At 70.0% G+C, this 56,184-nt stretch carries 56 protein-coding genes, 2 tRNA genes and 1 pseudogene (1 of these 59 only partly in view); 36 read left to right on the top strand and 23 right to left on the bottom strand.

The features are described 5' to 3' along the window. The 5 genes from ACFYM6_RS01030 to ACFYM6_RS01010 form a co-directional block, all read right to left on the bottom strand. On the bottom strand, window positions 1–408 hold the 5' portion of the coding sequence (locus ACFYM6_RS01030; protein WP_357434767.1) for a YbaK/EbsC family protein. 141 nt of this gene lie to the left of the window's left edge; 408 of the gene's 549 nt are visible here — the first part of the coding sequence; it begins with the start codon at window positions 406–408; the stop codon falls past the left edge of the window. Between the two features lie 129 nt (window positions 409–537). Continuing rightward, on the bottom strand, window positions 538–732 hold the full coding sequence (locus ACFYM6_RS01025) for a hypothetical protein (protein ID WP_357434447.1): 195 nt from the start codon (window positions 730–732) through the stop codon (window positions 538–540). A 37-nt stretch (window positions 733–769) separates the two neighbouring features. After that, the gene (locus tag ACFYM6_RS01020) at window positions 770–1,549 is read right to left on the bottom strand and encodes an SDR family oxidoreductase (protein WP_387271042.1); all 780 of its coding nucleotides are present in this window, start codon (window positions 1,547–1,549) and stop codon (window positions 770–772) included. A gap of 156 nt (window positions 1,550–1,705) precedes the next feature. Continuing rightward, window positions 1,706–3,079 carry an MFS transporter gene (locus ACFYM6_RS01015; RefSeq protein WP_387271040.1) on the bottom strand — a complete coding sequence of 458 codons (1,374 nt, stop codon included), beginning with the start codon at window positions 3,077–3,079 and terminating at the stop codon, window positions 1,706–1,708. 84 nt (window positions 3,080–3,163) lie between these two features. After that, window positions 3,164–3,424, bottom strand: a complete 261-nt coding sequence (locus tag ACFYM6_RS01010) for a hypothetical protein (RefSeq protein WP_073836948.1) — start codon at window positions 3,422–3,424, stop codon at window positions 3,164–3,166. Between the two features lie 232 nt (window positions 3,425–3,656). Here ACFYM6_RS01010 and ACFYM6_RS01005 point away from each other — a divergent pair, with 232 nt between their 5' ends. Both ACFYM6_RS01005 and ACFYM6_RS01000 read left to right on the top strand, forming a co-directional pair. Beyond that, the gene (locus ACFYM6_RS01005; protein WP_387271038.1) at window positions 3,657–8,225 is read left to right on the top strand and encodes an HAD-IC family P-type ATPase; all 4,569 of its coding nucleotides are present in this window, start codon (window positions 3,657–3,659) and stop codon (window positions 8,223–8,225) included. Between the two features lie 259 nt (window positions 8,226–8,484). Continuing rightward, entirely contained in the window at window positions 8,485–8,949 is a 465-nt protein-coding gene (locus ACFYM6_RS01000) for a GNAT family N-acetyltransferase (protein WP_387271036.1), read from the top strand. A gap of 3 nt (window positions 8,950–8,952) precedes the next feature. Here ACFYM6_RS01000 and ACFYM6_RS00995 read toward each other — a convergent pair whose 3' ends face one another. Further along, window positions 8,953–9,906, bottom strand: coding sequence for an L-threonylcarbamoyladenylate synthase (locus tag ACFYM6_RS00995; RefSeq protein ID WP_387271827.1), 954 nt, complete (start codon window positions 9,904–9,906; stop codon window positions 8,953–8,955). Window positions 9,907–10,042: 136 nt separating this feature from the next. On the opposite strand from ACFYM6_RS00995, the gene ACFYM6_RS00990 reads away from it, so the two are divergent. Together ACFYM6_RS00990 and ACFYM6_RS00985 are read left to right on the top strand one after the other, a co-directional pair. Then, the gene (locus tag ACFYM6_RS00990; protein ID WP_387271034.1) at window positions 10,043–10,942 is read left to right on the top strand and encodes an aminoglycoside phosphotransferase family protein; all 900 of its coding nucleotides are present in this window, start codon (window positions 10,043–10,045) and stop codon (window positions 10,940–10,942) included. 216 nt (window positions 10,943–11,158) lie between these two features. Beyond that, window positions 11,159–11,512 carry a DUF4190 domain-containing protein gene (locus ACFYM6_RS00985; protein WP_387271032.1) on the top strand — a complete coding sequence of 118 codons (354 nt, stop codon included), beginning with the start codon at window positions 11,159–11,161 and terminating at the stop codon, window positions 11,510–11,512. Window positions 11,513–11,847: 335 nt separating this feature from the next. Here the strand turns inward: ACFYM6_RS00985 and ACFYM6_RS00980 are convergent, their stop codons facing one another. Continuing rightward, window positions 11,848–13,107, bottom strand: a complete 1,260-nt coding sequence (locus tag ACFYM6_RS00980) for a hypothetical protein (protein ID WP_387271030.1) — start codon at window positions 13,105–13,107, stop codon at window positions 11,848–11,850. A gap of 2 nt (window positions 13,108–13,109) precedes the next feature. After that, window positions 13,110–13,625 carry a SigE family RNA polymerase sigma factor gene (locus tag ACFYM6_RS00975; protein ID WP_387271028.1) on the bottom strand — a complete coding sequence of 172 codons (516 nt, stop codon included), beginning with the start codon at window positions 13,623–13,625 and terminating at the stop codon, window positions 13,110–13,112. Window positions 13,626–13,980: 355 nt separating this feature from the next. Here ACFYM6_RS00975 and ACFYM6_RS00970 point away from each other — a divergent pair. The 9 genes and pseudogenes from ACFYM6_RS00970 to ACFYM6_RS00930 all read left to right on the top strand — a co-directional run. Further along, window positions 13,981–14,184 (top strand): annotated as a pseudogene (locus ACFYM6_RS00970) (tyrosine-type recombinase/integrase); the annotation flags it as partial. Window positions 14,185–15,098: 914 nt separating this feature from the next. Continuing rightward, window positions 15,099–16,616 (top strand): hypothetical protein, encoded by a 1,518-nt coding sequence (locus tag ACFYM6_RS00965; RefSeq protein WP_387271026.1) that lies wholly within the window; start codon window positions 15,099–15,101, stop codon window positions 16,614–16,616. A 53-nt stretch (window positions 16,617–16,669) separates the two neighbouring features. Beyond that, window positions 16,670–17,155: a hypothetical protein gene (locus ACFYM6_RS00960; protein ID WP_387271024.1), complete on the top strand. Its 486-nt coding sequence runs from the start codon at window positions 16,670–16,672 to the stop codon at window positions 17,153–17,155. A gap of 224 nt (window positions 17,156–17,379) precedes the next feature. Next, window positions 17,380–17,592 carry a hypothetical protein gene (locus ACFYM6_RS00955; protein WP_387271022.1) on the top strand — a complete coding sequence of 71 codons (213 nt, stop codon included), beginning with the start codon at window positions 17,380–17,382 and terminating at the stop codon, window positions 17,590–17,592. A gap of 223 nt (window positions 17,593–17,815) precedes the next feature. Then, window positions 17,816–18,169, top strand: a complete 354-nt coding sequence (locus tag ACFYM6_RS00950; protein ID WP_387271020.1) for a hypothetical protein — start codon at window positions 17,816–17,818, stop codon at window positions 18,167–18,169. An 868-nt stretch (window positions 18,170–19,037) separates the two neighbouring features. After that, complete coding sequence (locus ACFYM6_RS00945; RefSeq protein WP_387271018.1) at window positions 19,038–19,634, top strand: DUF4241 domain-containing protein; 597 nt, start codon at window positions 19,038–19,040, stop codon at window positions 19,632–19,634. A 138-nt stretch (window positions 19,635–19,772) separates the two neighbouring features. Continuing rightward, on the top strand, window positions 19,773–20,696 hold the full coding sequence (locus ACFYM6_RS00940) for a helix-turn-helix domain-containing protein (RefSeq protein ID WP_387271016.1): 924 nt from the start codon (window positions 19,773–19,775) through the stop codon (window positions 20,694–20,696). Window positions 20,697–20,704: 8 nt separating this feature from the next. Further along, window positions 20,705–21,496, top strand: a complete 792-nt coding sequence (locus ACFYM6_RS00935) for a tyrosine-type recombinase/integrase (RefSeq protein WP_387271014.1) — start codon at window positions 20,705–20,707, stop codon at window positions 21,494–21,496. A 405-nt stretch (window positions 21,497–21,901) separates the two neighbouring features. Continuing rightward, on the top strand, window positions 21,902–22,846 hold the full coding sequence (locus ACFYM6_RS00930) for a DNA-methyltransferase (protein ID WP_387271012.1): 945 nt from the start codon (window positions 21,902–21,904) through the stop codon (window positions 22,844–22,846). Window positions 22,847–22,891: 45 nt separating this feature from the next. Here the strand turns inward: ACFYM6_RS00930 and ACFYM6_RS00925 are convergent, their stop codons facing one another. Next, window positions 22,892–23,836, bottom strand: a complete 945-nt coding sequence (locus tag ACFYM6_RS00925) for a hypothetical protein (RefSeq protein WP_387271011.1) — start codon at window positions 23,834–23,836, stop codon at window positions 22,892–22,894. Between the two features lie 321 nt (window positions 23,837–24,157). Between ACFYM6_RS00925 and ACFYM6_RS00920 the strand changes: the two genes are divergently transcribed. The 3 genes from ACFYM6_RS00920 to ACFYM6_RS00910 all read left to right on the top strand — a co-directional run bounded on the left by ACFYM6_RS00920 (window position 24,158) and on the right by ACFYM6_RS00910 (window position 26,514). Continuing rightward, the gene (locus ACFYM6_RS00920; RefSeq protein ID WP_387271009.1) at window positions 24,158–24,874 is read left to right on the top strand and encodes an adenylate/guanylate cyclase domain-containing protein; all 717 of its coding nucleotides are present in this window, start codon (window positions 24,158–24,160) and stop codon (window positions 24,872–24,874) included. A 47-nt stretch (window positions 24,875–24,921) separates the two neighbouring features. After that, entirely contained in the window at window positions 24,922–25,371 is a 450-nt protein-coding gene (locus tag ACFYM6_RS00915) for a Pycsar system effector family protein (protein ID WP_387271007.1), read from the top strand. Between the two features lie 891 nt (window positions 25,372–26,262). After that, window positions 26,263–26,514 carry a hypothetical protein gene (locus ACFYM6_RS00910; RefSeq protein ID WP_387271005.1) on the top strand — a complete coding sequence of 84 codons (252 nt, stop codon included), beginning with the start codon at window positions 26,263–26,265 and terminating at the stop codon, window positions 26,512–26,514. Between the two features lie 35 nt (window positions 26,515–26,549). On the opposite strand, the gene ACFYM6_RS00905 is transcribed toward ACFYM6_RS00910, so the two are convergent. From ACFYM6_RS00905 to ACFYM6_RS00895, 3 genes are all read right to left on the bottom strand, one after another. Further along, the gene (locus tag ACFYM6_RS00905) at window positions 26,550–27,029 is read right to left on the bottom strand and encodes a hypothetical protein (protein ID WP_387271003.1); all 480 of its coding nucleotides are present in this window, start codon (window positions 27,027–27,029) and stop codon (window positions 26,550–26,552) included. Between the two features lie 111 nt (window positions 27,030–27,140). Beyond that, window positions 27,141–27,836: an HAD family hydrolase gene (locus tag ACFYM6_RS00900; RefSeq protein ID WP_387271001.1), complete on the bottom strand. Its 696-nt coding sequence runs from the start codon at window positions 27,834–27,836 to the stop codon at window positions 27,141–27,143. Continuing rightward, window positions 27,833–28,699 carry a GntR family transcriptional regulator gene (locus ACFYM6_RS00895; protein WP_387270999.1) on the bottom strand — a complete coding sequence of 289 codons (867 nt, stop codon included), beginning with the start codon at window positions 28,697–28,699 and terminating at the stop codon, window positions 27,833–27,835. Before ACFYM6_RS00895 ends, ACFYM6_RS00900 begins: the two co-directional genes overlap by 4 nt. 187 nt (window positions 28,700–28,886) lie before the next feature. Here ACFYM6_RS00895 and ACFYM6_RS00890 point away from each other — a divergent pair, with 187 nt between their 5' ends. The 12 genes from ACFYM6_RS00890 (at window position 28,887) to ACFYM6_RS00835 (ending at window position 36,371) form a co-directional block, all read left to right on the top strand. After that, window positions 28,887–29,285, top strand: a complete 399-nt coding sequence (locus ACFYM6_RS00890) for a transcriptional regulator (RefSeq protein WP_387270997.1) — start codon at window positions 28,887–28,889, stop codon at window positions 29,283–29,285. Further along, window positions 29,285–29,503, top strand: coding sequence for a hypothetical protein (locus tag ACFYM6_RS00885; RefSeq protein WP_387270995.1), 219 nt, complete (start codon window positions 29,285–29,287; stop codon window positions 29,501–29,503). The genes ACFYM6_RS00890 and ACFYM6_RS00885 overlap by 1 nt, the downstream gene beginning before the upstream one ends. A gap of 96 nt (window positions 29,504–29,599) precedes the next feature. Then, a complete protein-coding gene (locus tag ACFYM6_RS00880; protein ID WP_387270993.1) occupies window positions 29,600–29,770 on the top strand; it encodes a hypothetical protein in 171 nt (56 codons plus the stop codon). Continuing rightward, window positions 29,770–31,422, top strand: coding sequence for an FtsK/SpoIIIE domain-containing protein (locus tag ACFYM6_RS00875; protein WP_387271825.1), 1,653 nt, complete (start codon window positions 29,770–29,772; stop codon window positions 31,420–31,422). The genes ACFYM6_RS00880 and ACFYM6_RS00875 overlap by 1 nt, the downstream gene beginning before the upstream one ends. Beyond that, entirely contained in the window at window positions 31,419–31,721 is a 303-nt protein-coding gene (locus ACFYM6_RS00870; RefSeq protein WP_387270991.1) for a spread protein, read from the top strand. The genes ACFYM6_RS00875 and ACFYM6_RS00870 overlap by 4 nt, the downstream gene beginning before the upstream one ends. 22 nt (window positions 31,722–31,743) lie before the next feature. Then, window positions 31,744–31,932: a hypothetical protein gene (locus ACFYM6_RS00865; RefSeq protein ID WP_387270989.1), complete on the top strand. Its 189-nt coding sequence runs from the start codon at window positions 31,744–31,746 to the stop codon at window positions 31,930–31,932. Next, window positions 31,929–32,561: a hypothetical protein gene (locus ACFYM6_RS00860; protein WP_387270987.1), complete on the top strand. Its 633-nt coding sequence runs from the start codon at window positions 31,929–31,931 to the stop codon at window positions 32,559–32,561. The genes ACFYM6_RS00865 and ACFYM6_RS00860 overlap by 4 nt, the downstream gene beginning before the upstream one ends. After that, window positions 32,558–33,001: a hypothetical protein gene (locus ACFYM6_RS00855; RefSeq protein WP_387270985.1), complete on the top strand. Its 444-nt coding sequence runs from the start codon at window positions 32,558–32,560 to the stop codon at window positions 32,999–33,001. Before ACFYM6_RS00860 ends, ACFYM6_RS00855 begins: the two co-directional genes overlap by 4 nt. Before the next feature lie 5 nt (window positions 33,002–33,006). Next, complete coding sequence (locus tag ACFYM6_RS00850; protein WP_387270983.1) at window positions 33,007–33,231, top strand: hypothetical protein; 225 nt, start codon at window positions 33,007–33,009, stop codon at window positions 33,229–33,231. Further along, window positions 33,228–34,964 (top strand): replication initiator, encoded by a 1,737-nt coding sequence (locus ACFYM6_RS00845; RefSeq protein ID WP_387270981.1) that lies wholly within the window; start codon window positions 33,228–33,230, stop codon window positions 34,962–34,964. The genes ACFYM6_RS00850 and ACFYM6_RS00845 overlap by 4 nt, the downstream gene beginning before the upstream one ends. Beyond that, window positions 34,964–35,149 carry a helix-turn-helix transcriptional regulator gene (locus ACFYM6_RS00840; protein ID WP_387270979.1) on the top strand — a complete coding sequence of 62 codons (186 nt, stop codon included), beginning with the start codon at window positions 34,964–34,966 and terminating at the stop codon, window positions 35,147–35,149. Before ACFYM6_RS00845 ends, ACFYM6_RS00840 begins: the two co-directional genes overlap by 1 nt. 199 nt (window positions 35,150–35,348) lie before the next feature. Continuing rightward, window positions 35,349–36,371 carry a tyrosine-type recombinase/integrase gene (locus tag ACFYM6_RS00835; RefSeq protein ID WP_387270977.1) on the top strand — a complete coding sequence of 341 codons (1,023 nt, stop codon included), beginning with the start codon at window positions 35,349–35,351 and terminating at the stop codon, window positions 36,369–36,371. A gap of 62 nt (window positions 36,372–36,433) precedes the next feature. Here the strand turns inward: ACFYM6_RS00835 and ACFYM6_RS00830 are convergent. From ACFYM6_RS00830 to gyrB, 6 genes are all read right to left on the bottom strand, one after another. After that, window positions 36,434–36,509 (bottom strand) — tRNA-Ala (locus ACFYM6_RS00830). Window positions 36,510–36,551: 42 nt separating this feature from the next. After that, complete coding sequence (locus tag ACFYM6_RS00825) at window positions 36,552–36,680, bottom strand: DLW-39 family protein (RefSeq protein ID WP_241825427.1); 129 nt, start codon at window positions 36,678–36,680, stop codon at window positions 36,552–36,554. A gap of 42 nt (window positions 36,681–36,722) precedes the next feature. Next, window positions 36,723–36,796 (bottom strand) — tRNA-Ile (locus tag ACFYM6_RS00820). A 136-nt stretch (window positions 36,797–36,932) separates the two neighbouring features. Next, window positions 36,933–37,850 (bottom strand): DUF3566 domain-containing protein, encoded by a 918-nt coding sequence (locus ACFYM6_RS00815; RefSeq protein ID WP_387270975.1) that lies wholly within the window; start codon window positions 37,848–37,850, stop codon window positions 36,933–36,935. A gap of 3 nt (window positions 37,851–37,853) precedes the next feature. Then, window positions 37,854–40,379, bottom strand: a complete 2,526-nt coding sequence (gene gyrA, locus ACFYM6_RS00810; protein WP_387270973.1) for a DNA gyrase subunit A — start codon at window positions 40,377–40,379, stop codon at window positions 37,854–37,856. Window positions 40,380–40,509: 130 nt separating this feature from the next. Continuing rightward, window positions 40,510–42,456, bottom strand: coding sequence for a DNA topoisomerase (ATP-hydrolyzing) subunit B (gyrB, locus tag ACFYM6_RS00805; RefSeq protein ID WP_387270971.1), 1,947 nt, complete (start codon window positions 42,454–42,456; stop codon window positions 40,510–40,512). Between the two features lie 616 nt (window positions 42,457–43,072). Here gyrB and ACFYM6_RS00800 point away from each other — a divergent pair. Next, a complete protein-coding gene (locus ACFYM6_RS00800; protein WP_387270969.1) occupies window positions 43,073–43,627 on the top strand; it encodes a hypothetical protein in 555 nt (184 codons plus the stop codon). Between the two features lie 155 nt (window positions 43,628–43,782). Here ACFYM6_RS00800 and ACFYM6_RS00795 read toward each other — a convergent pair whose 3' ends face one another. The 5 genes from ACFYM6_RS00795 to dnaA form a co-directional block, all read right to left on the bottom strand. Further along, complete coding sequence (locus ACFYM6_RS00795) at window positions 43,783–44,379, bottom strand: DUF721 domain-containing protein (RefSeq protein ID WP_387271823.1); 597 nt, start codon at window positions 44,377–44,379, stop codon at window positions 43,783–43,785. Between the two features lie 22 nt (window positions 44,380–44,401). Next, a complete protein-coding gene (gene recF, locus ACFYM6_RS00790) occupies window positions 44,402–45,535 on the bottom strand; it encodes a DNA replication/repair protein RecF (RefSeq protein ID WP_387270966.1) in 1,134 nt (377 codons plus the stop codon). A 16-nt stretch (window positions 45,536–45,551) separates the two neighbouring features. Continuing rightward, window positions 45,552–46,430 (bottom strand): phosphogluconate dehydrogenase (NAD(+)-dependent, decarboxylating), encoded by an 879-nt coding sequence (gene gnd / locus ACFYM6_RS00785; protein WP_357434428.1) that lies wholly within the window; start codon window positions 46,428–46,430, stop codon window positions 45,552–45,554. A 39-nt stretch (window positions 46,431–46,469) separates the two neighbouring features. Beyond that, window positions 46,470–47,603 carry a DNA polymerase III subunit beta gene (dnaN, locus tag ACFYM6_RS00780; RefSeq protein WP_387270964.1) on the bottom strand — a complete coding sequence of 378 codons (1,134 nt, stop codon included), beginning with the start codon at window positions 47,601–47,603 and terminating at the stop codon, window positions 46,470–46,472. Window positions 47,604–48,376: 773 nt separating this feature from the next. Then, window positions 48,377–50,197: a chromosomal replication initiator protein DnaA gene (gene dnaA / locus ACFYM6_RS00775; protein WP_387270962.1), complete on the bottom strand. Its 1,821-nt coding sequence runs from the start codon at window positions 50,195–50,197 to the stop codon at window positions 48,377–48,379. 640 nt (window positions 50,198–50,837) lie between these two features. Here dnaA and rpmH point away from each other — a divergent pair. The 7 genes from rpmH to ACFYM6_RS00740 all read left to right on the top strand — a co-directional run bounded on the left by rpmH (window position 50,838) and on the right by ACFYM6_RS00740 (window position 56,166). After that, window positions 50,838–50,975 (top strand): 50S ribosomal protein L34, encoded by a 138-nt coding sequence (gene rpmH, locus ACFYM6_RS00770; RefSeq protein WP_073836962.1) that lies wholly within the window; start codon window positions 50,838–50,840, stop codon window positions 50,973–50,975. Between the two features lie 34 nt (window positions 50,976–51,009). After that, window positions 51,010–51,423, top strand: a complete 414-nt coding sequence (gene rnpA / locus ACFYM6_RS00765) for a ribonuclease P protein component (RefSeq protein ID WP_357434425.1) — start codon at window positions 51,010–51,012, stop codon at window positions 51,421–51,423. A gap of 44 nt (window positions 51,424–51,467) precedes the next feature. Then, window positions 51,468–51,707, top strand: coding sequence for a membrane protein insertion efficiency factor YidD (gene yidD / locus ACFYM6_RS00760; RefSeq protein WP_222870422.1), 240 nt, complete (start codon window positions 51,468–51,470; stop codon window positions 51,705–51,707). Next, complete coding sequence (gene yidC, locus ACFYM6_RS00755; protein ID WP_387270960.1) at window positions 51,708–52,682, top strand: membrane protein insertase YidC; 975 nt, start codon at window positions 51,708–51,710, stop codon at window positions 52,680–52,682. Between the two features lie 213 nt (window positions 52,683–52,895). Next, window positions 52,896–53,477 (top strand): protein jag, encoded by a 582-nt coding sequence (locus ACFYM6_RS00750; protein ID WP_387270959.1) that lies wholly within the window; start codon window positions 52,896–52,898, stop codon window positions 53,475–53,477. Window positions 53,478–53,865: 388 nt separating this feature from the next. Next, the gene (gene rsmG / locus ACFYM6_RS00745; protein WP_387271821.1) at window positions 53,866–54,591 is read left to right on the top strand and encodes a 16S rRNA (guanine(527)-N(7))-methyltransferase RsmG; all 726 of its coding nucleotides are present in this window, start codon (window positions 53,866–53,868) and stop codon (window positions 54,589–54,591) included. Between the two features lie 225 nt (window positions 54,592–54,816). Further along, window positions 54,817–56,166 (top strand): AAA family ATPase, encoded by a 1,350-nt coding sequence (locus ACFYM6_RS00740; protein WP_387270957.1) that lies wholly within the window; start codon window positions 54,817–54,819, stop codon window positions 56,164–56,166. The last annotated feature ends 18 nt before the right edge of the window (window positions 56,167–56,184 follow it).

Genomic DNA, 56,184 nt, shown 5'->3' with positions numbered 1-56,184 from the left:
GATCGGCCACTCCTCCGGCAGGCCGATAGGGGTGATCCCGCCGTACTCCATCCCGGTCAACTCGACCGCGTCGGCCATCGGCGCGAAGCTCGCCTTGCGGACGTCGAGCATCCGACGGACCACGCCATTCACGTCGGCCCGGGTGGTGGCCAGCACCACGCAGGCCGCGTACCGGGTCTCGCCACCCCGCTTGCCGGCGACCACCACGCAGTTCGCCGACTCCTCGAGCCCCACCTCGTACGCGGCGCAGAACGCGGCCGTGTCGGCCAACTCCGCGTCGATCGGGGCGACCAGCACGTCATCGACGTCCACCGGCGCCTCACCCGGCCACCGCTCGACCGCGGCGGCGACCGGCGGTGCCAGCAGGTCCAGCCGGGTACGGGCCGGCTCTGTCTTCAGCGTCCCCATCACGGGTGCGATCCTCGCACCCGTGACGGGGTTCCGCTCACTGACCTGCCGCCTGCCCGCCTGTCGGGAGACGCCCGCCGGTCGGGAAACCGGTCCGCCGCGCCGGTGCCGGGCGGCCCGGGACCAGCGTCAGTTGTTGGAGAGGAAGGCGTTCTCGCGGGCGAACTCGCGGTCCTGGGCGGAAGCGAGATGCGCCCGCTGCAGCACCTCGGGCCGATGCGCCTCGACGTCCTCCATGCCGTGCCGGACACCCAGCCGGACCACCCCGTAGAGGAAGACGAAACCGAACACGTACAGGATCACCGTGGTGACGAAGACCAGCATGCGGCCACGGTAAGGCGAACATGAGCGGCTGAAGGTTTCATCTTCGGCCGGTTCCCCCATACGTGTCAGCGAGGTGATCGGCCCAGGTCCGGGTGCCGGTCGGGGTGGCGGTGGTGGTGAGCCCGCCGGAGCGCAGGGCCCGGCCCAGCCGCCCCGGGATCCGTACCCGCAGCAGCGGGCGGCGGGAGCGGCGGGCCGCCCGCCACGCGCGGACCGCCTCGTCGAAGCGAAGCACCTGCGGGCCGCCGTACTCCTCGACCGCGTACGACGGGCCGGCGGCCAGCATCCCGGCGAGCCGGGCCGCCACGTCGGTCGGGTCGACCGGCTGGGCCAGCACCGCCGGGTCCCCGATCACCGGGCCGAGCCGGCCGGCAGCGCGCAGCAGTTCCTCCAGGAACTCCGGAAACTGGGTCGCCCGCAGGATGCTCCACGGCACCGGGCCGGCCGTCACCACCTGCTCGGCGGCGAGCTTGTGCCGGTAGTAGCCGAACGGCACCCGGTCGATGCCCACGATCGAGACGAACACGAGATGTCCCACGCCGGCCTGACCGGCCGCCTCCACCAGCCGCCTGGTGCCGAGCACGTCGACCTCGTGCGTACGCCGGGCCGGCGAGGACGCCAGATGCAGCACCGCCTCCACACCAGCGACCGCCGCCGACAGCCCCTCGCCGGTGGCGAGATCGGCCGCCACCCACTCCACGGTGGACTCCCCGCGCGGATGCCGGCTCACCGCCCGCACGGCGAACCCGTCGCCCCGCAGGCGCGGCAGCACCGCCCGCCCGAGCCGCCCGCTCGCCCCGGTGACCAGCACCCGCATCGCCTGCTCCTCTCCCGGCACACCCTCGCGTAGGCCGACGGCGCCCGCGTACCGCTCAACGGACGGGACGGCCGCGCGGTTCGTGACGGCCGAGCGCGCACCTCCGCCGACTCGGCCGGGTGCGGCTGGCCCTCGATGCGCTGCTGGCCAGGCCGGTCAGGCCGCCGGACGTACCACCACCCGGGCGGCGATCAGCACGCCGAGCAGCCCGCAGCCGGCCGCCACGGCCAGGGTGGCGGCGTAGCTCGCCGGACCGGGGGCCGGGCCCGCGGCCAGCACCGCGCCGGTCAGCGCCAGCACGGTGGCCGCGGCGAGTGAGTCGCCCAGTTGCAGGGCGGAACTGTTTCGCCCCTGCTCGCCGGGGGCGGAGAGCTCCAGGGTGAGCACCGACAGGGACGGGTAGAGCAGGCCCATGCCGAGTCCGGCGACGGCCCAGCCGAGCACCGCCACCGCCACCGGCACCCCCGGCAGGACGGCCGACGCGACGGTGGCCGTACCGAGGGCGACGCAACCCAGCCCGGTCCGGGGCAGGGTGGCGGCCGAGCGCGGCGCGGCGATCCGGCCCTGCAGCCACGAGCCCACCGACCAGGAGAGCGCGCCGACGGTCAGCACCAGGCCCGCCGCGGTCGGTGAGAAGCCGCGTTCCCGGGACAGCATCAACGGGATGACCACCTCCGCGCCGGCGAACGCCGCCGAGGCGAGCCCACGCAAGCCGATCACCGTCGGCAGGCCCCGCCCGGCGCGCAGGAAGCCGGCCGGCAGCAGGCGCGGGGCGCAGACCAGCAGGCCGGCCAGCGCCACCGCCACCAGCGCCCCGCCGAGCACGCCGCGCTGCTGCCCCCCGTGATGCAGCAGCGCGGCGCTCGCCCCCGCCCCGCACGCCCAGCCGATCCGGGCCAGGGCCCCGGCCGGCGGCCGGACCGGGACCCCAGCGCCGAGCGCCCGCAGCCCGGGCTGGATCAGCAGCACCGCCGGCACCGCGACGGCCGGCACCGCGAGGAAGACCCAGCGCCAGCCCAGGTGCTCGACGATCAGGCCGGCCAGCGCCGGGCCGACCAGCGACGGCACGACCCAGGCCGCGGCGAACGCGGCGAAGACCCGCCGCCGCAGTTCCTCCGGGTACGCCTGCCCGACGATCACGTAGAGCGCCACCGACAGCAGACCCGAGCCGAAGCCCTGCACCACCCGGCCGACAACGAGCAACCCCATGGTCGGGGCGGCCCCCGCGACGACCAGCCCCGCCACGAACCAGGCCACCCCGTGCCACATCGGGGCGCGCGGCCCACGCGTGTCGCACCAGATCCCCGAGACCACCATCGCCACCACACCGGAGGCGAACGGGCCGCCGAAGGCCAGCGCGTACAGGGTGAGCCCGTCGAGACTGCGGGCGACGGTGGGCATCGCGGTGCCGACCGCCAGGGCCTCGAACGCCAGCAGCGACACCAGGGCGACGCTGCCCACGGTCATCGCCCGCAACCGCGGGGAGTACAGGTGCGCGGGTGGGGCCGCCGGCGCGGCGGTGGCGGTCACCGGCAGCCCGGCGTAGGTGCGGTCGACATGGGATCAATCCTGCGACCTCAACCCGGATTGAGGTCAACGGTGACACCGGTCTCGTCAGGCCGACTCCAGCGCCTCGCCGACACCCTTCGCCACCCCGGACAGGTGCTGGTCGGCCAGCAGGTGCCCGGCGGTGATGACCAGGGCGATCGGCCACTCGATCACCTGGAGCGCGGCGAGCACGCCCAGCCCCGCGTAGTAGGCGAGCTTGTCGGGCGGCGGCACCGCCACCTCGCCCAGCACCGGGATCTCCACCCGCCGGTTGTACTTCCTGACCATCTCGCACGCCCCGCCGAGATGTCGCGTCACTGCGCTCATTCCGCCTCCCCGCATCCGACGACCACATCGACGTCCGACCAGGCATTCCACCGGCGACCCGGTCCATGCCCCACGCAGCCGGGAAACTTCCCTCGCCCAAGGGGCATAACGGACGCGACGCCGGGAAGTCGGGGCCGCCGGGGACGAGGGGTACGGGAGGCGAGATGGCGTACGGCTGGCGCGGCGGCGGGAGCACCGGGGAGCGCGGCCGGCGGCTCGGCCGTACGCCTCGATGACCTCGCTGGGCCGGTACGCCGGCCTCCTGCTCGCGCCGGACGCCGTCGCGCGGGTCGCCCGTACCGTCGTCGGTGCCGTGCCGGACGCAGCCCGGACGGTCGGGTCGGCCCTGCCGCAAGCGGTGCCGGGAGCGGCCCGGGCCGGCGGAGCCGCCGTGCCGCGCGGCGTCGCCGAGGCGGCGGGCAAGGTGGGCCAGGGAGCCGCCCGGCTGGCCCAGCTGGCCGGACTGAGCAAGCGCCGAATCTGGACCCGGGACGGCCGGCACCACATCGAGGTGCACGGCGTGTGCCAGGACGGCGCGAACAAGCTGGCCCGGCAGGTCGAGCAGGCGCTGGAGCGGATGCCCGGGGTGGCCTGGGCCCGGGTCAACGCGCCCTCCGGCCGGGTGGTGGTGGCGGTCGAGGAGCCGAAGCCGAGGCTGCGCGACCTGATCGCCACGGTGGCGCGTACCGAGCGGGTCTGCCCGTACGAACCGGACCCGGAGATCCCCCCGCCGCACCCGGCCGAGGAGGGCCCACGTACGCCCCGGACCTTGGGCGGGCTGGTCTCGGACGCGCTCGGCCTGACCATCTCCGCGGCCACCCGGATCCTGCCGTTCGCCCCGGTCCCCGGCGAGGTGGCCGGCTTCCTCGCCGCGATCGACCTGCACCCGAAACTGCACGCCCTGGCCGACCGGGGGCTGCGCGCCGACCCCCGTGCCGACGTGCTGTTCCCGCTCGCCGAGGCGGTGGCGCAGGGCCTCACCGGCGGCTGGGCCGGGATAGTGCTGGACGGCGCGCAGCGGGTGGTGCAGTGGGGCGAGGCGCGGGCCCAGCTCTCCGCCTGGACCAAGGCCGAACCGAGGCTGACCGGCGACCCGGAGCGGGCGGTGGCCCGGGTGCCCGAGGGCGAGCGCCCCCGTCCGGTCCCCGACGGCCCGGCCGAACGGTACGTGAAGCGGGTGCTCGCCGCGGGTGCGGCGGCCGGCGCGGCGGCGGTGCCCGTGGTGGGCCCGAAGCGGGCCGCCTCGCTGGCCCTGTCCGCGCTGCCCAAGGCGCCGGGCAACGGACGCGAGGGGTACGCGGCCCAGCTCGGCCGGATGCTGGCCCGGCGCGGCGTGATCGCCATGGACCGCAGCGTGCTACGCAAGCTGGACGGCATCGACACGGTGGTCTTGGACAGCGCGATCCTCGGCTCGGACCGGGGCGTGCTGGCCGACCTGGCGCCGCTGGCGGGGGCCGACACCGGGCAGGTGGCCGCCCGGGCGTTCGCCCTCTTCGACCCGGAGGCCCCGGACGCCGTACAGGAGGCCGACGGCTGGCGGCTCGGGCCGCTGGACCGGATCGACGCCCGCGACCCCGGGGACACCCCGGACCGGCGCCGGCTCACCGAGCACGGCGGGCTGCTGCTCGGCCTCGCGGACGGCGACACGCTCGCCGCCGTGCTCCGAGTGGATCCGGAACCCGCGCCCGGGGTCGACGCCCTGCCCACCGCCGCCCGCCAGGCGGGCCTGCGCCTCGTGGTGGCCGCGGACGACGACGAGCGGTACGGCTTCGCCGACGCCGTGGTGCCCGGCGGCGACCAGCTTGTCGACTCGGTACGCGCCCTCCAACGAGACGGTGCGGTGGTCATGCTCGTCTCCGGTGACCGCGCCGCGCTCAGTGCCGCCGACTGCTCCCTCGGCGTCTCCGCCCCGGAGGCTCTCCCGCCCTGGGGTGCCCACCTGCTGGTCGGCGACGACCTGCGGATCCCCGCACTGTTGATCGACGCGGCCGGGGTGGCCCGCCGGATGACCGGGCAGAACATCCGGATCTCGATGGCCGGCAGCGGGCTCGGGGCGCTGGGTGCGCTCACCGCCGACCCGATGCTGCTGCCCGGCCGGACCCTCGCCGCGGTGAACGCCGCCGGCGCGCTCGCCTTCGGGCACGGCGTGTGGCGGGCCCGCCGGCTGCCGGACCGGACCCGCACGCCGGTGCCCGCGCTGACCGCCTGGCACCTGATGCCGGTGGAGACCGTCCTCGACCATCTGGCCACCCGCCCGGCCGGGTTGGCCAGTGCGGAGGCGGGCCGCCGGCGGCGGGCCGTCGCCGGGGACCACGCGGGCCCGGCCGGGCTGCTCAAGGCGTTCGTGGACGAGCTGACGAACCCGCTCACCCCGGTGCTCGCCGCCGGGGCGGTGCTCTCCGCCACGTTCGGCTCGCTGATCGACGCGGCCCTGGTCGGCGGGGTGGTCGGCGGCTCGGCGCTGATCGGCGCGGTGCACCAGCACAACACCGAGCGGTCCCTGGCCGAGCTGCTGTCCCGCACCGCGGTGACCGCGCGGGTGCTCCGCGACGGCGTCGAGCAGGTGGTGCCGGCGGAGGAGCTGGTGGCGGGAGACGTGGTCGCGATCGGTCCCGGCGACGCGGTCCCGGCGGACTGCCGGGTGCTCAGCTCGGACGGGCTGGAAGCCGACGAGTCGTCGCTGACCGGCGAGTCGCTGCCGGTGAGCAAGACCGCCGAACCGGTGGTGGCGGCGGCCGTCGCCGAGCGGCGCTCCATGCTGTACGAAGGCACCACCGTCGCGGCCGGCCGGGGCACCGCCGTGGTGGTGGCGACCGGCGAGGAGACCGAGGCCGGGCGCAGTCTCGCCCTGGCCCGGGAGGCCCCGCCGCCCAGCGGGGTGGAGGCGCGGCTCGGGAAGCTGACCAGTGCCGCCGTACCGCTGGCGGCCGGCTCAGCGATCGCGGTGGCCGGGGCGGGACTGCTCCGAGGCGTACCCCTGGCGGAGACGGCGGCGACCGCCGCGAACCTGGCCGTCGCCTCGGTGCCGGAGGGACTGCCATTCCTGGTCAGCGCCGCGCAGCTGGCAGCAGCCCGGCGGCTGGCCGAGCACGGCGCGCTGGTCCGCAACCCGCGGACCATCGAGGCGCTGGGCCGGGTGGACGTGCTCTGCTTCGACAAGACCGGCACCCTCACCGAGGGGAAGCTGCTGCTCGCCGGGGTGGGTGACGGTGCCGGCGACCGGTACGCGCCACCGGACCGGCTGGACGAGCCGCTGCGACTGACCCTGGCTGCGGCGCTGCGGGCCACTCCGGCGGCGGCCGACCCGGACGAACTGCCCCAGCAGACCGACCGGGCGGTACGCCGGGGCGCGGACACCGCCGACGTGGTCGAGCAGACCGGCGCGGCGGACTGGACGGCCGTGGGCGGGTTGCCGTTCGAGCCGTCCCGCGGCTACCACGCCACCACCGGCCGGACCCCGGACGGCCTGCTGCTCAGCGTCAAGGGGGCACCCGAGTCAGTGGTGCCGCGCTGCGCGGCGCGGCGGACCGCCGGGGGTGACCAGCCGCTGGACGAGGCGGGCCGGAACGCGCTGCACGCGATGCTCGCCGAGCGGGCCGCGGCCGGAAACCGCATCCTCGCCGTCGCCGAGTGCCCGGTGGGCAGCGAGTCGGTGACCGACGAGCAGGTCGAGGGGTTGGTCTTCGTCGGCTTTCTGGCGCTCGCCGACGGCGTGCGGGTGAGCGCGAAGCCCGCGGTCCGGCGGATCCGCCAGGCCGGCGTGCACACCATCATGATCACCGGCGACCACCCGGCGACCGCCGAGGCGATCGCCGCGACCATCAGCCCCGGCGACGGCGGTCAGCGGGTGGTCACGGCGATCGACCTGGACCGGCTCGACGACGAGGCGCTGGCCGAGCGGCTCATGGCGACCGACGTGGTGGCCCGCTGCACCCCGGCGCACAAGGTCCGGATCATCCAGGCGCTTCAGCACCGGGGCCGGACCGTGGCGATGACCGGGGACGGCGCCAACGACGCTCCGGCGATCCGGCTGGCCGACGTGGGCATCGCGCTGGGCCAGCGCGGCACCCCGGCGGCTCGCGCCGCCGCCGACCTGATAGTCACCGACGACCGGCTGGAAACGATCATCTCCACCCTGGTGGAGGGGCGGGCGATGTGGTCGTCGGTCCGCCACGCGCTGAGCATCCTGGTCGGCGGCAACCTCGGCGAAATCGCGTTCAGCGTGCTGACCGCCGCCGCCACCGGCCGGTCCGCGCTGACCGGACGACAACTGCTGCTCGTCAACCTGCTCACCGACCTGGCGCCCGCGCTGGCCATCGCGGTCCGCCCGCCGGCCGCCCACGGTGCCGACCACCTGCTGCGGGAAGGACCGGACACCTCGCTCGGCGCGACGATGACCCGGGAGATCGGGCTGCGGGCGAGCGCCACCACGCTGGGCGCGACCGCCGGCTGGAGCCTGGCCCGGTGGACCGGCACCCAACGCACGGCCGGCACGGTCGCGCTGGCCTCGCTCGTGGGCACGCAGCTCGGCCAGACCGTGCTGGCCGGCGGCACCAGCCCCACCGTGCTGGCGTCCACCGCCGCGTCCATCGGCGTCCTGGTCGCGGTGGTGCAGACGCCCGGGGTCAGCCAGTTCTTCGGCTGCACCCCGCTCGGCCCGGTGAGCTGGACGATCGCCGCCGGCTCCGCGCTCGGCGCGACCTTCGCCAACGGCGCGCTCACCTGGCTGGTCGACCGCCTCCCGCAGCACGGCCTCCGTACGCCGGCCGCCGGTCCACATGGGTCCGGCCGTGCCGGGTAGGGGAAGCGCACTCGTCGAGGAGGCGCGCCGGCGCGGCCTCATCCGTGGGGTACGCACCATCCACCGCGGCGAGACGGTCCCGCTGACCCCTTGACACGTGGTCGCCACCCAGCCAGCCAAGTAAGGCCGGCCGGGGCGGCGATCCGGGGCTCAGCCACGCTCAGAGATGGCCTCGATGAGGTCGCCCACCGGGCGCTCCGGCAGTGACCGGCATGCCCTTGAGGCGGTTGTCGTCGCCGACCGTCACTAGAGTGCCGGCATGTCCTCGCCCCGCCTCGAGAAGATCACGCCGGACAACGTCCTGGCCGCCTGCGCCATCGCGATCCGACCCGACCAGGAGGGCCTGGTCGCGCCGGTCGCCCGATCGCTCGCCGAGGCGTACACCCAGCCGGCGGTCGCCTGGCCACGGCTGATCGTCGACGGCGACCGTCCGGTGGGCTTCGTGATGGGCTTCCTCGACGTGTCGTGGCGCCCCGACGACGATCCGACCGACCTCCGCTCGGGGCTCTGGCGGCTCAACATCGCCGCCGATGCGCAGGGCAAGGGGTACGGGCGGTTCGCCGTCCAGGCGCTGGCGGAGGAACTCCGCCAGCGCGGCTGCACCAGGCTGACCGTCACCTGGGTGCCGGGCGACCACGGTCCGGAGCGCTTCTACCGGCAGCTCGGCTTCCGGTTGACCGGTGAGACGAGCGGCGACCAGGTGGTCGGCGAGCTGGACCTGTGACGGTCAGTGCCAGGTGGCGGCGGCGCGCCGCAACCGATCGTTGATCGCCCGCCCCACGCCGACCTCGGGGACCGGCTCGGCGACGATCTCGGTCACCCCGGCCGCGTCGAGCCGGTGCAGGGCGTCGAAGAGCCGCGCGGCTGCCGCCGTCAGCTCACCCTCGGGCGACAGCACCTCCACCGCCGCCCACCCGGCGGCCGTCGGGCGTTCACGGAAGGCCAGGAAACCCCGCCGGCCGCCGTCCCCCGGCGCCGACTCCGCCGGCCCCAACCGCAACGGGGTACGCGGGGCGTAGTGCGCGGCCAGCGTCCCGGGTGCCACCGGCTGCCCTGAACTGCCCAGCCGTATCTCGACCGGCCCGACCGCCTCGACCAGCGCCTCGACCGGCAGCGCACCCAGCCGGAGCACCACCGGGCGCTCGCCGCGGGCGTCCACGATCGTCGACTCGATCCCGCACCGGGTGGGCCCACCGTCCAGCACCACGTCCACCGCGTCGCCCAGCCCGGCCACCACGTGCTCGGCCCGGGTCGGGCTGAGCTGCCCGAACCGGTTGGCGCTGGGCGCGGCCACCGGCACCCCGGCGGCAGCGATCAGCGCGCGGGCGGACGGCTCGTCCGGCACCCGGACCGCCATGGTGTCCAGGCCTGAGGTGACGATCGACGGGATCGCCGCCGGCCGGTCCACGATCAGGGTGAGCGGGCCGGGCCAGAAGCGCTCGACCAGCGCGGCGACCGCCGGTGGCACCGCACCGACCAGGCCCGCCAGGTCGGCGGCGTCGGCCAGGTGGCTGATCAGCGGGTCGAAGCTGGGCCGGGCCTTCGCCTCGAAGATGCGGGCGGCCGCCCGGGCGTCGAGGGCGTTCGCGCCCAGCCCGTAGACCGTCTCGGTGGGAAAGGCGACCAGCCCACCGGCACGCAGGACGGAGGCGGCCTCGGCGATGCCGCTGTCGGCCGGCAGAACGCGCGGGGATCCGGTGCTCACGCCCCGACGCTAGCCTGCCGCCGGAGGCGGGTCGCGCCGGGTCGACCGAGCTGTTGCCGTCGGCCCCGAAACCGGGTTGTCCGGCTCGGCGGAACCACCCAGGATGTTCGCCATGACCCGGGTGAAGATGCACGCCGACGAGGTGGAGACCGACGTCGCCCTCGTCCGTCGACTGGTCGCCGGGCAGTTCCCGCACTGGGCCGACCTGGCGATCCGGCTGGTCCCCTCGTACGGGACGGACCACGACATCTACCGGCTCGGCGCGGATCTGGTGGTCCGGCTGCCCCGGATCGGCTGGGCTACCGAGCAGGCGGTGCGGGAGGCCGAGTGGCTGCCCCGGCTGGCCCCGCACCTCCCGCTCGCCCTGCCGGTGCCACTCGTGCGGGGACGCCCCGCCGAGGGCTACCCGTTCGACTGGTCGGTGTACGAGTGGCTGCCCGGCGAGAACGCCAACGGCACCCTCGCCGACCTGGACCAGGCGGCGGTCGACCTCGCCGCGTTCATCACCGCGCTGCGGGGAATCGACACCACCGGCGCGTACCCCCGGAAGCCCGGCGGCCGGGGCAGCGACCTGGCCGAGTTCGACGACGGCGTACGCCGGTCGGTGGCGCAGCTCGGCGACCGCGTCGACGGCGCCGCGACGCTGCGCGCCTGGCAGGAGTCGCTGGACGCCCCGGCGTGGGACGGGCCGGGCGTGTGGGTGCACGGGGACCTGCTGCCCGGCAACCTGCTGGTCGTGGCCGGCCGCTTCTCCGCCGTCATCGACTTCGGCGGGCTCAACGTCGGCGACCCGGCCTGCGACCTGCAACCGGCCTGGAACGTCTTCGCCGGTCGCAGCCGGGAACGGTTCCGCGCCGAACTGGACGTGGACGACGCCTCGTGGCTGCGCGGCCGCGGCTGGGCCCTGCTCCAGGCGGTGAACGCGCTGCCGTACTACTGGGACACCAACCCGGGGATCGTCCGTCAGGCGTCGCACGCGCTGGCCGAGGTCCTCGCCGACGCCGCCCGCTGACCGGATCCCCTCAGGGCGTCAGCGGGCCGTCCAGGATGCGCTGGCCGGCCTGCTGATCGCCGGTCCAGGACTCTGGCTAGGTCAGCCGGTCTACGGATGGCTGTACAGCCGCCTTCTGATCCATCCTGGTGTCTCCAGTCATGATCCTCAGGCGGGCGGGCATCGTGGCGCCGCAGCCGGAGCATCCGAGCGGCGAAGAGAAGGTAGGACCTGCCCATGACCGGTCAGCTCTCTGAGAATCAGCGAAGGTACAACCCTCTGGCGATCATGGCCGGCTGCATGGGCCTGGTTCCGCTGCTGTACGCCAGCACGGGCCTGACTGGGCTGAAATTCCTGCAGCTCGAAGTTTCAATCCCTGTGCTGGTGCTCGCCGGATGCGCGATTGCCGTAGGCGTCGTGGGACTGAAGCAGATCAAGACGACTGGGCAACGTGGTCGCGGTCTGGCGATTGCCGGGTGCGTGGCTGGCGCAGCCGCATTTGCGGTCCTGGTTCTGGCTTTCCTCTTCGTGGCTCTGACCGTGGGGAACTGGTCGACTCACACCTGCGCCCCGCCCGACCCCTGCTGGTAGGCGGCCCAGGGCGATCCAGGGGCTTGACCTGACCGCAGCGAGAGGGGCGTTGTGGTCGAACGAGTTGGCCTTGGCTGGTCGCCTCTTTCGTCGAGCCACACGGGACGTCTGACTGAACATCGGAAGGTCGGCGGTTCGACCTCGCCCCTGACCACATAGCCTTTCGCCGGGCTACAGAGGTCCCCACCTGAGGAAACGTCGGCGGGGATCTTGCTGTTGGGGTGCCTGCCGGATCAATCGCCGGAGACAAACGTCCACTGGTGGCCGAAGCGGGACCGACCGCGCCGCATCGTCGGGAGCGCCCCGGGGGCGGTGCGGGACCGCCCCCGGACCGGTCACCGGCAGGTCCAGCGCACCGGCCGGACCTGGTCGTCGGACTCGAGCTTCCCGCCGAGCACCCGGCCGTCGTCGCTGAAACTGGTCACCCCGCCCTGCCGCGCGCCGCGCCAGCCGTCCGGCACGGGCAGTTTCACCGACCTCGTGTCGGTGATCACGCCGGGGACGTCATCGGAGACCCAACCGGCCATCCAGCCCCGACCATTGCCGGTCCCGGACCAGAGGGCGCCCTTCAGTACGTCCACCTGCCCGGTCCGCAGGTCGATCCGCACCGGGTACCTGGTTATGCCGTTCCGGGGAACCACCTTGGTGTCGCGTTCGGCGGTGCCGGTCACCCAGCCACCGGCCAACGACAGGGGCAGGAACCGGTCGGCCTTCCCGCCGGGCACCCGCGGCAACGGCAGCACCTCCGGCCGGGCGGCGCCCGGACGCCACACAACCGCGCGCGTGGGCTTGTCCGGGTGCCCGTCGGACATCGCGGCCAGGACGGTGCCGTCTTCGTCGATGCCGATGGCCGCGCCCTCCCACTGCGGGCCGGGCAGTGGCAGGTCGACCGGCCGGCTCCGGTATGAGTCCCAGACCACCGGCAGTTGCTTGGACCCCGGCTCCCAGGCGTGCCCCAGGCTGCGGTAGCCGACGATCCGGCCAGCGTCGTTGACGGCCGTCGCGCCCTCGGACGTTCCCCCGGGCAGGCGGATGACCTCGCCGTCGCGCACCGCCCACGCCCGCAACTCGTTGCCGGCCCCTAACGACGAACCCACAGCCAGGCCTGCCCGGTTCACATCCGTCAACTCCTGCATCGAGCCCGGCAGCTCGACCTCCCGGACCCGGTCCCCCTCCCAGATCAGCAGGCCGATATCCATGCGACCCTGCCCCTGCGGGGCCCGACGGCCCACCAGCCACCGGCCGTCCGGGTCACCGCCGGTGACTGCGGCCAGTGGATCGCCCGGCACGGGCAGCAGCGTGGCCGTACACACCCCCTGCCACGGGCCGGTCGGCCGCGGTTCCGGCAACGGCATCGACGGGCTGGGGCTCGCGGCCGGCGCAGGCGCCGCCCGCCCGTCCCCGCCCAGCGCCGCCGGCAGCGCGGCCATCGCCAGCACACCCAGCGCGGCCGCCCCGGCCGCCGCCACCCGGCGGTTGCGCCGCCGCCGGCGGGCCTCCTGGATCGCCCCCGGCAGGTCGATCCGGGGCGGGCCCGCCGGCTCGTCGTCCAGCCACCGCAGCCGGTCGGCGACGTGTTCGTCGTCGGTCCTCATGCTCACCGCTCCTTTCCGGTCCGGCCGGCCATCTCACGGTCCCCGAGCAGCCGTCGCATCGCCGCCAGGCCGTGCGAGGTCTGGCTCTTCACCGTGCCGGGCGAGCAGCCCAGCGTCCGGGCCACCTCCTCCACCGGCAGGTCGTGCAGGAAACGCAGCACCAGCACCGCTCGCTGGCGGGGCGGCACCTTGGCCAGGGCGTCGCGCAGCACGGTCTGCTCCTCGACGCTCCGGTCCTCGGTGGACCGCACGTCGGGTGGCCCGCCGAACAGGTGCACCCGCCACCAGCCGCGCCGCCGGGTGTCCAGGAAGTGCCGGACCAGCACCGTACGGACGTACGCGTCGAGCTGCTCGACCTCAGCGATCCGCGCCCAGCGCAGGTAGAGCCGCGTGGCGGTCTCCTGCACCAGGTCGTCGGCCAGGTCGCGGTCGCCGCAGAGTCCGTACGCGAGCCGCCGCAGCGCCGGCAGGCGCGCCGTGACGTACTCGACGTATTCCTGGTCCGATGCGTCCGGCATCCGGCCACCTCCCTGGGGTTCGCTGTTCCAGACGGCACCGCGCCGGAAACGGTTGTACGCGATCATGGAACAGGCCCGAGGACGGCCGGATGGAGATCCCTGAGAGCCTTCGGTGGACCGCCCAGATCCCGGCGGGCCGGGCCTGGCGGGCGGTGCTGCCGGACCGGCTGGCGGAGTGCGTCGCGCAGTGGGACCTGCGGGTGGTGGGACCCCCAGACAGGACCGCAGGTTCTGGACGAAGGCTAGGTGAGCGCTCATCGGCCATGACAGGACGTTTCGTCGGCAGCCGACCTACCGCTAGACGGCTGAAACTTGCCGCACATCATCTGGCGGGCATGTGCCGTGCTCTGTCGTAGAGCACGGCGGCTTCCACGCTCTACGGCACTTCTTCGCCACGACGCTGATCACCAACCACGTGAACCCGAAGGAAGTCCAACGGGCACTGCGGCATGGCACCCTGCAAATCACCCTGGAGACTTACGTCCACTTCTGGCCACGCCGAGAGCGCCGACGCGGCGACGTGTTGCAGTCCGCCGCCGGCCGCAGGGACCATCGGTAATGTGGTCCCAACGATCTTGGGACGTGTTTCGCCGCAGTTCAGAGACGGTATTGGTGGAGCCCAGGGGACTTGAACCCCTAAGCCGCACGACGAAAGCTGGACGACCGAAAACGGACGTACCGGCCCTGTGACCTCGGGTGCGGTCCTCGCCGTCTCTCGACTCTTCGCATGCCTTCTCGCCCTCGGTTGTGCCGGATCTGTGCCCGACGATCTTGGCGGTTCGCTCAGCCGGCCTTGGTCGGGCGTGGGTGCCGACGGCTTCACACCTGGTTCGTGGTTCTTCTTGTTCGTTGGGCCGAAGCATTCCTCCCCTCAAAGCCCTGGCCATTGGGACTTACACCAAGGCGAGATGAGCCCACAGGTGTGAAAACCCTTTGTACACAGGGTGTGTAACGCATAACCCCAGGTCACACGGCCCTAAGGTCAGGATCCTCCCCAGCCGTCCACAAGTGATCCACAGTGCACCCACTTACCCGTCCAGCGCTGTCCACAGGTTGTCCCGAGGCTCGTCCACCGGCGTGGTTGTGTGGTGTCGGCCCTACGTGCTGTGATCGATCGCGAGGGCTTACGCCGCTGAAGTTCAGGTCCCCGTAGCCTGCGACTTAGGTGCAGGACGGGAATTGCCAGGCCCAGCGCAAGCCCTCTAAAGCACGGAGCGGCACCCGCCTCGGAACGGGTGCCGCATCGAACTCCGTGCCAGGTCCGCTACCGACGTCCACTGATAGGAGATCGCGTGCCTAGGCTAACAACCCGGCTGGACCCGGCCAACCGTCACGAACATCGCTCCAACCTAGGGCTCGGCCTTACTGAGCGACCCTCGGCCAACGGTCTATCCGGCTGGCTGACGGCACGTGCGGGTCTTCCGAGGTCCTTCGCCGCCCATCCGATGACGACGCCTGGCCGGCGGGTGGCAAATGTCTGACAGCCGCTACGTACCGAAGGCCCTAAAACTCTCCATCTTCGATGGGTTCATGACGCGCGCGATGATTGCCGCTGACAGAGAGGAAGACTCGACGGTCCGGCAACAGCCGAGCGAGGTGGTTGAACGCATCGCCAGGCGCTACACCCACCAACTTATAGCGCTTGACCCAAGTCAGCTATCTCGCTCACAGGTCTACGTGACATCGGTCAGAACCGGGAAGCGGATAGGCGACGGTGCAGAGGAGCTGCCAGGCCAGGCGGTCACAGTAAGGATTCCCTTCACCGGATCGAAGCAACTCGTTCAGTACGCGATCCTCACATACTCCCAGATAAAGCCGCAGGTCGCCGACCACGCCGTTGAGCTAACAATTCAATCTCCAGGCCGACTCACACCCTCGACGATCAATTCGCGGGTCGCCGAATTCATCGCAGATGTCAACAGCTGCGTCGATAAGGCGAACACTGATGCCGCCCAGTTCAATGCTCAACTACGAAGCGCGCTTCGATCCAAGATTTACGACCGCAAAGACCTACTCGACGACACGGCCGACCTCGATGCCGCACTGACAATCCCCCTTGCAGCCGTGACCGGTCAAGCAAGGGTAGAGGTACCAGTGCAGCGCAAGAGCATTCGGGTGCAAGAGCCGGAAGCTGATTCCCCTTCGACCGAGCCTCATGTCTCACGGCTCATCTATGAAGACGTGCTCCGAACACTTAGTAGCTTCGGTCGAGCAATGGAGCGCCTTCCAGACACAGCTAGGAGCCTTGGCGAGGAGGCAATTCGCGACTTAGCCCTCTTCGTACTAAACGCAAACTACGAGGGCGCAGCTTCTGGCGAGGTCTTCAATGGGGCCGGCAAAACCGACGTCCTTCTGAAGTACCAAAACAAAAGCGCCTTCATTGGTGAGTTCAAGTTCTGGGGTGGCCCGAAGGCTTTCTCAAGCGCCATCAATCAGCTCTGCAGTTACCTCACGTGGCGCGACACCAAAGCGGCCCTTGTTCTTCTAGTCAAGGACGTTAGAGCAACCACTGCGATTGAAGGCGCGGATCAGGCAATCCGCTTACATCCTCAGTTTCGGCAGGCGAGGCCGAACGACCGACCGATGGAGAGGAGAGATTACGTCCTGGCATCCAACACCGACGCCGATCGGCTGATTTCCATCGCGCTGCTGCCTGTGGTTATACCTGACCCCCGCAGTAAGGCCGATCAGGTCACAGAAGATCCCGCACCTTCCGCTGCACCCCTGCAGGGCTACCCTACTGCGGCAGACGTTCGACGGGCATGGCCGGATATCGTCACCCGGGTTTCCCAAAAGTCGCTGCGGATAGGCGCCCTGTATCGCGACGGTCAAATCAATGCAGTCGAGGGCGACAGCCTCGTTTTAAACTTCAGAAGCAAACTGTTGTCCGTCATGGCCATCGAAAGCTCGCAACACCTGACAGACGCACTGCACGAAGAGTTCGGCGTTAGGTTCTCCATCAATTGCCAAGTGGTTCCCCACTCCTCATAATCTGCCTTCCCAGACCTAGCTACTCGGCAGTTACTCGCGTATGGTCTGGTGGTGTGAACTGGACGACGATGGCCCAAACCTTGATACCGCTGGGGATTGGCTGGCTGCTCTCGGAGGTGGGAACCGGATATCAAGCTCGCCGAAGTCGCAAGGCTGGCCTGCGGGACCGTGCCGACGAATTTGAAGCCAGCGTATTGCGGGACGTAATGGCTGCGCTAGATGGAGCGTACGATGCAGCCTCAGACTTGGCGCTAAATCTAGATACGGCACATGGCAACGCGCCTTGGCCTGAGCGTGCTCCATATGTCCAGCGCTTGGGCCGCCAGACGTTTGAGGCCAGGCGACATCTTGCCCTTCTGCCTGACGATGACGCAAAAGCCAAAGCGTCTAAGGTCCTAGATTTGATGATCGAGCTGACACACGCCAATAACACGTCAGGAGATATCGCAAGGATCTGGAAGCCTGTCGATAAGTTGTTCTTGGAAGCCCGCGAACGCTTTGGGATCAGGCTACGGCAGCTGTACAAGCGGCCAAGGTGAGCGCCCGCCATCCCGATGCTCACTGGATGTCAAGCTCCGTCGCCCGCCGTCTCGCCGGCGGAGCTTGACTCCTTCGTCCCGAAAGAACAATCAGCCGCCGCTGACCTGGGCGAGTAGACGGGGTGAGCTGCCAGAACAGTCCACCACCGTCCGTGGGCGTCCGGCGTCGGCCGACTCGGTCGTCACCCAGTTGGTCACCCAATTGATCGACTTACACTGGTGCCATGCGGCGACGGGATGTGGTCTGGTGGGCCTTGGTCGGCGCAACCGTGTCGGCCTGGCTCGTCATCGGCGTCTGGATCTATCTCGGCGGGGAACCCTCTCACCTGTTCTTTGCGCTCATGCTCGTCTGGGGGGTCGCTCTGTCTGCGGCTCGCCACATCTTCCGCGTGCGGGCCATCTGGCCGAAGCGTTCACCGCACGGTGTCAGACGTTGAAGCGGAACATAGAGCCGCTGTCCCGCCACCAGCATGAACGGCCGGCGACACCTGCTCACACGGCGTCTCGGGCTGCCATCGTTGGTCGTTGTTTGACGACGTTTCACGGTGTCTTGTGACCCCTGTGTGCCCCGAAGGCGTGTGGACAGCGAAGCCAGCACGGCGCAGGAACCTCCCGTGGCTCGACCCGCACCGCCGTCTGCGCTCTACCTATGATCGAGAGGTGGATCAGGCCGCCCTGATTGCTCTGCTGAGCGAGTCACCAGATCCTTACCCGGATTGCCTCGCAGCACTTGAGGCCGGATGGCCGTTCACAGTGTTTGACAAGTCGGAACGGGCCAGCCACTTCGCCGCGATTTATCAGTTTCGTGAGGAGCTGGTCAAGGAGAACGGCGGTCCAACTGCTGGCTGGCATCCGGGCCTTGAAGCACTGGCGGCAGCGGGAGACCAACCAGTACGAGTCGGAGTCGTGCGGGTCGCCGACCCTCCTCGGAGTTTCATTCTCTTTCTCTCGGTCGACGCCTCCGCAGTCGTCGCGTGCATCGGCACCCGGCCCGCCGCGTCAAGCGGACCTTGACGCGCGTACGGGCGCTGCCGGAACTGCCGGAGTCGGCTCTCGTGTCACGGACCGCGCCCCCGGCGGACACCGCCACAGTGGCGCAGTTGACCCAACCTCGCCCGGCACGGACCCGGCTCCCGGGGTCGGAGCTGGCCACCGGCGGACACCCTCCCCCTCCCAGGTGAGCGGTTGACCTGACCCTGAGCGGCCGCGGAGCCGGCTCCTGGACGACCGGCATGCCCTCGGCGGCCACCGCCCCCATGCTTGGGGCTTGCCGCGCGGACCCCCGGCGCGCCCTTCCCTGCGCCGCGCTGCTCAGGCGCGGCGCGGCCGGCTGCCGGCGACGAGCCTCCACCACTCTTCCCCGCTATCCGTCTACGGCGGCCCCGGGCTCCCCGCTCTCCGCGCCAGCCGCCGGGCGTCCGGCGTGACGGCCGCAGAGCGACAGCGGCAGCGGCCGGCGCGCGCCCAGGCGGCGGCGCGTGCGGCCCGTTGCGGGCCGCCTTGAAGACGTACAGAAACTTTGAACCACTTCGCCGGCTGCCGGCTGTCCGATCTCGGGACCTGCGTGACAGATCGGTATCAGGACCTGCGTGACACTCCGGCGGGGGTTGTCGTAGATCATCCTGAGGGAGCTCTTCATCGACCGGAGGGGGCACGGATGTGGAGTCGACGGCAAACGCTGAGGCTCGCGCTTGCGGCAGCGGCCAGCGGTGGCGGAATCCTCCTCGGTGGGTGCTCGACCCGCTCACCTTTTGATCGGCCGGAAACCCCTCGCTCCCTGGCACCCGAAGAGTCCAGCCCGTGGCCGCCTCCTGAGCAGACAGCCCACCTGTTCCGACCAGGGTCACGGCACCTGCTCGACGGTGGGGAGTGGGCGACCGCGATGGCGCTGCCCGCGGGCGATCTGCATCTGCCCAGCGGCAAGCTGGTAGCAGCTGACCCCAGTTGGCTGATGAGCTGGGAACGGTCGGGCATCGCACCCTTTACCGCAACGGTGCCGCCAGGCACCTATCCGTTGACGCTCGCTTTGGTCGAGTGGCCGGAGGACAAGCGCGTCGCAGCGGCGAAGCTGGCGATCCGCGACGAGACGGTAGCGGCCTGGGAGATGGCATTGCGACCCGGCCAGGACCCCACCATCCTTCGCGAGGGCGAGGCGTTCACCGTCGGCGTCGACGTGGCCACCATCGCCCTGTTCGACACGGTGGCGCTTGAAGCGATGGCCAAACGGACCGAGGAGGACCCAGGCTCCTACTACGTGGCCGAGGCGGACCGCCCGGTCGAGCTACAGGATCCCGCCTCGGGCGCCAACCTCATCGCCTTCAATACCGGCTGGGGCGACGGCGGTTATCCCGTCTGGGTTGGTCGTACGTCTAGCGGCGCAGTCGCCTGCTTCCTCGTCGACATGGCCATGCTGGCACCGCCGCCAACGCCCAGCGGCTCCCCATCCTCACCAAGGACCGCCGTAAGTCCTCGTCCCTGACGGAGCTAGAGAGCAACAAGATCGTCTAGCCGCTCGTGTAACCCACGTCCCGAGACTGATCTGTCACGCAGGTCCTGAGACCCGACATCGCCGGCTGCCGGCCGGCCATGGTGGCTCCGCTCCGGTTGGACCGGCCGTGTGTCCTGGCGTTGTCGCAGGTCAACCGGTAGGATCGTGCATATACACGGAGAGGTCGGGGTGTCGGTGCCAGGATCAGCGGAGCCCGAGCAGGTAGCGGCTCGGCATCGGCTTGGGCTGGAGCTCCGCCGGCTACGGGAGAGCGCGGGTTTGACCGGGCAGGATCTCGCTGCCCAGCTCGGTTGGTCTCAGTCCAAGGTGAGCCGCATCGAACAGGCGCGCACTCGCGCCACCGTCGACGATATCCAGGTACTTCTAGCCCTGCTAAACGTTTCAGCATCGGCACGCGATCACGTCCTTGCCTTGGCTGAACGTGCCGCCTCTGGGTCCTGGCGCAATTCCACTGGTGTCGGACTGACTCGGCGTCAGCAGGACTTCATCGCTCTGGAAGCCTCTGCCTCGGAGATCCTTCACTACAACCCGATCCTGCTACCCGGCTACATGCAATCCGAGGAGTACGCCCGCCGGGTGATCGACATGGCGGGAGCCTCGAACGAGGAGCGGGCGGTGGAGTACCGGCTAGCTCGGCGGCTCACGATGCTCGGCAAGAGCGGCCCCATGTATCGGGTTGTGCTGCTGGAGACTGCTCTTCGCTGGCGGCCGGTCCCGCCCGACGCCATGGCGCGGCAATTGGACAACCTTGCCGAGTACGCGGCTCGCGACAACGTTGATCTCCGTATCGTGGCTTTCGACCGGGAGCAATCGTCGTTCATGCAACATCCGCTCATGGTCTTCAGGTTCAGTCCGCCGGCCCCCGCTCGCGGATTGATTGAGACCACAGCGGCTGACTATCACCTGACGGACGCGCCAAGCGTGGAGCGCCTGATCGATAACTTTGAGCAACTGTCTTCCTCCGCACTGTCACGAAGTGATTCACTGGCGTTGATCCACAGGGTCGCTCGCGCCCTTGTGGACGGTCAGTAGTCAGTTCGTTGAAGTTGTACTTCGAGCTGCTCGATGCCGTGCTGAATGCCGCCGTCACCGACAAGCTGATCGCGGACAACCCCTGCGACGGGGTCAAGCTGGCCCAGGTGCTACGCGGCCTTTCGCGGGCACCGAAATGGGTGCCCACCGAAGGTGAAGTCCTGGCGCTGCTCGACGTCGTGCCGGCCCGCTACCGGGCGGCAATCTGGCTGGGTGCAGGTCAGGGCTGCCGCCTCGGCGAAGCCCTCGGGATGGAGCACGGTACCCGCTGCCTCGACACCGGCGCGGCAGACCTACACGTCGTCCAGCAACTCCGGTACGCGCCCAAGCAGTACGGCGGGTTCTACCTCAGCGAACCCAAGGCGGGATCATCCGGCACCATCGACCTGGACCCCGTCGTCGGCCAAGTCCTCACCGAGCATGTCCGGGACTTCCCACCCGTGCCGGTCGAGCTGGTCGACATCACCTCGGGCGACCCGGTCCGCCGGTCGGTGCCGTTGCTGTTCACCACCACGCGCGGCAATCCGTTCACCGACCGGACCTGGTCGCGGGAATGGGCCGACTGGCGGGATGCGGCCGGTTGGCCAAAAGAGCACGGCACGTTTCACGCTCTGCGGCACTTCTTCGCCACCACGCTGATCACGAACCACGCGGAGCCACAGGAAGTGCAGCGGCTACTCCGACACAAGACGCTGCGAATCACGCTGGAGACGTACGTGCACTGGTGGCCGAAGCGGGAGCGTCAACGCGGCCTGGTGGGCTCGATCCTGCAAGCCGCTGCGAGGAAGCCGCGAGGCTGAGACGAGACAAGATCAATGCTGGTTTGGGCCGGATCTGTGCCGCTTGATCTTGCCTCGGCAAAACGCCTGGTCAGAGGCGGTGAGAGTGGAGCCCAGGGGACTTGAACCCCTAACCCGCAGGCAGATCCGATACCGGCCTGAAGCGGACCGATCGGCGCCCGGACCTCGTCGGGAGCAGTCACCGCCCCTCGACGTTTTACAACCCTTGCGCCGTTTATCTGTACTGGCCTTGTACTACTTGATCTTGGGGATGGCCTCCGGTCGGCCTCCGGCAGCCGTGTGGTCAACGCCCCGGGACGCTGTCCGGTCCCTTCCGTCCCGCCCCGGCGCTGTACCGTCCGCCTACGCCCCTTGCGGCCGCGCCGCTTCAGCTGCTCAGGTCCCGACAAGCCCTAGGATCTGCCCATGACCAGTCAGTCTGACGATCAGTCACACGCCGGCGAGCCGGTGGCGGAGGTTCGCGAGGGCGACGCCTACGACCTGATGGCCAAACTCGCTCCCGACTCGGTCGATCTGATCATCACTTCGCCGCCCTACTGGGGACTTCGTACGTACGGCCAGGACCACAACGAGGACATCTTGGCCGAGTGGGTGGCTCAGGGCGGTAGCAAGGAGACGACTCCGCCGTATGACTGGTACAGGCACAACGGAGGTTGCCTCGGGCTAGAGCCGCTCCCGGAGTGGTTCGTCGACCACCTCGTTGAGATCTTCCAGCGAGGTGCAGCGGCGTTGAAGGCCGAGGGAAGCATCTGGGTCAACATCGGGGACACATATTTCGCCCGTTGGTCGAGTATCCGGATGGATGGCCGCCAGGGCCTCGGCGACAACCCGCGGATCCGTCGGAAGACCCCTATGGGTGGGTTCAGGCAGGAAAAGCAACTGTTGCTCATTCCGGCCCGCTTTGCCATCGCCATGCAGTCACAGCGTTGGATCCTGCGTAACGACCTCATCTGGGAGAAGCGGAACGTTCCTCCGCGTCCAGAGAAGGACAGGCTGCGGCTAGCGCACGAGCACTTCTTCCACTTCGTGAAGCGCCCGAAGGAAGGAAGGGCGAAGTACTACTACGACATGACAGCCGTTGAGGAGGGCGCGCGCGACGTGGTGTCGGTGAACGTGCGAGCCGGATCCGACGGGCACTCGGCCACCTTCCCCACGCAACTAATCAAACCGCGCATCATCAGCTCGTGCCCGGAAGACGGGCTAGTGCTAGACCCGTTCTGCGGCACTGGTCGGTCCCTTGCCGTTGCTCTGGAATCTGGACGTCAGGCGCTCGGCTTCGAAATGTCGCCAGCCTTCGCCGCCGCTGCACGCGACAACATCGCCGGTCTTCAAGGATCCTTTGACATTTAGCAGTGACGGGCGTCGCGCCATCGCGGCGTTGCGCCCGTCATCTACTTAAAACAGAGGGCTCTGCTGCAGGTCTGTGACTTCGGTTGGGCGCCCGTCCTTCTTGTGAACCTTCTTGATGAAGTCGGATCGCAAGTAGGTGATTGCGGCTCGGCTTGACGTTAGCGCCTTCAGGTACATGGGTAGCGTTGTGCGGACTGCCTCATGGAACACGAACGATAGTTGGCCATTCGAGTCAAGCGACCCGTTGTAGTCGAAGCTAACGAATGTAATATCCCACGGGTCGCCTACGGGAATGACGTCGAATTCGACGCGCGACCGAAGCTGCTGGAGAATTCGATGCTGTGTAACTACATAGAGCGGAACGCGTACCTGTTTGAGAAATTCGCCCTTCACAGCGACTTGAGTGCCGAGTCGCTTGTAAACGTTCCCCATGTTTACGCCATAGTCGATGGCGTCTTTTTTCCGTTTCTTGGCCTCGGCTTCTCGGGTGAAGTAGTCGCGCCACTCTGGAAGGTTGCCGTCTTCCCATGCTCTCCATGCCGGCCCCACCCCGCCGCCGCGTAGGTCGATCGCCTGGGCCTCGATAGCAATTAGGTCGGTTCCGTCGGGCGATGCGGGGTCGTCCCGGTAGGCGACGAAGTCAACGTTGAGCTTAGGCTGCAGCACTGCTGTGACCTCTGGAACCAACTTGGCCGGAGCGTCTCCAAAATGATCGCGAACTGTCCAATTGATGGGCTCGCCATCCAGTCTGTGGTCGCACACAGCATAAGGGTGCTGCTTCCCTTTATCCCACTCGGCTGAGTAGGTTACAGAGCAATATCCGTAGCCGTACTGGCGCTTCTTTTCGCAATCGTTACCCATGAACGGGCAAAGTTTCTCCGCCCAGGTCTGATGGGCCAAGGGGGATGGGCTGTCGTACGGGAATCCGTACGCCTCGACGATGGGGTATATGGATCCACGCTGGCTGGGAACCTTGGGTGTCCGCTTCACCCCGCTCACCCTAGCGGCCGTGCGCCGTCCTGTGTGTACGCCAGATGGGTCCGGCTGATCCGTGCAGGCTGATGACGCCGGCGGGTTGGTCCCCGATGGCGCGCGCTGCTCCTCGCAACGAAGGGAGCCCGTAGCCAACGCCCCCCTTCTGCCTCTGGACGAAGTCGTACTAGTTGATCCTTTTCGACCTCGGGTTTTGTCGGAGTCCCGACAGTTCCGGTCCAAGGTGGAATGCGACTGGGTCTCGGATGGTTGCCCATGGGGAGCTGTCGGTCCTGGCCGACAGTCTCTTTATGTCCATGTACATCCACAGGGGGAACTATGGGACTGCTAGATGAAATCACCACCGCGGTGCGCGGCGTCGTGACCTCGGACTGGAATACCCGTAAGGGCAATGTCGTACCGAAGACCGAGGACGTAGCTCTGAGCAACGGTGCCGTCGAACTCGATGCTGTTTACTTGTACGCCGATATGGCGAACTCCACAATCCTTGCACGGGACTTCTCCCCAACAACCGCCGCTAAGGTGATCCGTAGTTATTTAGATGCCACATGCCGTGTCATCAGGGCGCGCGGGGGTGAGATCCGCAGCTTTGACGGCGATCGAGTAATGGCTGTCTTCCTAGGAGACACGAAGAACTCCACGGCCGCGAAGTGTGGGCTGCAGATCAACTACGTTGTCAAGGAGATCGTCCGCCCTGCCATCGAGGCAAGCCTTCCGTCAATCAAGAAGCAGGGGTTCGTGTTGCACCAAGGTGTGGGCGTTGCATCCGGGACTGCCCTCGTCGTTCGCGGAGGCGTACGAGGAAATAGCGATTTGGTCTCCGTCGGCAGGTCACCCAACGTGGCAGCGAAGTTGAGCGACCTACGTCAAGGCACGTACAGGACGTACATCACCAGCGACGTCTTCGACATGCTCCTTGACTGGGCGAAGCTTGGCGGTGACGACAAACGCCTGATGTGGGACGGCCCGGAAACGACGTGGATCGGCGAACGTGCCGTTTCTGTCTATCGGTCGGGTTGGCAGTGGAAGCCGTGACGCCACCAGCGGACCCAGTAGAGACGGCCTGGAAAATCCACGCTGCGTTGGCGGACTGGACCGGCAAGGTGGATACGAAAGCCGCCTTTGCCCTGAGCATCGAGTCGGCGGTGCTTGCAGGTGTGGTGGCACTCTCTGGCTCCGACTCGCGGTTTTCCCACTTGGCAGGATTTTGGACGGTCCTGATCTTCTGGCTAGGCGTAGGTCTGCTGGCTCTATCTGTCGTGCTCTCTGTGCTGGTGGTCTCACCTCGCACACGAGGCAGCAAGATTGCAGCGGAGTGGCCCTACAACTTCATCTACTTCGGGCATCTTCAACACTGGCAGCCAGACGCTCTGGCAGATGAACTGCGCCAACGTGACCCAATGCCCGTACTCGCGCGACAGCTCGTCGTCATGAGCAAAATCGCCTGGACCAAGCATAGGCGGGTCCAAGATTCCTTGGTGCTGGGTTTGACTGGCGGGTTCCTCGTAGCAGTTGCAGGCGTCCTCACCTGATCGAACAAGCCCAGGAAGCTCGCAAGGACCCGGCTGCCATCCCGTCTGCCGCCGACCCACACAACGTGGAGCGGGCCAGGGGCCAGGGTGACAAGGTGGAGCGCCCTACCGGACGTACGACCTTGTCACCCTGGCCCCTGGTCTGCTCGGCTTGCCTGGGTCGGTGGTAGACGGGATGGCAGCTCCCCAACCACCCACCCACCGCAACCGTTCGGCAACTCCATCCTGGAGTCGTCTGGCCCCCGCCGGAGGCACAGCCCTAACCCCGCCCTTCCCCACCTCTCACCCTCCCACCACCTCCACCCCTTCCCCTCCCTGGGACTCCAGCGGCCCTGCACGGACCGCTCGGCAACTTCGTCCGCCCGTGGTGGCCTCCGGCTCTCGTGGTGCTGCTGGACCGTCGAGAACGGGTGAGAGCATGTCCGCCTGGCCCTGGTCATCTCCGGGACTCGTCACCGGGTCACCTACTGAACCAGGGGTGACGCGCGGGGCGGGGCGTGGGGTTCGGGCCGGTTGACTTTCCGCCCCGGCGCCGCAGGCGGCCGGGGCGGCGGCTCCGCAGGAGCCGTTTGCCGCGCCCCGGCCCGCGCCGCGCGGAGCGCCTTGATCTAGTACAGGCCAATTCGGCAACAGATCACAGGAAGCGCTCCGAGTCGACCAAGCCGCAAGAACACAACCCCACCCCGGCCTTCGCCGTCCGGCGTCGCCTCGGGGATCGCTGTGGCTCATCCTCGCGTGACGACGCCTGCCTCGTCCGCTCCGCTCGTGGTCGCCTGCCACCCATCTCCTTCATCGGCCCCGCGGTTCCCTTCCGGCCTGCCCGCTCCGGCTCCCCCACCTCCTTTTCGCGCCAACCACCATCAGCGGTTAGAACGCTTGTACGATCATCGCGTGGGCAAGGAGCTGGTAGCGCGCTGGTGGAATAACAGCTGGGGACGGCTGACCCGGCGTGACGTGTGGCTTGCCTGCGAGGTTCGGTGGCACGTCGTCGCCAGGGCAGGCGACTCCGAGTCAGGCAAGGTGCTCCAGTGGGAGTTCGACACCGAGGACGAAGCCCGGCAGATGGTGAAGCGCCTCGTGCAAGCCGATGGCGGGCAGTGGCGCGAGATGGACGGCGACGCCGCGACGAAACCGCCCGCTTGAGTCACCGCGGATTGCCCCTCACGCCCTGGTCCTCATCACCGGCAGACATCGGCCCGCACATGCGTCCCGCACCACGGAGGCAGCTCGACGGACCACACGCGCCAACCACCGTCGTCCTTGCGCAGCGTCCATCGCCACTGATAATCCGAGCCCGCGAGAATGTGCGGGCCATCCCACCACACCGCGCGCACCTGCTCCGCCACCGTCGCCCGGTCGTCGCCCTGGTGCTCGATGACACTCGGCCCCACGCTCTCCAGCTTCGACGGTGGGCGGGCTGAGCTGTTCATCTCGGCGCGGTAGTCACGCCACTGCTCGCGCAGCTCGTCATGGCGGGGCTCAGCCAGAACCCGCGACACCCCCAGCTCGTCACCGGCGCTGAGCTTCAGGAGCCAAACCGTGGCTGCCGCCTCCGGGGTCGCCTCGCCGCGCTCGGCTTCCAACTGCTTCCGCACAGCCCACGACCCGGGCACAGCAACAAGGCCGGCGCAGGCAATCCCCACGAGCGCCAGAAGCACCCAGTGCCATCGCCGCGCCGGCCTAGTCGCTACTCGGACTCGGTGCGGACGCCATCCCGGTAGTTCCTCCCCCATGGTCATCTGCTGACCATACGAAGCGACCGGGAAAGATCAAAGACCCTCAACCTGCATGAGCGCCTGGGCAATCTGCCGCATCGACGTCACCACCGCGTCCGCGCCCGCCGCCTGGAACGCTGCTGCCTTCCCTGGCTTGTTCGCGTACCCAATCACGCGGGCGCCTGCGGCTTTGGCTCCCTCGATGTCCGAGAGTGAGTCGCCAACTAACACACACAGCGCCGGGACGACTCCAAGGGATACCGACGCGTCGAAGATGGGCGCAGGGTTCGGCTTCATGCGCGCGGGATCGGCGTACGCCCGGCCAACAGTCTTGGCAACATGTTGGCTCAGTCGATGCGCTCTCAAATAGGTGTCCACCGCCTGCGGCGAGTTGTTGCTGACCACCGCGATTGGCACGTGTAGCTGGCGCGCAGCCACGATGACCTCCCGGCCGTAGGCAGTCGGTTCCGCACTCGATGCCGCCTTCACCTCCGCTGCGATCAGCGCGCCTTCGACAAGTCGAGTCAACTCCTGATCCGCCCAGTTGCCCGTCTGCCTCAGCACCTCCAGCGGGTCCGATTCTTCGGCTAGCTCATCCGTGAGCGCCAAGCCCTGGCTCACCAGCAAGTCCAGGAGTTCCCTCGCAACCTGTGGGGCTGGGCAGTTGGCGAAGATGCTGCATACCGGCCCGTCGAAGTCGAGCAGAAGTGCGCGGACATCGCGGCACAACTGCTCCAGGTGGGCGGTCATCCTTCGTACCGGTAGGCGATGGTCGACCACAGGGAGTCGAACCACTGGCGGGAGCCTTCCACGAACTGAGTGCCGTGGGAGGTGTCGTCATCGGTGACGGCATAGTGGAAGAGCGGGACGTCCTTGCCCATGAGGTCGTAGATGGCGGTGGGCTCGCCCTTGATGGTTACGGTCCGTTCGACGGCGGGGTAGAAGCCGAAGAACACCTCTTCGCCGTTAAGCACGTAGAGCTTGAACTGTGGGGAGCCGCGGTGCATTCGTACCTCGACCGTGGCTGAGCGGATCAAGCCCAGGTCGCCTAGCTCCGTGACCTGGTCGATGATTCCGTCGACGGCCCTGCGGGTGATGCGGTCGGCTCGCTCCCGCACGGCTGGGTCGTCGGATTGCGTCTCGGCTCTGGCGGGCAGCGCCATGGGAACCGACATGTCGGAGACGAGCACACGTACCGCGATCGTCTCTGGGGCGAGGCGACCCACGCGGACCTTGTCCAGCACCTCCGCGAGGGCGTCCCGCAGCGTCTCGCCGGAGAATCCGGCGAAGTCGATGGTGACGTGGGGTCGCTCGAACGCTGCTTCGATATGGGGTCGTAGCTCCACTGCCCGTTGCGTCTGGGCGCGGACGAAGGCACCGCTGCCTTGCCTGGTGACGATGAGGCGCTCTGAGCGGAGGGCTTCCAGCGCTCGCTTGATGGTCTCCCGTGCTACTCCGTAGCGGGAAGCGAGTTCGGGTTGCGACGGCAGCTTGTCGCCGGGCGCCAGTCGGCGCGTGAGGATCGCGGCCCGGAGCTTGTTTGCGATCTGCTGTGACGCCTGCTTCGGGTCATCGGGGTCGAGTTCCCCCAGGTAGTCCAGGTTTTCGGTCACCCGTCAAGGCTACTCCCTGGCTAGCCAAGCTAGGAAACTCAGACTCCAACTCTTGACCTGGCTAGCCAGGTCCGCATAGCCTCAATGGCAAGCCACTTGGCTAGCCAGGCAGGTCAAGCCTGGTGCACTAGCTCAGCCGGAAAGGGTCCGGCAGGGCAGGAAGCGCCTAGCGCTGAAGGAGGAAACCGTGGCTCTTCGTGGTGGTACTCGGTTCTCTGTCCCGTTTGAGGCGGTCTTCCCGCACGGTGCGGTGTTCGTGCCGGATTCGATCGCGGAGGCGCAGGACTTCGACGAGCGGACGAAGCAGCGGACGCCGGCCAAGGACAAGCTGACGGGTCAGCGGGTGTGGCAGTGCCGGGTGATGGACATGGACCCGGAGCTGGGCTCCCGGTCGCGTGAGGTGGCCATCAAGATCCTGGCGGACCACCAGCCGGTTCCGCCGGTGGGTCCGTTCCAGCAGGTGGAGTTCGAGAACCTGACGGTGACGCCGTACGTGGGCAGCAACGGCCGGCTGGCGTTCTCGTACCGGGCGACCGGGCTGGTCGCGCCGAAGTCGCTGGCCGAGTCGCGCGGGAAGGCTGCCTGATGCCCGGCCTGAACGTCACGGTGAACGTGCACGTCCGGTCACACACGGACCTGTCGTTCTGCTCGTACCCGGCGGATGACCGGGTGACGGTGACCGTCGGCGGGACCGGCGGTGACGTGACCCTGTTCCTGCCTCGGGTGGAGATCGACCGGCTGGCCGGCGTGCTGGCTGAGGCGCGCGAGTCCCTGTCGGTGCCGCCCGTGAAGGCGGCGGCCTGATCCCTGATGTGGCGCGGGGCGGCCCATGCCCTAGGAAAGCCGGCCGCCCCGCTGCCCTCTCCAAAACCCTCACGGCCTGGAAGGGGCGGGTTCATCATGCCAATTTCCCTGGACTGGACGCGCGGCGGTGGTGCCGGCGATCCGGTCCCGTGCGTCATCTGCAACAAGCCGACGATCTGCCGTAGCCCGGCGGGGAAGCCGGTGCACAAGGTCTGCGCGGAGGCATGGACCGAGCAGCACCGCACCGACCGGAAGGCGGCGGCGTGATGCGCGCCCCGCTGGTCAACTTCCGCCGCTTCCAGATCTCCGCCCCGTGGCCGCTGGTCTGGACCGTCACCGGCCTGTTCCTGCTGTTCCGCCTCGTCGTGGCGGTGCTGCGCTTCGGCGTGTTCGCGGTGCGGCACTGGCGGGCCTGGCCGGTCGTCGCCCTGGTCCTCGTCGCCGTCGACGCCTACCGGTCCCACGGCTGGTGGCCTCACCTCCTGGTCCTGCTCGCCCTCACTGCTGCCGGCGGGCTGTGGTGGTGGCGCGGTCGGGAGTCCTTCCACCGGCTGGTCGTCCTACGCGCCGTGTCGGTGTGGCGGCGGCTGTGGGTCTACCGGCGTCAGTGGCACGAGGCGATGTCCCTGTGCGGGCTGGTGAAGAAGTACGACGGCGGGGAGAAGGTCCCGCAGTTGCTGTCGGTGCGCTGCACCTACGCCACCGATGAACTCGTGTTGCGGATGCCGCGCGGGCAGAACCCGGAGGCGTACCAAAAGGCCGCCCGCGACCTGGCGTACTCGTTCGGCACTCGGCACTGCCGGGTGTTCTCCGGTCGCCGTCAGGCACCCCCGCACCGCTCCGGCCGGCTCGCCTGGCTGCTGCGGCTGGTCGACCGGGTGCGGTTCCGCGACCGGCCTCGGCATGTGTGGCTGGTGTTCATCCGCCGCGACCCGCTGACCCGCATCGTCAAGCCGCTGCCGGTGCCGGCCCGCCCGGACTTCGCCGCGCTGCCGCTGGGGCTGCGGGAAGACCTGGCCGCCTACTGCCTGCGCCTCCTGGCGACCCATGTGCTGGTCGGTGGGGCTACCCGGATGGGCAAGGGCTCGGTCATCTGGTCCCTGCTCCGCTCCATGGCCGCTGGTATCCGGTGCGGGCTGGTGCGGGTGTGGGCGATCGACCCGAAGGGCGGCATGGAGCTGTCCATCGGTCGGCCGCTGTTCTCCCGGTACGTCGATGACGACTGGTCTCGCATGGCGGACCTGCTCGAAGATGCCGTGGCTCGGATGCGAGTGCGTCAACGGGCGCTGCGCGGGAAGGTCCGGGTTCACACGCCGACCGTGGATGACCCTCTGATCGTCATCGTCATTGACGAGCTGGCCACCCTGCTGGCGTTCCTGCCCGACTCCGACATCCGCCAGCGGATCACTCAGGCGCTTGGGGTGCTGCTGTCGCAGGGCGCCGGGCTGGGCGTCCTAGTCGTGGCCGCCACCCAGGACCCCCGCAAGGAAGTCGTCACCGTACGGGACTACTTCCCGACCCGCATCGCCCTCGGCCTCACCGAACGCGGCCACGTCGACCTACTGCTAGGTGACGGTGCCCGTGACCGCGGTGCCCTCGCGGATCAGATCCCGATCTCGGCCAAGGGCGTCGGCTACGTCCTGCTCGACGGCGAGCCCGAGCCAGCCCGCGTCCGCTTCTCCTACCTCGACGACGACGCGATCCGGGACCTGGCCGCGACCTTCCCCGCCCCACCCGAGATCCAGCCCGACCCCGCCCCGGCCCCGGCCCCGGTCAAGCCGACCCGCGCCAACGGTGCCGGCAACGGGCGCCACACCTACCGGCCGACCCCGCCGAAGCAGGCCGCGCCGCTGCTGCCCCCGTCCCTGCTCAACGCCCTGGACCTCAACGCCACGCCGAACGGAGGTGAGCCGCGGTGACCCCCGACCTGCCCGACACCCCGGCCCGGATGCCCTACGCCGACGAACCCGACCCCGCCCCGCAGCCGCGTCGCTTCTACCGGCTGCGCGCCCCGCACGTCGACAAGGCATCGGTGCCGGTCACGGTCCGGGTCACCCCCGACGCGGACCTCTACATCGCGGTCGGGTCCGGCCGCCGCCGCATGTACCTCACCCCCGCCGAGGCGTGGGCGCTGTGGCGCTGCCTCTCCGAAGCCGTGGCGTCGACCGGTGAGCCGCCGGAGTGGATCCGCGTACACATCGCCCCCACCAACCGCTGACCCGCCTGCCTGGAGATCCGTGATGCGTACCCGTCGCCTTGCCCGCCGGCCGATCCGCCGGACCTGCCTCGACCTCGCCCACACCGACCCCGAGCAGACCTGCCCCTACTGCGCCCCCGACACCGACGCGACCGACATCATCGCCGCCGCCCTGCGGCAGCACGCCGAGATCGCCGCCGAAGACGCCGAAGCGTGGGGGTGGGCCGCATGAGTCGCCTGCGCAACTCCGACCGGCTGGAAGCCGTCGCCCTGGTCCTGATCCTCGTCGCGGTAGGCGGCATGGCTGGCGCCGCGTCGTTCACCCACGTCAAGGACTGGACGATGATCCACGCCCCACACGGCACCGGGGAATGGTTCGGCTGGGCCAACGCCGTCATCTCAGAACTGACCCCGGCGGCTGCCCTGCTGGTCATCCGTCGCCGTCGCCGCCGCGACCCCCGGGCCTCCGTGCTCTACCCGCTGTCGATCCTCATCGCCGCCGTGGCGCTGTCCCTGGCGGCGCAGATCGCGGTGGCCAACGACAGCTTCTCGTCCCGGCTGCTGTCCTCGGTTCCGGCACTGGCGTTCCTCGCCCTGTCGAAGCTCATCCTCGGCGGCACCCCCGCCGACCCGACCCCAGAGCCGGCCCCGGTCAAGTCGGCCCCGGCCCCGGCCCCGGCTCGTGAGCCCGTCGACCTGGAGCCGGCCGACCTGCCCACCACCCCGGCGCCCGTCCTCGCCACACCCACCCCGGCCCCGGCCCCGGCCCCGGCCGTGGCTCCGGTCCGGTCGGCGCTCGTCTCGTCCGTCATCCAAACACCCCGCAACGGTCAGGTCTTCGCCTCGGAGGTGACCCGATGACCCGCTCCCAACTCGCCCGCCGCACCCACGCACACAACCGCTCCGGTGCCCTGACTCGCCGCATCGTCGGCACCCCCGCCGAGGTAGCCGCCACGGTCGCGGTCCTGCGGGACTCCGGGCGGCTGACGTTCATGGACCAGCCCCGCCAGCACCCGGACGGCGACCGCGTCACCGTCACGGTCCGCTTCCTCGACACCGCCCGGCCCGCTCCGGCCCCGGTGCGCCGGCTGCGCCGTGGCCCGATCATCGCCGCCGCCACCCTCCCCACCCTCGGCGTCCTGGCCGGCGTCGGCTACCTCGCCGCCCAGCTCGTCCACACCGTCCGCGCCGCGTTCCCCGCCGTCGTCGGCGTGGTCCTGGTCCTCGTCGTCCTCGCCCTCCTACTCGGGCGCCGCAAGGCCAAGTGCGCCGGGCTGCACTGCTCGGGCTGCAACCACTGACCGCCATGACCGCCGGTTGGCCCACCTACTGCGCCAGATGCGGTGGTGGGTGGGCCTCCGCCCTCATCGAAGCCGGCCACCCCGGCACCGGCCGCTACCGCGCCGAGACCGCCTGCCCCCGCCATGTTGCCGCGGCGCACCGCTGGGCCGGCCGCATCGGTCCGACCCGCTCCACCCCGATCCGCACCACACAACCCGTCCTCTTCGAGCTCCCGGAGGTGACCCGTTGACCGCCCCAACCCTGCCCGGCCTCACCCCCGACACCCCGACCCCCGGCCCGGCGACCGTTCCGCCGGCGGCTGGCTCTCGTGCTGCCCGCCTGGCTCTGCCCATGTCTCGGCAGGTGTTGAAGGAGATGGCCGCCGAGTACGGCGTGTGCATCCGCCCCGTGACCCTGCGCCGGACGGACCTGCACACCGGTCAGACCGAGGTCATCGACCTGCCCTGCGGCACGACTCGGGAAGACAAGTGCTCGCCCTGCGCCAACCGGGCGCGTCGGCTGCGGCAGACCCAGATCCGCGAGGGCTGGCACCGCACCGACGAACCTGCCCCCGCACCCAACCCCGCAACCGAGGCACAGCGGGAGTTGGTGCTGCTGCGGGCACACCTCGAGTTCGCCCGCGACGAAGCTCAACGGTCGGCGCAGTTCGATCAGGTGCCCGGCATTGACCAGGCCATCGCGGAGGTAGAGGAAGCCATCGCCGCCGAGGGCCTGCGCGGGCAGGTCGCCCCGCCCCACGACACTGAGGAAGAGCCCAACGGTGGGCGCCGCAAGCGGTCCACCCGCCGCCGCCACGACGCCCCTGACCTGCCCCGCAAGAAGGTCGAGCCGCGCACGGTCGGGAAGGTCTACACCGCCCCAGACGGCACCGAACATCGGCCCTCGATGTGGCTGTCCCTGACGCTCGACTCCTACGGCCGGGTCCTGCCCGACGGGACGCCCGTCGACCCTGACTCCTACGACTACCGGCGGGCCGCCTGGGACGCGGTGCACTTCGCCCGGCTGCTCGATCGGTTCTGGCAGAACCTGCGGCGGTGCGTCGGCTGGAACGTCCAGTACGCCGGCTGCGTCGAGCCGCAACGCCGGCTCGCCCCGCACGCGCACTTCGCGATCCGGGGCACGATTCCTCGGGCGGTGCTGCGGCAGGTTGCCGCCGCTACCTATCACCAGGTGTGGTGGCCGCCGGCTGACGAGCTGGTGTACTCCCTCGACCGGCTCCCCATGTGGGACGGCGACCGGGGAGAGTGGGTCGACCCCGACACCCGTGAACCTTTGACCTCATGGGCTGACGCCCTGGACCTCATCGACTCCGACCCCGACGCCGAACCGGCGCACGTGGTCCGCTTCGGCTCCCAGGTCCACGCCGAGGGCGTCACCCCCGGCACCGTCCACGCCAACCGCACCATTGGCTACATCACGAAGTACATCACCAAGTCCGCGGCCGACTGCCACAAGCCGGACAGCGACCGGCAACGGGACCACCTCGACCGGCTGTGGGAACAGCTCCGGGTCACCCCGTGCAACGAGCGGTGCGCCAACTGGCTGCTCTACGGCGTCCAACCGAAGAAGGCACACGGCAGGCTGCAAGCGGGCCGCTGCAAGGGCAAAGTCCACCAGCGGGCCACTCTCGGCATCGGCGGGCGGCGCATCCTCGTCTCGCGTGACTGGTCCGGAAAGACCCTCGCCGACCACCGGGCCGACGCTCGGGCCTGGGTGCGCAACCTGCTTGGCGTCACCACCGGCGCCGACGACGCCGACCCCGTCGACCAGGACGACGTCCCCGCCTACGCCTGGGAGATGGCCCGGCCCGACGACCCCGACATCCCACCCCTGCAACACCGGCTCCTGCGGGCGCTGTCCCAACGCGCCCAGTGGAAGGCCGCACTCCTTGCCGCTCGGGACAAGGCGGAACAGACCCCCGTCCCCACCGACCTGACCCCTTCGACCCCTCGGGAGGACTGATGACCGCACCAGCTATCGAACGGCTCTGGACGGTTCAGGACGTGTCCGCGTTCCTGGGCGTCCCGGTCGGCACCCTCTATCAGTGGCGGTACCGCCGGACCGGTCCGCGTGCTTTGCGCGTCGGTCGTCACCTCCGGTATAGGCCGGCGGACGTGCGTTCCTGGCTCGACCGGCAGGCGGCCTGAAATGCCCGTCGACGACCTGTGGTACCTCAACAAGCGGGGACCTGACGGCAAGCGCCTCCCGTCCCGGCGTCATGGGCAGGGCAAGCGCTGGCGGGTTCGCTTCACTGACGCGGCCGGCGATCCTCGGACCCGATTCTTCGAACGAAAGGCGGACGCGGAAGCCTTCGACGCTCGCGCCCGTGCTGGTGTCGCCGAGGAAATGAAGGTCCAGCAGTCGGAGCGCAACCTGACGCTTCGGGAGTACGGGGATCGGTGGCGGCTCTCCCGAGAAGTCGGGTGGGCCTTGGAGACGCGCAAGCGGGTGGAGTCCAACCTCCGATGCCATCTCTATCCGGCGTTCGGTGACCGGCCGCTCCGGGCTATCCACCTGACCGCCGTGCTGGAGTGGCTGACGCGACGGCTGGAGGAAGGCACCCCGCGAACCTCACTCAAGCTGTACTTCGAACTCCTGGACACGGTGCTGAATGCTGCGGTCACCGACAAGGTCATCCCGGACAACCCGTGCGACGGGGTGAAGCTGGCTCAGGTGCTCCGGGGCTTCTCCCGTGCGCCAAAGTGGGTGCCAACTGAGGGCGAGGTCCTGGCGCTGCTCGACGCGGTGCCGGCCCGCTACCGGGCGGCAATCTGGCTGGGCGCCGGGCAAGGCTGCCGTATGGGTGAAGTCCTGGGGATGGAGCACGGCGTCCGCTGCGTCGACCACGACCGGGCAGAGCTGCACATCGTCCAGCAGCTCCGGTACGCGCCGCAGCAGCACGGCGGCTTCTATCTCAGCGAGCCCAAAGCGGGGTCATCTGGCACGGTCGACATGGACCCGGTCGTCGGCCAGGTCCTCGCCGAGCACGTCCGGGAGTTCCCGCCCGTGCCGGTGGAGCTGGTCGACGTGACCTCCGGTGACCCCGTCCGGCGGTCAGTGCCGCTGCTGTTCACGACTCGCCGCGGTAACCCGTTCACCGACCGGACGTGGTCCCGAGAGTGGGCGGACTGGCGGGATACGGCCGGCTGGCCCAAGGAGCACGGAACGTTCCACGCGCTTCGGCACTTCTTCGCCACGACGCTGATCACGAATCACGCCGAGCCGCAGGAGGTCCAACGGATGCTCCGGCACAAAACACTACGGATCACCCTGGAGACATACGTCCACTGGTGGCCGAAGCGGGACCGGCCACGCGGCATCGTCGGGAACGTCCTACGGTCGGCGCTCTCAATCCAAGATCAAGCCTGATCTGTACTGACGTTGTACTAGTCGATCAAGCGAATTGAGAAACCGCAGGTAAGGAGGGTGAATGGTGGAGCCCAGGGGACTTGAACCCCTAACCCCTGCCTTGCAAAGGCAGTGCTCTGCCAGTTGAGCTAGGGCCCCGAGGCGGGCGGAGACGCCCGGTGCTGGCAGTCGGAGGGACGCTCAGCGCAGGTCAGGCGCCGTGGTCGCCTCGTGCCACAGAGCGCGCTCGTCGTTCGCAGCCTTCACCTTCTTGGCCACCACGGCGGCCACCCCGACCACGCCGACCAGGATCAGGAGCTTCTTGAACATGGGCCGACCCCTCGCGCTCGACTATCGTCGGACGATGTGCGGTGGGGCTAGCTGGAATCGAACCAGCGACCTCAGAGTTATCAGCTCTGCGCTCTAACCGACTGAGCTATAGCCCCGCGTAGCGACGAGCAAGGTTAACCCATCGCCGCCTCCGTCCCCAAATCGGGGCCGGTGCGCCGCGCCAATGAAGAACCTACCCGGATAGGCGACGCCGGGGCGACCGCATTACGCGGTGCCCCGGCGTCGTCGGAGTCAGTCCCGCTCGGCGAGCGTCAGCTCGATCCCGCCGACCAGGTCGGCGCAGACGTTGTAGACGAACGCGCCCAGCGTGGCGAGCGCGGTGAAGAGCACGACGTTGACCAGGCCGATCAGCGCGGAGCTCAGGATCACGCCCTTGGCGGTGATCTGGAAGCCGCCGGAGCTGCCCGAGCCGCCACCTGCGTTGACCAGGTCGGTCAGGCTGTCGTTGACGCTCTTGAACACGCCCATCGCGTCCAGGGCCAGGTAGAGCACCGAGGTGGCGACGACCACCACGATGAAGAGCACCACCGAGACCGCGAACGCGAACTTCATCACGGACCAGGGGTCGATCCGCTTGAGGTTCAGCCGGGCCCGGCGCGGTCCGCGCGAAGCGGCCGAGCTGACCGAGGTACGCGCGGCGCGTACCGCCTCACCCACGCGCGCGGCCCCGACGGCGGCCGCACCGCTGACAGCCGGCGGCAGGCCGCCACCGTTGGCGGGGCGGCCGGTGGCGCTGGAGCGGGCGCCGTCCGGCGACGGCTTGGGCGCGGTGCCGAGACCGGCGCCCACCTTCGGCGGGGTGCCGGGAGTCCCGGGCGACGGCCGGCCCGTACCCGGTGTCTTGATCGCCTGGGTGGTGCCGGGCTTCGCCGTGGTGACCGACGGCCCGGCCGGCCCGTCGGTGGAGGTCGGGGCGTCGACCGGGGCCTTCTCGGCCTTCTCGCTCGTCCCCGAGTCCTCCCCGGGCTTGTCCGGCGGCGGTGTCATGCCGGGGGCCCGGGTGAACTTCGGGGCAGGCGCGTCGGCGGGGACCGTGGCCCGGCCCACGGCCGCCCGGCCCGACGCTGGTGTGCCGCCCTGCGCGGCCTCCTCGTCGACCGGGTTGGCCGAGGCCCCCGTGTTCCCCGACTTCGCCTGTGTCTCCGTCATCAACTAGTCCTGTTCGTCAGGCTCGTCGGCATTGCGAGCAATTGCCACGATAGTCACGCCGTCCGGGAGGTCCATCAGCTTGACCCCCATTGTGTTCCGGTCACGCGTACGGCGTACAGGCTTCACCGGAGTCCGGATGACGCCCCCGTTGCTGGTGATAGCGAAGAGTTCGTCGTCCGGGCTGATCACCGCAGCTCCGACCAGACCGCCACGTCGCTCGGTGATCTTCGCAGTCAGCACGCCCTTACCTCCCCGGCCCTGGACCGGGTATTCCTCGATCGGGGTACGTTTCGCGTATCCGCCGTTCGTCGCGACCAGCACGTCCATGTCCATACCCTCGCGGACGACCTCCATGGCCAGCAGTTCGTCCTCCTCGCTGAACCGCATGCCGATGACACCGGAGGTCGCCCGGCCCATCGGGCGCAGCGCCTCGTCCGTGGCGTTGAAGCGGATGGCCTGAGCGTTCTTGGAGACCAGCAGCAGGTCGTCCGTCGAACTCACCAGGGCAGCACCGACCAGCTCGTCCTCATCGCGCAGGTTGATCGCGATGATGCCGCCTGACCGGGGGGAGTCGAACTCCTCGAGCCGCGTCTTCTTCACCAGGCCGTTCTTCGTGGCCAGTACCAGGTAGGGCGCCACCTGGTAGTTCGGAATTTCGATGATCTGCGCGATCTGCTCGTCCGCTTGGAACGCGAGCAGGTTGGCCACGTGCTGGCCCTTGGCCACCCTACTGGCTTCGGGAAGCTCGTAGGCCTTGGCCCGGTAGACCCGACCCTTGTTGGTGAAGAACAGGATCCAGTCGTGCGTAGAGCATACGAAGAAGTGGCTGACGATGTCGTCCTGCCGGAGGGTGGCGCCGCTGACGCCCTTCCCGCCCCGCCGCTGCGAGCGGTACAGGTCGACCTTGGTGCGCTTGGCGTACCCGGTGCGGGTGATGGTGGCGACCACGTCCTCGCGGGCGATGAGGTCCTCCATCGAGACCTCGCCGTCGAACGGCACGATCTTGGTGCGCCGGTCGTCGCCCCACTTCGCGACGATCTCGCCCAGCTCCTCGGAGACGATCCTCCGCTGCCGCTCCGGCTTGGCCAGGATGTCCTTGAGGTCGGCGATCTCCAGCTCGAGCTTGGCCAGATCGTCGAGGATCCGCTGCCGCTCCAGGGCGGCCAGCCGGCGCAGCTGCATGTCCAGGATCGCGGTCGCCTGGACCTCGTCGATCTCCAGCAGCCGGATCAGGCCCTGACGGGCGTCCTCGACCGTGGGCGAACGCCGGATCAGGGCGATCACCTCGTCCAGCGCGTCGAGGGCCTTGGCCAGACCGCGCAGGATGTGCGCCCGCTCCTCCGCCTTGCGCAGCCGGAACGCGGTCCGCCGGCGGATGACCTCGATCTGGTGCTCGACGTAGTAGCGGAGGAACTGGGCCAGGTTGAGCGTGCGCGGCACCCCGTCGACCAACGCCAGCATGTTGGCGCCGAAGGTCTCCTGGAGCTGGGTGTGCTTGTAGAGGTTGTTCAGCACCACCTTGGCGACCGCGTCGCGCTTGAGCACGAGCACGATCCGCATGCCGGTACGTCCGGAGGACTCGTCGCGGATGTCGGCGATGCCGGCGAGCTTGCCCTCCTTGATCAGCTCGGCGATCCGCTCGGCCAGGTTGTCCGGGTTGACCTGGTAGGGCAGCTCGCTGACCACCAGCGCCGGGCGGCCCCGCTTGTCCTCCTCGACCTCGACCACGGCCCGCATCCGGATCGAGCCGCGCCCGGTCCGGTACGCGTCCTGGATGCCGGCCTGGCCGACGATCAGACCGTAGGTCGGGAAGTCCGGGCCCTTGACGATCTCCAGCAGCGCCTCGAGCGTGGTGGGCTCGTCGGCCTCCGGGTGCTCCAGGCACCACTGCACCGCCGCGCCGATCTCCCGCAGGTTGTGCGGCGGGATCTTGGTGGCCATGCCGACCGCGATGCCCTCGGAGCCGTTGATCAGCAGGTTCGGGATGCGGGACGGCAGGATCGTGGGCTCCTTGGCCCGGCCGTCGTAGTTGTCCTGCAGGTCGACGGTGTCCTCGTCGATGTCCCGCAGCATCTCCATGGCCAGCGGGTCGAGCTTGCACTCGGTGTACCGCATGGCCGCGGCCGGGTCGTTGCCGGGCGAGCCGAAGTTGCCGTTGCCGTCGACCAGCGGGTAGCGCAGCGACCAGGGCTGCGCCATCCGGACCAGCGCGTCGTAGATGGCCGAGTCACCGTGCGGGTGGAACTGACCCATCACGTCGCCGACGACCCGGGAGCACTTCACGTAGCCGCGGTCCGGCCGGTAGCCGGAGTCGAACATGGCGTAGAGGATCTTGCGGTGAACCGGCTTGAGCCCGTCCCGGACGTCCGGCAGGGCCCGCCCGACGATGACGCTCATCGCGTAGTCGAGGTACGAGCGCTGCATCTCGACCTCGAGGCCGACCGGCTCGATCCGGTCGTGCGCGACGACCACGGCCGGTGTCTCCGGGGTCTCCGGCTCGTTCGGGGTGGACTCGGGAGTATCGGTCACTGTTAACCCTTATCAGACTCAGAGTCGTGTTCGTGCTGTGGATAACGGCTGTGGAAACCGGCCAGACTGTGGATAACTCTGTGGACCGCCGGGCCGGCCGGTGGATCTCCGGCCGGCCCGGCTGGGTCCGTCAGATGTCCAGGAACCGCACGTCCTTGGCGTTGCGTTGGATGAACGAACGGCGTGCCTCGACGTCCTCACCCATCAGAACGCTGAACAGCTCGTCGGCGGTTGCGGCGTCGTCGAGCGTCACCTGGCGCAAGGTACGGGTGGCCGGGTTCATCGTGGTCTCCCACAGCTCGGGGTAGTTCATCTCGCCGAGACCCTTGAACCGCTGGATGTCGTCCGGCTTGGCGTTGGGCTTCTTCTGCTGGCGCAGCGCGATCAGCCCGTCCCGCTCCCGGTCCGAGTACGCGTACTGGGCGTCGTCGCCCTTCTTGTTCCACTTGATCTTGTAGAGCGGCGGGGCGGCCAGGTAGACGTGCCCCAGCTCGACCAGCGGCCGCATGAACCGGAACAGCAGCGTGAGCAGCAGCGTCTGGATGTGCTGCCCGTCCACGTCCGCGTCGGCCATCAGCACGATCTTGTGGTAGCGCAGCTTCTCGATGTCGAAGTCGTCGTGGATGCCGGTGCCCAGCGCGGTGATCAGCGCCTGGACCTCGTTGTTCTTCAGCACCCGGTCGATCCGGGCCTTCTCCACGTTGAGGATCTTGCCGCGGATCGGCAGGATCGCCTGGGTACGCGGGTCGCGGCCCTGCTTGGCGGAGCCGCCCGCCGAGTCACCCTCGACGATGAAGACCTCGGACTCGCGCGGGTCGGTGGACTGGCAGTCGGCCAGCTTGCCCGGCATCGAGCCGGACTCCAGGAGCGACTTGCGCCGGGCCAGCTTCCGCGCCTGCTGCGCGGCGATCCGGGCCCGGGCCGCCTGGGACGCCTTGGTGATGATGATCTTCGCCTCGGCCGGGTTCCGGTCGAACCAGTCGACCAGCGACTCGTTGCAGACCCGCTGCACGAAGCTCTTCACCGGGGTGTTGCCCAGCTTGGTCTTGGTCTGGCCCTCGAACTGCGGGTTGGTCAGCTTAACCGAGATGATCGCGGCCAGCCCCTCGCGGATGTCCTCGCCGGAGAGCCTCTCGTCGCCCTTGAGCAGCTTCTTGTCCGCGCCGTACCGGTTGACGACGCTGGTCAACGCGGCCCGGAAGCCCTCCTCGTGGGTGCCACCCTCGTGCGTGTTGATGTTGTTGGCGAAGGTGTAGACCGACTCGCCGTACGACTCGTTCCACTGCATGGCGATCTCGACCGACATGCCCTCCTCCTCGGCGCCGAACTCGACCACCGTCTTGTGGATCGGGGTCTTCGACGCGTTGAGGTGCCGGACGAAGTCGGCGATACCGCCCTCGTAACGGAAGGTCACCTCGCGCGGCTTGCCCTCCTCGGTCTCCTCGACCCGCTCGTCGAGCAGGTGGATGGTGAGGCCACGGGTGAGGAAGGCCATTTCCTGCAGGCGCCGGTAGATGGTCTGGAAGTCGAAGTCGACGGTCTCGAAGACGTCCGGGTCGGGCCAGAAGGAGACCGCCGAGCCGGTGCGATCGGTCGGCTCACCCTTCTCCAGCGGGGTCGGCTTGGAGTGGTGGTACTGCTGCCGCCAGACGAAGCCGTCCTTGTGGATCTCCACCGCCATCTTCGTGGAGAGGGCGTTCACCACGGACACGCCGACGCCGTGCAGACCACCGGAGACCGCGTACGCCTTGCCGTCGAACTTGCCGCCCGCGTGCAGCACGGTCAGCGCGACCTCGACACCCGGCTTCTTCAGCTTCGGGTGGAGGTCGACCGGGAAGCCACGCCCGTTGTCGGTGACCCGTACGCCGCCGTCGGCCAGCAGCACCACGTCGATGGTGTCGCAGTATCCGGCCAGCGCCTCGTCCACCGCGTTGTCGACGACCTCCCACACGAGGTGGTGCAGACCGCGTTCACCGGTGGACCCGATGTACATACCGGGCCGCTTCCGGACCGCCTCCAGCCCCTCGAGAACGGTGATCGACTCGGCGCCGTACTTCTTGTTGTCCTCCGCTGCCACCCTCGGCCACTTTCTCGCACCGACCACGCCAGGGCGCGGGGCGCGGGTTCGGCGGACAGCACGCGACGTCGGCGCACGTACCGGTCCCCGGATCTCCAGGTCACGGATCGCGTGCGCCGGGCGCCGCGGTCGCCCGCGGATCGCGATCGGCTCGACCCGATCCGGGACAATGATCAAGGGCCCTGGGGCCCCTGTCCGTCGCTCCGTGTCGGGTCTTTCGTCTCGCCGTCAATCTTACTCTGCGCGCACGACTAAACCGCCACTCGGCACCCCTGCGCGGCGGCTGAGAACTCCGTAGCCGGCCGAATCGCGCCGTCCGCGACTCCCCCTACACACCAACGACGGCTTCCGGTCGCGGCGGGGCTTCAGGCCGGCCTTCATTCGGTCGGGGACGCCGGAGGCCGGATCATGGCCGCCAGTCGAGCGGAAGCCTCGCTGAGCCCCGATCCAGGGTGCCATCCCATCGGTACCGGCACGTAACCGACCGGGGGTCGCGGCGGGCCCCGCCGTGCCGTACCTTTGCGGCGCCGCCGCAGCGGTCTTGATCTTTGGCGGACGGAACCGGGACGATCGACCCGATCAGTCCGACAACGCGCTTGGTAAGAGGTGACGCCAGATGGGGCTGGACAACGTCGCGGTGCACTGGCCGCGGACCGGCCGCTTCTACGACCCGGTCGCGCCGGCCGAGTTCGTCGACTTCGGCGAGATCGTGGACCTGCCACGGATCTCCGCCCCCACCGCGGCGCTCGCCGAGTTGATCGCCAAGACCGGCACGGTACGCGCGACCGCGTACACCGAGCTGGTCGACCTGATCCTCGGCCTGGAAAATGTGCTCTACGCCACGGAGAACGCGGCCGAGGACGAGGACCCGGTGATCGACCCGGACGGCTGCTCCTGGATCGCCGACGGGGTGGAGAAGTTCGTCGCCCGGCACCGGCCGATCGACGAGGCGGTGACCTTCGAGTCGGTGAGCGAGGTGCTCCGGTCGCTGCTGGGCGACGGCCGCCTGGCCGAGCAGCAGCTGCGCTGGCTGGACAGCCGGCTCGACCGGCTGCGCGACGAGAACGGCGACCCGCCGCAGTGGAACTTCACCTGCGCCGAGCTGGGCGTGCTCGCGGCCTTCTACCGGCGCTGCGCCGACCGCGGCTTCGCCGTCTACGCCGACGCCTGACCGGCGCCTGTTCCCCTGGCCGCCGCCACCTCGGCGAGGAGGGGATCGGTCTCGGCCGGATGTCCGCAGGTCGGCGAAGTGGCGGGGTCGGCCGCGCTCGGAAGCCGCCACCTCGGCGAGGTGGCCGTCGACCCCGGCCGGGCAAAGCCGGACGGTCAGCCGTACGTGTCGCGGGGTCCGCGGCCGCGGACCCGGCGCGGGCCGCGCGACCAGGACGGCGTGGCCGGGCCGTGGATGTGCAGTTTGCGGACCACGTTGTGGCCGACCTCGCGGGCGATCTGCTGGAGCAGCGAGCCGGCGAGCAGCCGCAGCTGGGTCGCCCACGCCGTGGAGCGGGCCTCCACGGTCAGCTCACCGTCCTCGAGCTTGACCGGCCGGCTGTGCTGCGCCACCTCCGGCCCGACCACGCGTTCCCAGGCGCCGAAGACCGTCGCCTCGGCCGCCGGCTGCTGCCAGCCGCGCGCCTTGACGAGCTTGTCCAGCACCGCACCGAGCGGCTGCGGGTCGCGCGGATCCGGTCCGGGGCCGGAGTAACCGCGCAGCCGCCGCTCCCCGTCCCCGCGTACCGCGCTGCGCCGGCGGGTGCCGGCGGCTGCCTGCCGGCGGGCCTTCGCCGCGTCCAGCACCGCCCGGGCCAGCTCCGGCCCGGACGCCCCGGCCGGCAGATCGCCCGCAGCGCCCGACTCGGCACCACCGACGCCGTCCGCACCGCCGCCGTCCTCGGGGGTACGCCCGCCGCGTCCCGGCCCCAGCCGGGCCGGCGGAAGCTGAACCTCATCCGACACGGCGCACCGTCCCCTCGCCCACCGCGTACCGGGTGCCGCGCAGGGCCGCCGGCACGTCCTCGTCGACCGCGCAGGTCACCAGGAGCTGGCTGGCACCGCCGACCAGCTCGGCCAGCCGCTCCCGGCGGCCGGCGTCCAGCTCGGCGAAGACATCGTCCAGCACCAGCACCGGCTCGATGCCGTCGGCGCGCAGCAGGTCGTACCCGGCGAGGCGCAGGGCCAGCGCGTAGGACCAGGACTCGCCGTGGCTGGCGTACCCCTTGGCCGGCAGCGGGCCGAGGGTGAGAGCCAGGTCGTCGCGGTGCGGGCCGACCAGCGTGGTGCCGCGTTCGATCTCCGCCGACCGGTTCTCGGTCAGCGCGGCGCGCAGCGCGTCCGCCAGCACCGTACGGTCGGTGGTCGGCTCGGTCAGCTCCACCGACGGCCGGTAGGCGATCCCCGCCGAGCCCTTGCCCGCAGCCACCGCGTCGTACGCCTTGGCCACGTGCGGGGCGAGCGCGGCGACCAGCTCCAGCCGGGCGGCGAGCAGCTCGGCCCCGTGCTGCGCCAGGTGGGTGTCCCAGACGGCGAGGGTGGAGAGGTCCCCACCCCGCGACCCGCCCGTCTTGCGGGCCAGATACGCGGTCCGCAGCAGGGCGTTGCGCTGCTTGACCACCCGCTCGTAGTCGGCGCGCACCCCGGCGTACCTGGGCTGCCGAGTGACCAGCAGGTCGTCGAGGTAGCGGCGGCGCTCGGCCGGGTCGCCGCGGACCAGCTCCAGGTCCTCCGGGGCGAACAGCACCAGCCGCAGCGCGCCCAGCACGTCCCGGGCGCGCCGGGCCGGGGACCGGCCCAACCGGGCCCGGTTGGCCTTGCCGGGGACGATCTCCAGCTCGACCAGGAGCTCCCGGCCCTCGTGCAGCACGGCGCAGCGGATCACCGCCGAGGCGGCGCCCATCCGGACCAACGGGGCGTCCGTGGCGACCCGGTGCGAGTCCAGGGTCGCCACGTAGCCGAGCGCCTCGACCAGATTGGTCTTGCCGACCCCGTTGGGGCCGATCAGCACGTTCGGGCCCGGCTCCAGGTCGATGCCGACACGCTCGTACGAGCGGAAGTCGACCAGTTCGAGCCGGCGAACGTACACAGGCGGTGGATACCGGTCAGCTGGCGCGACGGACGACGGCGTGCCCGCCGAACTGCTGGCGCAGCGCGGCGACGGCCTTCATGGCGGGCGAGTCGTCCTGGCGGGACGCGAACCGGGCGAACAGGGAGGCGGCGATGACGTTCAGCGGCACGGCCAACCGGACCGCCTCGTCCACCGTCCAGCGGCCCTCGCCGGTGTCCTCGGTGTAGCCGCTCAGCTCGGCCAGCTCCGGGTCCTCGTCCAGCGCCCGGTCGAGCAGGTCGAGCAGCCAGGAGCGGACCACCGTGCCCTCGCGCCAGGACTTGAAGACGCCCGGCACGTTGGTCACCAGTTCCGACTTGGCCAGCAGCTCGTAGCCCTCGGCATACGCGTGCATCAGGCCGTACTCGATGCCGTTGTGCACCATCTTGGCGTAGTGGCCGGCGCCGACCGGGCCGGCGTGCACGAAGCCGAACTCACCCGCCGGCTTGAGCGCCTCGAAAATCGGCATCAGCCGCTCGACGTGCTCCTGGGCGCCGCCGACCATCAGGGCGTACCCGTTCTGCCGGCCCCAGACGCCGCCGGAGACGCCGACGTCGACGTAGCCGATGCCCTGCTCGTTCAGGCGCTCGGCGCGAGGGGCATCATCGCTGAACCGGGAGTTGCCGCCGTCGATGATGATGTCGCCCTCGCCGAGGACGCCGGCGAGCTCGTCGATGGTGGCGTCGGTGACTCCGGCCGGGACCATCACCCAGACCGCACGGGGCGACTCCAGCTTCTCGGCCAGTTCCGCGAGGCTCGCGACGTCACTCAGCTCCGCGTTGCGGTCGTAGCCGACCACCTCGTGGCCGGCGGCGCGCAACCGCTCCCGCATGTTGCCGCCCATCCGGCCGAGTCCTACCAGGCCGAGCTGCATCTGCTCCTACCTCCGTACGTCTGTCTTGCTGGGGCGCGATCAGCGGGACACGCGGATCGGCATGATGAGGTACCGGTACCCCGGGATGACCTCGCCATCCTCACCTGCGGGAGAGATGACCGCAGGCTTGAATGCGTCGACGAACGAGAGCAGGGCGTACTGGGCGCCGAGGTTGGCCAGGCCGTCGATCAGGTACTGCGGGTTGAAGCCGATGGTAAGCGGGTCGCCGGTGAAGGTGGCCTCCATGGCCTCGCTGGCCCGGGCCTCCTCGGTGCCGCCGGCCTCCACGACCAGGCCGTCGGCGCTGAAGCTCAGCAGCACCGGCGTGGTCCGCTCGGCGACCAGCGCGACCCGCTTGACCACCTCGATCAGCGTGCTGACCGGCACCCGGGCCTCGGCGTTGTGGCTGGCCGGGAAGAGCGAGCGGACCGGCGGGTAGTTGGCCCCGTCGAGCAGCCGGCTGGTGGTCCGGCGGGTGCCACCGGAGAAGCCGATCATGCCCTCGCCCGCGGCGCCCTGGGACAGCGCCATGGTCACCTGGCCGCCGAGCGGGCCGAGGGCCTTCGCGGTGTCGTTCAGGGTCCGGGCGGGCACCAGCGCGTTGAGGCTCACCTCGGGGTCGTCCGGGTTCCACTCCATCTCGCGCAGCGCGAGGCGGTAGCGGTCGGTGGCAAGCATCGCCAGGGTGCTGCCGGAGAGCTCGATGCGGACGCCGGTCATCATCGGCAGCGTCTCGTCCCGACCGGCGGCGACCGCCACCTGGGCCACCGCGGCGGCGAAGGCGGCGGCGTCGATCGTGCCGGCGCTCTCCGGCATCTCCGGCAGGGCCGGGTAGTCCTCGACCGGCATGGTCGGCAGGGTGAAGCGGGCGCTGCCGCAGACCAGCTCCAGGTGGGCGCCGACGGCGGCGATGTCCACCGGCTTGACCGGCAGGGCCTTGGTGATCTCGGCGAGCAGGCGGCCGGAGACCAGCGCGGCGCCGTCGGCGTCACCCTGCACCTCGACGGTGACCTGGCTGGAGACCTCGTAGTCGAACCCGGAGACCTGAAGATTGCCGTCGGTGACCCGGAGCATCACTCCGGCCAGCACCGGTACGGAGGGTCGGTTGGGCAGGCTCTTGGCGGTCCACGCGACCGCCTCGGCGAGCGCGTCGCGCTCCACTCGGAACTTCATCAATGCCTCCGCGTCGACGTCAGCGACAACTCTCTCATGCCGACCGCTGCCACCCGTCCCGCCCGACCGGCGGGTACCCCTCGCACCTTAGGTCGCGCGGGCATCGGCTGTGCGCCCGACCCCGTGGATCCAGGTGCCGGGGCGACTGCCGACGGCAGCGTTCCGGCCCGATCCACAGGAAGTCCAACGGTGATGATTGGTTTTTGTTGTTTAGAAGAGATAACTCATCGTCTTCATCGCACCTGTGCAAACTGTGGAGAACCGGCGTCCGCGCAGGTCAGACAGGTTATCCACCAGTGGTTTGGCTGTGGAGAACCAGGGGTAAAACCCGTGTTCTGGTCCACAGCCCGCGCCTGCCCCCAGGTTGTCCACGGTTGTCCACCGGTTGTCCACCGCTAATCCACGGGGTTTCTCCCCAGCGTTGTGGATGGGCCGGCCCGCGTCGATCGACGTCATCCCCAGAACCTTCAACAGGCCGCCCACAGGCCGACCGTCGGCCGTGGACAACCCGGCCGTCGTCCCCAGGCGTCCACAGCGTCGTCCCCAGGGGTTGTCCACAGTCTGTGGGTAACCGCGCCGAGACGTAGCGTGGTTTTCCACTGTCTGTGGAACAGGGGGTGTGGACAACAGAGCCGCGCTGTGGACGAACACGACGCCGATCGTGGGCCCTCGACCGGGTGGAGGGTCAAGTTTCCGACGTCCGCCGGCACGAAAAAGGCCCGGCCGGAAGTCCGGCCGGGCCCTGCGCCACCGTTCTGCGGCGGGCGAAGGAGTCAGGTGGTCTGCTTGATCCGGTTGGTCAGCTCGGCGATCTGGTTGTAGAGCGAGCGCCGCTCCGCCATCTGCTGGCGGATCTTCCGGTCGGCGTGCATGACGGTCGTGTGGTCCCGGCCGCCGAACGCCTGCCCGATCCGGGGCAGCGACAGATCGGTCAGCTCCCGGCACAGGTACATGGCCACCTGGCGGGCGTTGACCAGCACCCGGGACCGGGAGTGACCGCGCAGGTCCTCCAGGCTCACCCCGAAGTAGTCCGCGGTGGAGGCCATGATCTGGTCGGCGTTGATCTCCGGTCCGGCACCGTCCGGCATGAAGTCCCGCAGCACCTCCTCGGCCAGCGACAGCTCGACCGACGAGCGGGTGAGGCTGGCGAACGCGGTGACCCGGATCAGCGCACCCTCCAGCTCGCGGATCGAGTTCGACACCCGGGAGGCGATGAACTCCAGCACGTCCGGTGGGGCGTACATCCGCTCCTGTGCGGCCTTCTTCTGCAGGATCGCGATCCGGGTCTCCAGGTCCGGCGGCTGGATGTCGGCCAGCAGCCCCCACTCGAACCGGGTCCGCATCCGGTCCTCCAGGGTGGCGAGCTGGCGCGGCGAGCGGTCGGAGGTGATCACGATCTGCTTGTTGGCGTTGTGCAGGGTGTTGAACGTGTGGAAGAACTCCTCCTGCGTCCGCTCCCGGTTCTCCAGGAACTGGATGTCGTCGATCAGCAGGATGTCCACGTCCCGGTAGCGGCGCTGGAACGCGCTGGTCTTGTCGTCCCGGAGCGAGTTGATGAAGTCGTTGGTGAACTCCTCGGTCGAGACGTACCGGACCGAGCGGGCGTTGCCGAGGGTGGTGGCGTAGTGCCCGATGGCGTGCAGCAGGTGGGTCTTGCCCAACCCGGAGTGGCCGTAGATGAAGAGCGGGTTGTACGCCTTCGCCGGCGACTCGGCCACCGCCACGCTCGCCGCGTGGGCGAAGCGGTTGGACGAGCCGATGACGAACGTCTCGAACATGTACTTCGGGTTGAGCCGGTTGCCGCCGGTCTCCCCGCCACCGGGCAGCCGCCGGTCGGCCTGGCCGCCGGGGCGGTGGTCCGGGCCACTCCGACCCGGCCCGCTGTCGGTGGCGCCGTCCCGGGGCAGCCCGCGCAGCGGCGTGTCGGTCGGGCCGGTGTGCTCCCGGTAGCGGGGCTCGTACCCGCCGGCGTCGGGAGCCGGGGGCTCGACCCGGGACCGCTCGTCGAAGCCGCGGCGCTCGGGGGCGCGCATCGGCTCGGTGAAGGCTGTGCTGAACAGGGTGTCCTGACCGTCCCGGCTGGCCGGGATCAGGTGCGGCCGGCCGCCGTCGGGCGTGCGCTGCCGTGGCGCCGGCTCCTCGATCGGGGGCTCGGCCGGCTCATCGGCGTACGGCGAAGCCTCGGGCCGGCCCGGGTAGCCGAGCTCGGCGAAGCCGGGCGCCTCGATCGGCGGGCCGGGCTCGAGGCCGGCGAGCAGGTCCAGCGGGGCGTCGCGGTCCGCCGGTTCGGGACCGGTGCGGTAGACGGTGCCGGCCGCGCGGCTGCCCGCCTCCTCGGCGACCCGCACGGTGACGGCCACCTGGATGGGCCGGCCGAGCCGCCGGCTGAGGGCCTCGGTGATCGCCGGGCGCAGCCGCGACTCGATCACGTCCCGGGTGAAGGCGTCCGGTACCGAGAGCAGCGCGGTGTCCTCGACGATCGCCCGCAGTCGGGTGAGCCGGAGGTACGCCCGTTGCTGTGCGGAGATGATCTCGTCGGCGAGCTCCTCGGTCGTCGCCGTCCACACCGCGGCAAGGTCGGTCGCTCCGGTCACCGTCGTGCCACCCCCTCGCCTCTGCTCCCGACCACCGCTGCTGTCCATCGGCAGTCCCGGCCCGCCACCGCGTACGCGCGGGCGTACGCCACGCCCACCCGGACGGCTGACCGGTCGTCATCCACAAGTTATCCACAGCCTGTGTGTACCGACCGATTGTGGCCGCCCACCGGACGCGGGTCGGACCTGCCCCCCTGGTTCCCGGGAGGCGCTGAAGCGGGTTCACCGTGCCGAACGATTCACTACCTTGTCCGGTCTTGCCGATCAGCGACAACCCGGAGCCCGACGCTGACCGCAATCGGGCACGCTAACAGCGGGGACCCCGCGCGTTCAACCGTCGACACCGTGGCAGCCTTGTCAACATCCGCGAAAACCGCCCCTTCGGTCGCGCTCCCAAGGGCGGCCGGGGTGGGAGTGTGTGATGTTTGACGGCTATTGCCCCCCTGCGTAGGCTGGAGCGGCTGCTCTCTCGCCCTCTGCTAGGGTGATGGGTGCTTGCTGTCCGCGGTCGCTTCCCCGTATCGCCGAGGTCCCGCGTCGCCGGGCAGCACCGATCGGAGGTCACCGGGAAGGTGGCCTGGACCACCACACGACCCCGGGCGATCCCCCGCGCGGGGCGTACGACAACGGAGAGCCTGACGTGAGCAAGCGCACCTACCAGCCGAACAACCGCCGGCGCGCGAAGACCCACGGCTTCCGGCTGCGCATGCGCACCCGTGCCGGCCGCGCCATCATCTCGACCCGTCGCGCCAAGGGCCGCGCCCGCCTGGCGGCCTGAGGCCGACCGGTCCGGTCCGGGGACGTGGGCAGAGGTGCTGGCCGCCGCGCAGCGACTGCGGCGCAGTAGCGATTTCGCCGCAGCGGTCCGGGGTGGCCGACGCGTCGGCCGTGGTGCCGTCGTGGTGCACCTGACCCTTCCCGAGCAGACCGGACCCACCGCGACAACCTCGCCGGAGCCGGCGCGGGCCAGCGGTGCGGAGTCCACCGCACCGAGCCGCGCCGGCTTCGTCGTGTCCAAGGCGGTCGGTAACGCGGTGGTCCGCAACAAGGTCCGACGCCGGCTGCGGCACCTGGTCCGCGAGCGCCTGGCGGACCTGCCCGCCGGTGCCACGCTGGTGGTACGCGCACTGCCCCAGGCCGCCGACGTGTCGTACGCCCGGCTGGGGGCCGACCTGGACGCCGCCGTCGCCGCCGCGCGTACCCCCCGGGGTCGGCGGGCCCGATGAGCGGCGGGAACGCCGCGCCGCGGCCGACGACTAGCGGTGCCCGCATGCTGCTGGTGCCCATCATCGCGTACCGTCGGTGGATAAGTCCGGCACTGCCGGCCCGCTGCCGGTTCTACCCGTCGTGCAGTGCCTACGCCGTCGAGGCGGTCTCCCGGCACGGCGCACTGCGGGGAGCCTGGTTGACGGTCCGGCGGCTGTCGCGCTGCCACCCCTTCCACCCTGGTGGACACGACCCGGTGCCGGAGCCGGGCGACCGCCGCCGTGCCGACGTGACTGGAGCCTGAGTGTTTAGCCTCGACTGGGTCTACTACGCCATTTCGTGGATCCTGCTGACCTGGCACTCGGCCTGGGACGCCATCGTTCCGGCCGAGGCGGTGATCGGGACGAACTGGCCCTGGATCCTCGCCATCGTCTTCCTGGTGGTGACGGTCCGGGTGATCCTCTTCCCGGTCTTCGTCAAGCAGATCAAGTCGCAGCGGGCGATGCAGGCGCTCCAGCCCAGGGTCAAGGAGCTCCAGGAGAAGCACAAGGGTGACCGGGAGACGCTCCAGAAGGAGATGATGGAGCTCTACCGGAAGGAAAAGGCCAACCCGCTGATGGGCTGCCTTCCGATGTTCCTCCAGATCCCGGTCTTCCTCGGCCTCTTCCACGTGCTGCGGCGCCTCGACCCCAACAAGCAGGCCAAGACGCTCTACGGCTGGACGGTCGACCAGTTCGAGAGCGCCTCCCACGCCAAGCTCTTCACCGCCCCGATCTCCGGCAAGTTCGGCTCCACCCCGGCCGAGCTCGCCAGCCTAGGGGCGAACGGTCACACGGTGAAGGTGATCGCCGGCGTTCTGGTGCTGATCATGATCGCCACCACGTACCTCACCAGCCGTCAGATGATCCTCAAGACCGGCTGGGCGGAGGACCCGCAGCAGCGGATGGTCCAGCGGCTGATGCTCTACGGCATCCCGGTGTCGCTGCTGGTGTCCGGCGCGATCTTCCCGATCGGTGTGATCATCTACTGGGTCACCAACAACCTCTTCACGCTCGGCCAGCAGCAGTGGGTGCTGCGGAAGTTCCCCCCGCCGCCCACCGCGAAGACCGGCACCGCCGCGCGGACCGGCGCCCAGCCGGCCAAGACCGGTGGCCTGCTCGGCCGCAAGGCCCAGCCGGCGGTGAAGGCCCCGGCGACCGCGCCCAAGGTGGCCGGCCCGAAGCCCGGCGCCAAGCCGGTCAACCCGAAGAAGAACCGCCCCGCCAAGCGGCAGGGCTGAGCCTCCGGGCCGCCACCGGGATCCCGGTGGCGGCCCGTTCCGGCCCCCGAGCTGCCGCCGTACGGTCGGCGCCGGGCCGGAACCGCCGCGCGGAGCGCGGTCACGGGCGAAACTGGCCCGTACAGACGTGCCCGAGGGCATCGGCGAACCCCGCGCCGCCCCGGGAGACCAGCGGACCCGACGGTCCGGCCGAGCGAGTACGGAGATGAGACCGTGACCGACACCAGCATCCCCAGCGCCGAGCAGTCCCTGGACGAGGAGACCGTGCCCACCGAGGAGGCCGAGGAGGCCGGGGCCGAGTCGGCGGCTGCGGAGAAGAAGGCTCCGGCCGACAGCGACCTGTTCCGGCAGAGCGAGATCGCGGCGGACTACGTCGAGGGTCTGCTCGACATCCTCGACTACGACGGCGACATCGACGAGCTGGTCTCCGGCGGCCGTCCGGTCGTCGAGGTGGTCGGCGGCCGCCTGCAGAACCTGATCGGCCAGCGCGGCGCCACCCTGGAGGCCCTTCAGGAGCTGGCCCGGCTGGCGGTGTTCCGGCAGACCGGTTCGCCCAGCCGCCTGCTGCTCGACGTCGGCGGCTACCGGGCCGCCCGGCGCAAGGAACTCGCCGCCGTCGCGAAGAACGCGGTGGAGAAGGTCAAGGAGTACGGCGAGCCGGTGCGCCTGGAGCCGATGTCCGCGTTCGAGCGCAAGTGCGTGCACGACGTGGTGAACGCGATGAGCGGCGTGGAGAGCGAGTCCGAGGGCGTCGAGCCGAACCGTCGCATCGTTGTCCGGCCGGCGGCGGACTGACGGGGTGACCCACGACGAGACGACGGCGGGTGCCGTGGCCGGCCCGGGTGGTACGCCGCCCGGGCCGTCGCCTGTCCGGCCCGACCCGCCGGTCGACCCGATCTTCTCCGACGACGACGCCTCCCCGGCCGGACCGTCGTTCACCGGCACGCCGTCGGCCGCGGACCCCACCTTCTCCGGTGGCGGACCTGCTGACGAGCCTTCGATCCCGGTCGGTTCATCGGATGCCGTGACTCCGGCGGCCTTCTTGACCGAACCGGTGGCGGAAGAGGAAACGGCCCCGGCGGCGCCGGTGGGTGCCGTCGAACCGGTGTTCGCCGAGCCGGCGACGCCTTCCCTTCCAGAGGGCGGTAACGGCGAGGGGTCGCCGTCCCCGGGCACGGCGACGCTGCCCCCCGAGCTGGCGGCGGCCGCCCGTACCCTCTTCGGCGACCGACTCGACCTGGCTGCCGCGTACGCCGAACTGCTCGCGACGGACGGCGTGGTGCGCGGCCTGATCGGCCCCCGCGAGACGCCGCGGCTCTGGGAGCGGCACCTGCTCAACTGCGCGGCGATGGCGGAGCGGATTCCGGAGGGCGCGAGCCTGATCGACGTCGGCTCCGGCGCCGGACTGCCCGGGCTGGTCCTGGCGATCGCCCGCCCCGACCTCACCGTCACGCTTGTCGAGCCACTCGCCCGACGGACCGCCTTCCTGATCGAAGCGGTGCAGCAGCTCGGCCTGACCGCATCGGTCCGGGTCTTCCGGGGCCGGGCGGAGGAGGCGGCGGCCGGGTCCCGGGACGTCGCCGCGCTCAGCGCGGACATCGTGACCGCGCGGGCGGTGGCCGCGCTGGACCGGCTCGCCGCGTGGTGCCTGCCGCTCACGGTGCCCGGCGGCCGGCTGATGGCACTCAAGGGAGCCTCCGCCGCCGAGGAGATCGCCGAGCACGCCGACGCGGTGGCCCGGCTCGGCGGTGGCGAGCCGGAGCTGCACCGGTGCGGTGTGGGCGTGATCGACCCGCCGGCCACGGTGATCGAGGTGGTGCGGGAGCGGGTGGTCGGCCCGGTCCGCAAGAAGGGCCCCAAGCGGTCACGCGGCGGCCGCCGCCGTGGTGGGCACGGCCGGGATCACTGACGCCGGTTTTGCCGTTGCCGCGACACGAGATGGCCGACCGATCCGAACCCGACGTGGACCGGCTGCGCCCGTCGGCCGTAGGCTGGCCGCGCGTCGATAATGTGGAACGGCGGTGCCGGGTGGCACCGAACCCGACGTTCCCGCCGGGCCGTAGGCCGCGCCGCGAGCGCGGGGGCCTGATTGACGGGGTGCGGACCGACCATCCGGAGCGGGCAGGGATGACAGGTGCATGACGACGGCAGGTACGAAGATCCACGGGTGACCGGGCCAGGAGGACGACCCTCTGCCGCCGACCCCGTTTCACGTGAAACCGACTACCCGGGCTGGCCGGCGAGTGGCGAGTCCCACAACCCGTTCACGCGTCCGCCGGACGTCGACCCGGAGGCACGCCGGGACGTACCGGCCGGAGCGGGCACCCCGCCAACCTCGGCGGTGCCGGCGAACGTGCCGCCGACCCGGGATCCACACGAGCCGACCGGGCACCCCGTGAACGCCCCCAGCTCGCGTCCCACCCCGGGACACCGCAACGCGGCCATTCCCGGGCGCTACGAGCCGCAGCCGCCGGTCTCGGCGGTGCCGCAGCAGCTCACTCCGCAGAGCGCACCGGATGTCGCGGCCGACACGCCACCGGCCGCCGCCTACGGTGCCGAAGCCGCCGACAGCACGTACGTTTCAGGTGAAACCCCGACGCGCGAAGAGGATGATCCACCGTTGGCTATGGAGGCTATGCGCGCCGTGCAGATCCTGAATCCCAGTGGCGAGGTGACCATGCCTCGGCCCGAACGGACCCGGGTGATGGGCGTCGCCAACCAGAAGGGCGGCGTGGGGAAGACCACGACCACGGTGAACCTGGCGGTGGCGCTCGCCCTGCACGGCAACCGGGTCCTGGTGGTCGACCTCGACCCGCAGGGCAACGCCTCCACCGGGCTCAACGTCCCGCACCACACCGGCGTCCCCGACGTGTACGACTGCCTCATCGAGGGCGTGCCCCTGGCGGACGTCGCCCAGACGGTCGAGGGCATCCCGAACCTGTGGTGCGTACCGGCCACTATTGACCTGGCTGGCGCCGAGATCGAGCTGGTCTCGGTCGTCGCCCGGGAGTCCCGGCTGGCCCGCGCCATCGCCGCGTACCCGGGGCATTTCGACTACGTGTTCATCGACTGCCCGCCGTCGCTCGGCCTGCTGACCGTCAACGCGCTGGTCGCCGCGCAGGAGGTGCTGATTCCAATCCAGTGCGAGTACTACGCGCTGGAGGGCCTCAACCAGCTGATCAACAACATCAACCTGGTCCGCCAGCACCTCAACCCGCGGCTCGAGGTCTCCACCATCCTGCTTACCATGTACGACCGGCGTACCCGGCTGGCCGACGCGGTGGAGCAGGACGTCCGGAACCACTTCGGGGACAAGGTGCTCCAAGCCGTGATCCCCCGGAACGTCCGGGTCTCCGAGGCCCCCAGCTACGGGCAGTCGGTGATGACCTACGATCCCGGTTCGCGCGGGGCCACGAGCTACTTCGAGGCCGCCCAGGAGATCGCCGAGCGAGGCGTCAAGGAGCCGGTGAGCCGGGATGCGTAGTGCGAAGAAGTCGCTGGG

Origin of the sequence: Micromonospora sp. NPDC006431, from assembly GCF_042870725.1 — a bacterium.
Classification (GTDB): domain Bacteria; phylum Actinomycetota; class Actinomycetes; order Mycobacteriales; family Micromonosporaceae; genus Micromonospora.
This window is presented reverse-complemented; position numbering and strand designations above follow the sequence as displayed.

Coding starts and splice junctions, on each gene's coding strand:
- ACFYM6_RS00825 (WP_241825427.1), bottom strand. CDS start 36,680: ATGTTCAAGAAGCTCCTGATCCTGGTCGGCGTGGTCGGGGTGGCCGCC.
- ACFYM6_RS00965 (WP_387271026.1), top strand. CDS start 15,099: ATGTCTGACAGCCGCTACGTACCGAAGGCCCTAAAACTCTCCATCTTC.
- ACFYM6_RS01010 (WP_073836948.1), bottom strand. CDS start 3,424: ATGAGCGCAGTGACGCGACATCTCGGCGGGGCGTGCGAGATGGTCAGG.
- ACFYM6_RS00930 (WP_387271012.1), top strand. CDS start 21,902: ATGACCAGTCAGTCTGACGATCAGTCACACGCCGGCGAGCCGGTGGCG.
- ACFYM6_RS00920 (WP_387271009.1), top strand. CDS start 24,158: ATGGGACTGCTAGATGAAATCACCACCGCGGTGCGCGGCGTCGTGACC.
- ACFYM6_RS00990 (WP_387271034.1), top strand. CDS start 10,043: ATGACCCGGGTGAAGATGCACGCCGACGAGGTGGAGACCGACGTCGCC.
- ACFYM6_RS00985 (WP_387271032.1), top strand. CDS start 11,159: ATGACCGGTCAGCTCTCTGAGAATCAGCGAAGGTACAACCCTCTGGCG.
- ACFYM6_RS00875 (WP_387271825.1), top strand. CDS start 29,770: ATGCGCGCCCCGCTGGTCAACTTCCGCCGCTTCCAGATCTCCGCCCCG.
- ACFYM6_RS00815 (WP_387270975.1), bottom strand. CDS start 37,850: ATGACGGAGACACAGGCGAAGTCGGGGAACACGGGGGCCTCGGCCAAC.
- ACFYM6_RS00860 (WP_387270987.1), top strand. CDS start 31,929: ATGAGTCGCCTGCGCAACTCCGACCGGCTGGAAGCCGTCGCCCTGGTC.
- ACFYM6_RS00885 (WP_387270995.1), top strand. CDS start 29,285: ATGCCCGGCCTGAACGTCACGGTGAACGTGCACGTCCGGTCACACACG.
- ACFYM6_RS00955 (WP_387271022.1), top strand. CDS start 17,380: ATGCGGCGACGGGATGTGGTCTGGTGGGCCTTGGTCGGCGCAACCGTG.
- ACFYM6_RS00850 (WP_387270983.1), top strand. CDS start 33,007: ATGACCGCCGGTTGGCCCACCTACTGCGCCAGATGCGGTGGTGGGTGG.
- ACFYM6_RS00900 (WP_387271001.1), bottom strand. CDS start 27,836: ATGACCGCCCACCTGGAGCAGTTGTGCCGCGATGTCCGCGCACTTCTG.
- ACFYM6_RS00880 (WP_387270993.1), top strand. CDS start 29,600: ATGCCAATTTCCCTGGACTGGACGCGCGGCGGTGGTGCCGGCGATCCG.
- ACFYM6_RS00865 (WP_387270989.1), top strand. CDS start 31,744: ATGCGTACCCGTCGCCTTGCCCGCCGGCCGATCCGCCGGACCTGCCTC.
- ACFYM6_RS00980 (WP_387271030.1), bottom strand. CDS start 13,107: ATGAGGACCGACGACGAACACGTCGCCGACCGGCTGCGGTGGCTGGAC.
- ACFYM6_RS00835 (WP_387270977.1), top strand. CDS start 35,349: ATGAAGGTCCAGCAGTCGGAGCGCAACCTGACGCTTCGGGAGTACGGG.
- gnd (WP_357434428.1), bottom strand. CDS start 46,430: ATGCAGCTCGGCCTGGTAGGACTCGGCCGGATGGGCGGCAACATGCGG.
- ACFYM6_RS01000 (WP_387271036.1), top strand. CDS start 8,485: ATGTCCTCGCCCCGCCTCGAGAAGATCACGCCGGACAACGTCCTGGCC.
- ACFYM6_RS00945 (WP_387271018.1), top strand. CDS start 19,038: ATGGCGCTGCCCGCGGGCGATCTGCATCTGCCCAGCGGCAAGCTGGTA.
- yidD (WP_222870422.1), top strand. CDS start 51,468: ATGCTGCTGGTGCCCATCATCGCGTACCGTCGGTGGATAAGTCCGGCA.
- ACFYM6_RS00800 (WP_387270969.1), top strand. CDS start 43,073: ATGGGGCTGGACAACGTCGCGGTGCACTGGCCGCGGACCGGCCGCTTC.
- ACFYM6_RS00840 (WP_387270979.1), top strand. CDS start 34,964: ATGACCGCACCAGCTATCGAACGGCTCTGGACGGTTCAGGACGTGTCC.
- ACFYM6_RS01020 (WP_387271042.1), bottom strand. CDS start 1,549: ATGCGGGTGCTGGTCACCGGGGCGAGCGGGCGGCTCGGGCGGGCGGTG.
- dnaN (WP_387270964.1), bottom strand. CDS start 47,603: ATGAAGTTCCGAGTGGAGCGCGACGCGCTCGCCGAGGCGGTCGCGTGG.
- ACFYM6_RS01005 (WP_387271038.1), top strand. CDS start 3,657: ATGACCTCGCTGGGCCGGTACGCCGGCCTCCTGCTCGCGCCGGACGCC.
- ACFYM6_RS01025 (WP_357434447.1), bottom strand. CDS start 732: ATGCTGGTCTTCGTCACCACGGTGATCCTGTACGTGTTCGGTTTCGTC.
- ACFYM6_RS00975 (WP_387271028.1), bottom strand. CDS start 13,625: ATGCCGGACGCATCGGACCAGGAATACGTCGAGTACGTCACGGCGCGC.
- ACFYM6_RS00855 (WP_387270985.1), top strand. CDS start 32,558: ATGACCCGCTCCCAACTCGCCCGCCGCACCCACGCACACAACCGCTCC.